At 67.4% G+C, this 57,185-nt stretch carries 55 protein-coding genes (2 of these 55 running past the window's edge); 27 read left to right on the top strand and 28 right to left on the bottom strand.

The annotated features are described in order from the left end of the window. Nucleotides 1–292: the beginning of a hypothetical protein gene (locus O3I_RS09705; protein ID WP_141691965.1), read on the bottom strand. Its footprint begins 686 nt before the window's first position; 292 of the gene's 978 nt are visible here — the first part of the coding sequence; the start codon lies at nt 290–292; the stop codon falls past the left edge of the window. A 329-nt stretch (nt 293–621) separates the two neighbouring features. After that, a complete protein-coding gene (locus O3I_RS09700; RefSeq protein ID WP_014982731.1) occupies nt 622–1,113 on the bottom strand; it encodes a DUF4254 domain-containing protein in 492 nt (163 codons plus the stop codon). Between the two features lie 312 nt (nt 1,114–1,425). Between O3I_RS09700 and O3I_RS09695 the strand changes: the two genes are divergently transcribed. The 5 genes from O3I_RS09695 to O3I_RS09680 all read left to right on the top strand — a co-directional run bounded on the left by O3I_RS09695 (nt 1,426) and on the right by O3I_RS09680 (nt 5,693). Further along, the gene (locus O3I_RS09695) at nt 1,426–2,316 is read left to right on the top strand and encodes a helix-turn-helix domain-containing protein (RefSeq protein ID WP_014982730.1); all 891 of its coding nucleotides are present in this window, start codon (nt 1,426–1,428) and stop codon (nt 2,314–2,316) included. A 269-nt stretch (nt 2,317–2,585) separates the two neighbouring features. Continuing rightward, the gene (locus O3I_RS43675) at nt 2,586–3,116 is read left to right on the top strand and encodes a DUF3558 domain-containing protein (protein ID WP_237748278.1); all 531 of its coding nucleotides are present in this window, start codon (nt 2,586–2,588) and stop codon (nt 3,114–3,116) included. A 38-nt stretch (nt 3,117–3,154) separates the two neighbouring features. Beyond that, nucleotides 3,155–3,634 (top strand): hypothetical protein, encoded by a 480-nt coding sequence (locus tag O3I_RS09690; RefSeq protein WP_141691966.1) that lies wholly within the window; start codon nt 3,155–3,157, stop codon nt 3,632–3,634. After that, on the top strand, nt 3,631–4,839 hold the full coding sequence (locus tag O3I_RS09685) for a WXG100 family type VII secretion target (protein WP_014982728.1): 1,209 nt from the start codon (nt 3,631–3,633) through the stop codon (nt 4,837–4,839). The genes O3I_RS09690 and O3I_RS09685 overlap by 4 nt, the downstream gene beginning before the upstream one ends. A gap of 80 nt (nt 4,840–4,919) precedes the next feature. Next, nucleotides 4,920–5,693 carry an ESX secretion-associated protein EspG gene (locus O3I_RS09680; RefSeq protein ID WP_014982727.1) on the top strand — a complete coding sequence of 258 codons (774 nt, stop codon included), beginning with the start codon at nt 4,920–4,922 and terminating at the stop codon, nt 5,691–5,693. A gap of 5 nt (nt 5,694–5,698) precedes the next feature. On the opposite strand, the gene O3I_RS09675 is transcribed toward O3I_RS09680, so the two are convergent. Beyond that, nucleotides 5,699–6,745 carry a DMT family transporter gene (locus O3I_RS09675; protein WP_014982726.1) on the bottom strand — a complete coding sequence of 349 codons (1,047 nt, stop codon included), beginning with the start codon at nt 6,743–6,745 and terminating at the stop codon, nt 5,699–5,701. Between the two features lie 721 nt (nt 6,746–7,466). Here O3I_RS09675 and O3I_RS09670 point away from each other — a divergent pair. Next, nucleotides 7,467–8,636, top strand: a complete 1,170-nt coding sequence (locus tag O3I_RS09670; RefSeq protein ID WP_041562515.1) for a helix-turn-helix domain-containing protein — start codon at nt 7,467–7,469, stop codon at nt 8,634–8,636. A gap of 20 nt (nt 8,637–8,656) precedes the next feature. On the opposite strand, the gene O3I_RS09665 is transcribed toward O3I_RS09670, so the two are convergent. The 4 genes from O3I_RS09665 to O3I_RS09650 all read right to left on the bottom strand — a co-directional run bounded on the left by O3I_RS09665 (nt 8,657) and on the right by O3I_RS09650 (nt 11,675). Continuing rightward, complete coding sequence (locus tag O3I_RS09665; protein WP_041562514.1) at nt 8,657–9,319, bottom strand: histidine phosphatase family protein; 663 nt, start codon at nt 9,317–9,319, stop codon at nt 8,657–8,659. A gap of 374 nt (nt 9,320–9,693) precedes the next feature. Then, nucleotides 9,694–9,903 (bottom strand): hypothetical protein, encoded by a 210-nt coding sequence (locus O3I_RS09660; protein ID WP_014982723.1) that lies wholly within the window; start codon nt 9,901–9,903, stop codon nt 9,694–9,696. Between the two features lie 109 nt (nt 9,904–10,012). Further along, complete coding sequence (hemW, locus tag O3I_RS09655) at nt 10,013–11,176, bottom strand: radical SAM family heme chaperone HemW (protein ID WP_014982722.1); 1,164 nt, start codon at nt 11,174–11,176, stop codon at nt 10,013–10,015. Between the two features lie 106 nt (nt 11,177–11,282). Continuing rightward, a complete protein-coding gene (locus O3I_RS09650; RefSeq protein WP_014982721.1) occupies nt 11,283–11,675 on the bottom strand; it encodes an SgcJ/EcaC family oxidoreductase in 393 nt (130 codons plus the stop codon). A 233-nt stretch (nt 11,676–11,908) separates the two neighbouring features. Between O3I_RS09650 and O3I_RS47020 the strand changes: the two genes are divergently transcribed. From O3I_RS47020 to O3I_RS09625, 6 genes are all read left to right on the top strand, one after another. Beyond that, on the top strand, nt 11,909–12,001 hold the full coding sequence (locus O3I_RS47020; protein WP_366929490.1) for an Ms4527A family Cys-rich leader peptide: 93 nt from the start codon (nt 11,909–11,911) through the stop codon (nt 11,999–12,001). Nucleotides 12,002–12,132: 131 nt separating this feature from the next. Then, nucleotides 12,133–13,944 carry a nitrite/sulfite reductase gene (locus O3I_RS09645; protein WP_014982720.1) on the top strand — a complete coding sequence of 604 codons (1,812 nt, stop codon included), beginning with the start codon at nt 12,133–12,135 and terminating at the stop codon, nt 13,942–13,944. Nucleotides 13,945–13,981: 37 nt separating this feature from the next. After that, entirely contained in the window at nt 13,982–14,701 is a 720-nt protein-coding gene (locus tag O3I_RS09640; RefSeq protein WP_014982719.1) for a phosphoadenylyl-sulfate reductase, read from the top strand. 82 nt (nt 14,702–14,783) lie between these two features. Next, nucleotides 14,784–15,725 (top strand): sulfate adenylyltransferase subunit CysD, encoded by a 942-nt coding sequence (cysD, locus tag O3I_RS09635; RefSeq protein ID WP_041563591.1) that lies wholly within the window; start codon nt 14,784–14,786, stop codon nt 15,723–15,725. 1 nt (nt 15,726) lies between these two features. Then, entirely contained in the window at nt 15,727–17,022 is a 1,296-nt protein-coding gene (locus tag O3I_RS09630) for a sulfate adenylyltransferase subunit 1 (protein ID WP_014982717.1), read from the top strand. Nucleotide 17,023: 1 nt separating this feature from the next. After that, the gene (locus tag O3I_RS09625; RefSeq protein ID WP_014982716.1) at nt 17,024–17,773 is read left to right on the top strand and encodes a sirohydrochlorin chelatase; all 750 of its coding nucleotides are present in this window, start codon (nt 17,024–17,026) and stop codon (nt 17,771–17,773) included. A 16-nt stretch (nt 17,774–17,789) separates the two neighbouring features. On the opposite strand, the gene O3I_RS09620 is transcribed toward O3I_RS09625, so the two are convergent. Further along, nucleotides 17,790–18,416, bottom strand: coding sequence for a TetR/AcrR family transcriptional regulator (locus O3I_RS09620; RefSeq protein ID WP_014982715.1), 627 nt, complete (start codon nt 18,414–18,416; stop codon nt 17,790–17,792). Nucleotides 18,417–18,524: 108 nt separating this feature from the next. Continuing rightward, nucleotides 18,525–19,472 (bottom strand): helix-turn-helix transcriptional regulator, encoded by a 948-nt coding sequence (locus O3I_RS09615; protein ID WP_014982714.1) that lies wholly within the window; start codon nt 19,470–19,472, stop codon nt 18,525–18,527. A gap of 97 nt (nt 19,473–19,569) precedes the next feature. Here O3I_RS09615 and O3I_RS09610 point away from each other — a divergent pair, with 97 nt between their 5' ends. From O3I_RS09610 to O3I_RS09600, 3 genes are all read left to right on the top strand, one after another. Continuing rightward, on the top strand, nt 19,570–19,980 hold the full coding sequence (locus O3I_RS09610; protein WP_014982713.1) for a VOC family protein: 411 nt from the start codon (nt 19,570–19,572) through the stop codon (nt 19,978–19,980). Between the two features lie 118 nt (nt 19,981–20,098). Next, nucleotides 20,099–20,659 (top strand): sigma factor, encoded by a 561-nt coding sequence (locus tag O3I_RS09605; RefSeq protein ID WP_014982712.1) that lies wholly within the window; start codon nt 20,099–20,101, stop codon nt 20,657–20,659. Next, nucleotides 20,656–21,453 carry an anti-sigma factor gene (locus tag O3I_RS09600; RefSeq protein ID WP_014982711.1) on the top strand — a complete coding sequence of 266 codons (798 nt, stop codon included), beginning with the start codon at nt 20,656–20,658 and terminating at the stop codon, nt 21,451–21,453. The genes O3I_RS09605 and O3I_RS09600 overlap by 4 nt, the downstream gene beginning before the upstream one ends. 341 nt (nt 21,454–21,794) lie before the next feature. Here the strand turns inward: O3I_RS09600 and O3I_RS09595 are convergent, their stop codons facing one another. Together O3I_RS09595 and O3I_RS42515 are read right to left on the bottom strand one after the other, a co-directional pair. Further along, on the bottom strand, nt 21,795–22,589 hold the full coding sequence (locus O3I_RS09595; protein ID WP_041562512.1) for an HAD family hydrolase: 795 nt from the start codon (nt 22,587–22,589) through the stop codon (nt 21,795–21,797). Between the two features lie 686 nt (nt 22,590–23,275). Further along, complete coding sequence (locus O3I_RS42515) at nt 23,276–25,255, bottom strand: Hsp70 family protein (RefSeq protein WP_167829122.1); 1,980 nt, start codon at nt 25,253–25,255, stop codon at nt 23,276–23,278. A gap of 597 nt (nt 25,256–25,852) precedes the next feature. Here O3I_RS42515 and O3I_RS09580 point away from each other — a divergent pair. Next, the gene (locus tag O3I_RS09580; protein ID WP_041563587.1) at nt 25,853–26,614 is read left to right on the top strand and encodes an SDR family NAD(P)-dependent oxidoreductase; all 762 of its coding nucleotides are present in this window, start codon (nt 25,853–25,855) and stop codon (nt 26,612–26,614) included. A 250-nt stretch (nt 26,615–26,864) separates the two neighbouring features. Here the strand turns inward: O3I_RS09580 and O3I_RS09575 are convergent, their stop codons facing one another. The 8 genes from O3I_RS09575 to O3I_RS46940 form a co-directional block, all read right to left on the bottom strand. Beyond that, nucleotides 26,865–28,448, bottom strand: coding sequence for an FAD-dependent oxidoreductase (locus tag O3I_RS09575; protein ID WP_051066540.1), 1,584 nt, complete (start codon nt 28,446–28,448; stop codon nt 26,865–26,867). A gap of 1 nt (nt 28,449) precedes the next feature. Next, the gene (locus O3I_RS09570) at nt 28,450–29,454 is read right to left on the bottom strand and encodes an AurF N-oxygenase family protein (RefSeq protein WP_051066537.1); all 1,005 of its coding nucleotides are present in this window, start codon (nt 29,452–29,454) and stop codon (nt 28,450–28,452) included. Between the two features lie 235 nt (nt 29,455–29,689). Further along, nucleotides 29,690–30,901, bottom strand: a complete 1,212-nt coding sequence (locus tag O3I_RS09565) for an Hsp70 family protein (protein WP_014982705.1) — start codon at nt 30,899–30,901, stop codon at nt 29,690–29,692. A gap of 522 nt (nt 30,902–31,423) precedes the next feature. Next, on the bottom strand, nt 31,424–32,419 hold the full coding sequence (locus tag O3I_RS09560; RefSeq protein ID WP_014982704.1) for a sulfate/molybdate ABC transporter ATP-binding protein: 996 nt from the start codon (nt 32,417–32,419) through the stop codon (nt 31,424–31,426). Continuing rightward, nucleotides 32,416–33,222 carry a sulfate ABC transporter permease subunit CysW gene (cysW, locus tag O3I_RS09555; RefSeq protein WP_041562511.1) on the bottom strand — a complete coding sequence of 269 codons (807 nt, stop codon included), beginning with the start codon at nt 33,220–33,222 and terminating at the stop codon, nt 32,416–32,418. The genes O3I_RS09560 and cysW overlap by 4 nt, the downstream gene beginning before the upstream one ends. Then, a complete protein-coding gene (gene cysT / locus O3I_RS09550) occupies nt 33,219–34,052 on the bottom strand; it encodes a sulfate ABC transporter permease subunit CysT (RefSeq protein WP_041563583.1) in 834 nt (277 codons plus the stop codon). Before cysT ends, cysW begins: the two co-directional genes overlap by 4 nt. A 91-nt stretch (nt 34,053–34,143) precedes the next feature. Then, nucleotides 34,144–35,190 (bottom strand): sulfate ABC transporter substrate-binding protein, encoded by a 1,047-nt coding sequence (locus tag O3I_RS09545; RefSeq protein ID WP_014982701.1) that lies wholly within the window; start codon nt 35,188–35,190, stop codon nt 34,144–34,146. Nucleotides 35,191–35,393: 203 nt separating this feature from the next. Next, nucleotides 35,394–35,483 (bottom strand): Ms4533A family Cys-rich leader peptide, encoded by a 90-nt coding sequence (locus tag O3I_RS46940; RefSeq protein ID WP_324191976.1) that lies wholly within the window; start codon nt 35,481–35,483, stop codon nt 35,394–35,396. 71 nt (nt 35,484–35,554) lie between these two features. Here O3I_RS46940 and O3I_RS09540 point away from each other — a divergent pair, with 71 nt between their 5' ends. After that, complete coding sequence (locus tag O3I_RS09540) at nt 35,555–36,616, top strand: M48 family metallopeptidase (RefSeq protein ID WP_014982700.1); 1,062 nt, start codon at nt 35,555–35,557, stop codon at nt 36,614–36,616. A gap of 194 nt (nt 36,617–36,810) precedes the next feature. Here the strand turns inward: O3I_RS09540 and O3I_RS09535 are convergent, their stop codons facing one another. After that, entirely contained in the window at nt 36,811–37,098 is a 288-nt protein-coding gene (locus tag O3I_RS09535) for a hypothetical protein (RefSeq protein WP_014982699.1), read from the bottom strand. A gap of 99 nt (nt 37,099–37,197) precedes the next feature. On the opposite strand from O3I_RS09535, the gene O3I_RS09530 reads away from it, so the two are divergent. Continuing rightward, the gene (locus tag O3I_RS09530; RefSeq protein ID WP_014982698.1) at nt 37,198–39,183 is read left to right on the top strand and encodes a glycoside hydrolase family 15 protein; all 1,986 of its coding nucleotides are present in this window, start codon (nt 37,198–37,200) and stop codon (nt 39,181–39,183) included. Between the two features lie 8 nt (nt 39,184–39,191). On the opposite strand, the gene O3I_RS09525 is transcribed toward O3I_RS09530, so the two are convergent. Together O3I_RS09525 and O3I_RS45435 are read right to left on the bottom strand one after the other, a co-directional pair. Next, nucleotides 39,192–40,997 (bottom strand): dynamin family protein, encoded by a 1,806-nt coding sequence (locus O3I_RS09525; RefSeq protein WP_014982697.1) that lies wholly within the window; start codon nt 40,995–40,997, stop codon nt 39,192–39,194. 58 nt (nt 40,998–41,055) lie between these two features. After that, nucleotides 41,056–43,251, bottom strand: coding sequence for a hypothetical protein (locus O3I_RS45435; RefSeq protein WP_014982696.1), 2,196 nt, complete (start codon nt 43,249–43,251; stop codon nt 41,056–41,058). Between the two features lie 381 nt (nt 43,252–43,632). Between O3I_RS45435 and O3I_RS09515 the strand changes: the two genes are divergently transcribed. From O3I_RS09515 to O3I_RS09505, 3 genes are read left to right on the top strand one after another with little or no spacing between them, the layout of a single operon-like run. Next, complete coding sequence (locus O3I_RS09515) at nt 43,633–44,013, top strand: hypothetical protein (RefSeq protein WP_014982695.1); 381 nt, start codon at nt 43,633–43,635, stop codon at nt 44,011–44,013. Nucleotides 44,014–44,035: 22 nt separating this feature from the next. Continuing rightward, nucleotides 44,036–44,728: a response regulator transcription factor gene (locus tag O3I_RS09510; protein WP_014982694.1), complete on the top strand. Its 693-nt coding sequence runs from the start codon at nt 44,036–44,038 to the stop codon at nt 44,726–44,728. Further along, entirely contained in the window at nt 44,725–46,050 is a 1,326-nt protein-coding gene (locus O3I_RS09505) for a sensor histidine kinase (RefSeq protein ID WP_014982693.1), read from the top strand. The genes O3I_RS09510 and O3I_RS09505 overlap by 4 nt, the downstream gene beginning before the upstream one ends. A gap of 4 nt (nt 46,051–46,054) precedes the next feature. Here the strand turns inward: O3I_RS09505 and lepA are convergent, their stop codons facing one another. Then, nucleotides 46,055–47,917: a translation elongation factor 4 gene (lepA, locus tag O3I_RS09500; protein ID WP_041562510.1), complete on the bottom strand. Its 1,863-nt coding sequence runs from the start codon at nt 47,915–47,917 to the stop codon at nt 46,055–46,057. Here lepA and O3I_RS09495 point away from each other — a divergent pair. The 3 genes from O3I_RS09495 (at nt 47,916) to O3I_RS09485 (ending at nt 50,416) form a co-directional block, all read left to right on the top strand. Then, a complete protein-coding gene (locus tag O3I_RS09495; protein WP_202804923.1) occupies nt 47,916–49,202 on the top strand; it encodes an AAA family ATPase in 1,287 nt (428 codons plus the stop codon). The two genes, lepA and O3I_RS09495, sit on opposite strands and share 2 nt — an antisense overlap. Then, nucleotides 49,199–49,639, top strand: coding sequence for a DUF4276 family protein (locus O3I_RS09490; RefSeq protein ID WP_081593934.1), 441 nt, complete (start codon nt 49,199–49,201; stop codon nt 49,637–49,639). The genes O3I_RS09495 and O3I_RS09490 overlap by 4 nt, the downstream gene beginning before the upstream one ends. Before the next feature lie 225 nt (nt 49,640–49,864). Next, the gene (locus O3I_RS09485; RefSeq protein ID WP_014982689.1) at nt 49,865–50,416 is read left to right on the top strand and encodes a type II toxin-antitoxin system PemK/MazF family toxin; all 552 of its coding nucleotides are present in this window, start codon (nt 49,865–49,867) and stop codon (nt 50,414–50,416) included. A 40-nt stretch (nt 50,417–50,456) separates the two neighbouring features. On the opposite strand, the gene O3I_RS09480 is transcribed toward O3I_RS09485, so the two are convergent. From O3I_RS09480 to O3I_RS09465, 4 genes are all read right to left on the bottom strand, one after another. Next, a complete protein-coding gene (locus O3I_RS09480) occupies nt 50,457–51,245 on the bottom strand; it encodes an aquaporin (RefSeq protein WP_014982688.1) in 789 nt (262 codons plus the stop codon). A 95-nt stretch (nt 51,246–51,340) separates the two neighbouring features. Continuing rightward, the gene (locus O3I_RS09475) at nt 51,341–52,183 is read right to left on the bottom strand and encodes a transglutaminase family protein (protein WP_014982687.1); all 843 of its coding nucleotides are present in this window, start codon (nt 52,181–52,183) and stop codon (nt 51,341–51,343) included. Next, a complete protein-coding gene (locus O3I_RS09470; RefSeq protein ID WP_014982686.1) occupies nt 52,180–53,151 on the bottom strand; it encodes an alpha-E domain-containing protein in 972 nt (323 codons plus the stop codon). The genes O3I_RS09475 and O3I_RS09470 overlap by 4 nt, the downstream gene beginning before the upstream one ends. Then, nucleotides 53,151–54,818: a circularly permuted type 2 ATP-grasp protein gene (locus O3I_RS09465; protein WP_014982685.1), complete on the bottom strand. Its 1,668-nt coding sequence runs from the start codon at nt 54,816–54,818 to the stop codon at nt 53,151–53,153. The genes O3I_RS09470 and O3I_RS09465 overlap by 1 nt, the downstream gene beginning before the upstream one ends. A gap of 325 nt (nt 54,819–55,143) precedes the next feature. On the opposite strand from O3I_RS09465, the gene rpsT reads away from it, so the two are divergent. After that, nucleotides 55,144–55,404: a 30S ribosomal protein S20 gene (gene rpsT, locus O3I_RS09460; RefSeq protein ID WP_014982684.1), complete on the top strand. Its 261-nt coding sequence runs from the start codon at nt 55,144–55,146 to the stop codon at nt 55,402–55,404. Between the two features lie 193 nt (nt 55,405–55,597). After that, nucleotides 55,598–55,849, top strand: coding sequence for a hypothetical protein (locus O3I_RS09455; RefSeq protein ID WP_029902415.1), 252 nt, complete (start codon nt 55,598–55,600; stop codon nt 55,847–55,849). Here the strand turns inward: O3I_RS09455 and O3I_RS09450 are convergent. Next, nucleotides 55,833–56,702 carry a helix-turn-helix transcriptional regulator gene (locus tag O3I_RS09450; protein ID WP_041562509.1) on the bottom strand — a complete coding sequence of 290 codons (870 nt, stop codon included), beginning with the start codon at nt 56,700–56,702 and terminating at the stop codon, nt 55,833–55,835. The two genes, O3I_RS09455 and O3I_RS09450, sit on opposite strands and share 17 nt — an antisense overlap. 122 nt (nt 56,703–56,824) lie before the next feature. Between O3I_RS09450 and O3I_RS09445 the strand changes: the two genes are divergently transcribed. Beyond that, nucleotides 56,825–57,185 carry the 5' end (the start) of an aldo/keto reductase gene (locus tag O3I_RS09445; protein WP_014982681.1) on the top strand. 710 nt of this gene lie beyond the right edge of the window, so the window shows 361 of its 1,071 coding nt (coding positions 1–361); its start codon is at nt 56,825–56,827; the stop codon falls past the right edge of the window.

Raw genomic sequence — 57,185 nt, 5'->3', positions numbered from 1 at the left:
ACGCGTCGGGCCTGCTGTCGTCGCTGACCGCGCTGCGGTAGACGGTGCGGCCGTTGATCAGCTCGGGTTTGTCCAGCGCCTGCTTGTCGGCGGTGTACAGCTTGTCGAGTTCTACGTTGAAGTAGTAGATCGCGTCCGGATCGTCGGCCGCGGTGATGGACATGCCACAGCCGGTCCAGCTGCCGCCGCGCTCCCAACCGGGGGCACGGTCGAAATTCTGGAATGTGCCGAGGCGTTGGGCGATATCGCGATTCAACAGCGTGCACGCATCGGTGGCCCGTATTCGTGCCATGAGATCGCCGGTACCTGGTGCGATAGCGGCTAATTCGGCCGAGCCCGGAATACCCGACGAGGCCTTCGCGGCTTTCGGAGCGCTGACTTCCACGCTGGTTTGTACGGTGTCTCCCGTGGTGATGGTGCCGCAGCCGCACAACGCGGTGACAACCATGCCTATCACCGCCACGGTCGACCATTGCCGTCTGCCGCCCACGATCACCGGCAACTCCCTCGGCTTATCGAACGATCTCCGGCAGGTTAACCGACCGGAAGACGCCGCTCTATCGGTTCACGAATACCCGACACTGCCAACCCGAATCGTTACCGTGCGAATGCAATTCATGATCAGGATCCGCTCGGCAGGCGACGCCGGCCGGTCGCGAGTTCGGCGACGAGATCTTCGTAGCCGACCGCCAACTCGGCCAGCCGCTCCCACGCGAACCAGATGTCCCAATCGGATTCGGCGGCCAGCGCGTCTTCGGCACATGCGGTGAGCCGGGCCAACCGGTCGAGTACGGCGCCGATCGTCTCGGTGTGCAGGTAGGCGCCGCCGTGCGCGACCGGCAGCCGGGGCGCGACCCACCGATCGATGGCGCGGACCTGCTGAGCACGGTATTCATCGATCTCCCCGGTGATTCGGCGTGCCAAGATCAATCTACGCCGATGCAGCGCGGTCAACTCCCCGGCGGCACGCAGCAACGGGTGGCCGTTGCTCGCGGGATCCCGACAAGCTTGCAGCACTTCACTTCTCGTGGGCAGCTGGCTGTTCCCCAGTTGGTTCCCCAGTTGCACGCCCGAGCAGTCGGTCGCCGCGGTGGCGTCCCGCACCTCGCTCATCGGACTGTCCTCGCCGCTACGCAGGCACAACGGTGCCCGGCCCGCGCCGGGTCGTACATGGTCAACGTCAAATCCCCCGATCGGTCGCTTGGTGCGCCCGGTCGGTGTGGACCTGGACCCGTTGTCGCCGATAAGGTTTCAGGACTTCGATGACACGGACCGGGGCGCGCGTTCAGTAGAGCACCGGGGATTGATCGGCGGGAACGTCTCGACAGCGAGGCGAAGAGAAAATTCACTGAGTTCCAGGATTCCCGTCCTAGAGGTTCCAGTTGCACACCTGGCCAATAGTGAGCCTTACGAAAGGGAACTGCCGTGACCCCGACCGGATCCACCCTGTCCCGCCGCATTCTGGCACGTCAATTGCGCGAACTGCGCGAAAAGTCAGGCGTCACCGCCGAATACGCCCGAAATTCGATCGGTGTCGCGAAACAAACGCTGTGGCGGATGGAGACCGGGCAGCCGGTGCGGTTGAATCCATTGTTCGTCGAGCGGCTGTGCCACGTGTACGGGGCGGACGAAGACGTCACCGGGATACTGCTCGAACTCGCCGGGGAAACACGGCGCAGCGAATGGTGGCATGCCTACGGCGACGCCGTCCCGAAGCATCTCGGCACATTCCTCGGCCTGGAAGAGGCGGCGACACGGACCATTTCCTACCACGCGACATTGATCCCCGGCCTGCTGCAAACCTCGGACTACCACCGCGCGCTGCTCGAGACGGGCTCGCCCGGCCTGCCCGAAGAAGCGGTCGAACAGCAGATCGAACTGCTCGGCCGCCGGAAGTTCCGGCTGACCAGCCCCGCCGACCCGCTGCGCGTGGAGGTGATCGTCGACGAGTGCAGCCTGCGGCGCCCGATCGGCGGGCGGACCGTGATGTCGGCTCAACTGCGGCACCTCGCCCGGGTCGGACACCTACGCAACGTCTCCATCCGCGTGATCCCGCTCGACACCGCCTACGGCGGACTGGCCGTCGGCCCCTTCGTGATCCTCGAATTCCCCAGCCACCCAACGGCGCATCTCACCGAACCACCGGTCGTCTACCTGCAAGGGCACCTCGACTCGCAGTACCTCGAAGCAGCCGACGATGTGCGGCGATACCAGCAGACCTACGACGACCTGCGGCGCGCCGCGCTCGACGAGACGCGCAGCCGGGCACTCATCAAATCAATCGTGAAATCGATCGTGGTGGAGTATGCGACCTGAAAGTTGCCCCCGGCCGTGAGCTGAGCAGGAGTACCGGAGCCGCACCACCACGGATTCCGGACTCCTGCTGCTCAACGCCTCGGGAGCGGGTGCCAAAAGGCTGCCGACCTGCGCTGGGACGCTTGCACGCAGGTAGACGCAGTGGGTAGCGTCAGGGAGAGCTGACAGGGGGCGGAGAAGCCGGTCCGACCCCGCGCGATCCGAATCGGCACCGGCAGGCGAAGGATCTGATGACGCGCAGGTCGAAGTCTTGGAGGGTGGGGGTCCTCGTGCTGGGTGCGGTGTTCGTGGTGGGGGGATGTGGGCCTTCGGAGGATGGGCCGGCGAAGACGAACGGCCCGTCCACTTCGAAAGCCACGATGGCCGCCGACGTTCCGTCTGGCTTCGATGCCTGCACCGATGTCCCTCAGTCCGTGCTCGATTCCGAAAAGCTCCTGGACAAGACGCCCAACGATTCCAATGCCAACGGCGGCATCAAATGGCGCGGATGCCTCTGGGCGAAGACCGACGGGTATGCAGCAAGTATCCAAACAACCAATATCACCATAGATATGGTCCGCGATAAGAAGTTCCCCGATAGCCGCGAGTTCGACATCGGAAGTCGGCACGCGATATCTACACGGCAGATCGATGACCATCCGGATGCCGCGTGCACGGTCAATGTGGCGATGACGGGCGGGAGCCTCGAGCTCAATCTCACCAACCCACCATCAGGCAAAGCAACAGGACACCTCAACACGTGTGACCTGGCGCGTGGATTGGCAGAGAAAATTGCACCGGCAATCCCCAGCACTGCCTAACGACACGGACGGTTGCATTATGGGAGGGACGGAACCACATGGGTGAGGACACGACAACGACACCTCGGCCAATGGCGAACTTGCTCGATGCCGTGCGGGGTGGTCATGCAACGGTAGAGATGACGCCAGAGGACTTCGTCTACATAGATCGCGACTGCGAGTACTTCAAGCGCGTGATTCGGCGAATCCAAAGCCTCGCAGAGCAGATCGCGCGGCAAGACAGCTGGGGTCTCGGCGAGACGACGAAAAACATGGTGTCCGGTCAAACGGTCGTAGACCGATTCAGGCAGAAGGCGAAGCAAGCGTCCGACGGCAACGATGTGTACACCATCATGGAGCAGCACTACAAGATCGTCGAGGATATCCAGGAAGTCCATAAGTCAGCTCGCGAGCGAATGATGCAGGCAGACAGCGAGTTTGCTGCCTCATTCACTCAGCTGAACGAGACCCTGCCGGAACGACCCCCTGCCCAACTCCCAGCCGGCCCATACCTTCTCCCGGACGGAACTGCCCGATGAGCGGATATGAACCCCCACGGATTCCAGGCGGTGGCGAACATACCGACAGTTGGGATCATCCGGAGATCAAGGACGCCTTCGATCCGCTGGACACGACCGAAGCGATCAACCAGGCCGAAAGGTACTGGCAGATGCACCAACTCTGGGAACAGGGCGTAGATACTTTTGCTCGCTCGATCCAGAACTCCATCGCCCAGGCATGGTCCGGTCCTGCGGCCGAGGCGTCGAAGAAGTCGATCCAGGACTATACGACCGATGCCCTTACGCTGACGTCCTCCCTTGCCGAGCTGCATACCCGCGTCCGCGATGCCGCGACCGCAATCGTGAACACCAAGAAGGCGATTCCTGATCCGGTGATCATCACGTGGACGTCGTGGCTGTGGCCGCCGAACCGCAAGGACTTGCAGAGCGATCAGTCGGAAGAGACGCAGAAGGCACGCGTCGCAATGAACGAGCATTACGTGAAGCCGTTCAGCCAGATCGACGGCAAGATCCCCGTGCTGCCGACCCCCACCAGCCCCACGAAGGCGGTCGACATCCCGGCCCCTCCCCCTGGCGGCTACAACGCGGAGAACACGAGCAGCGGGCAACCTTCGCAGTCCATAACTCCTGGTACTGATCCTGGTTCGACGAACTCCGCGGTTCCGGGCGATACGAACGGTGACGGGAAGCCCGACGAACCGGGGACTACCGAGCCGCAGACCGATCCGTCGAAGACCGGGGAGCAGACGAACCCGGCTTCGACCACTTCCCCGAGCAGCACGCAGACGCCGTCCAGCACCGCACCGTCGACGCAAAGCCCGAGCACCACGGACCCGGCGAAGACCGTCCCGGCAGGTACCGGCACGCCGTACACCCCGGGCACCCCAGGCACCCCAGGCAGCCCGCGCACCTCGGGTACCCCCGGCTCCCCTGGTTCACCGAGCACCACACCTCAACCAGGCCGCAGCATCCCGGGCACCGGCATCCCCACCACCTCCGGCACCTCGCCCACCCCGGCCGCCGCTGCAGCGACCGCGGCGCGCGGAGCGGCAGGCGCATCCGGTATGGGCGTGCCCGGGGCGGGTGCTCGCGGCAAGTCGGAGGACGACGAGGAGCACAAGATCCCCGACTATCTGATCACGCAGGAGAACACCGACGAACTACTCGGCGAATTCCCGAAGACGGTGCCCGGCGGCGTGATCGGCGGCGACATTCCCACCTGACGCACGTCGTACGAGGGTGGTAGCGGCCCGCGGGCTTTCCTGCGGGCGAGATCGAGTAGGTGAAGGAGACCGGAGCAGGCATGGCTGAGTGGAGTTGGGAGCCGGACGATTTCGCGTCGCTCTGGTACTCCGAGGCGCATGACCGGTTGCCCAGCCCGCTGCGCTACACCAGCCGGTTCGCCCTGCGGGACGAGTTCGCGGCGCACCGGCGCACGGTCCGCGGCCGCTACTCCGCCGACGAGCTGGAGGAGATCCAGCTGGCCTTGCACACAGTGAGCAGCTCGGAGTTGCGGATCGAAATCCTCGGTGGCACAAGCAGACACAAGAACAGCACCGGGCCGGGAGATTTCCGGGAGTATCGGATCATCGGCGCGCGCAACCCGTATCGCGCGGTCACGTTGATGCAGGCGGGGACGGAAACCGAGCACGGTCCGATCCGCGTGCGCATGTTCCGTCCGGAGGCGTTGCCCGCCCGGGTGGTTCAGTCGATCCCGTCGTGTCCGCCGGGCAGCGCCGCGCCGGCCACGTTCCATCCGGACGATATCGGCCGGCGCCGCAACGGCTATTTCGAGGATGTCGCCCGCCAAACCCCGCGGGAGCAGTACCAGCGTCTGCTCGGGCGCCCCGCCGACGGGGGCGGCACCGCCGTCCTCGTCGCCGCGCCCTGGCACACCGGTGCCGAGCCGTGGCAGGTGTTGCAGTGGCACGACATCACCGATGACGGCCGCTACACCGAAACCCGCGGCTCGCACATCGCGGTCCGACCGGCGACCCCGGCGGACCTCACCGCACAGTTCACCACCTGGATCGAGCGGTCTCTCAAACGTTTGGCGGACGCACACGACGCCTGGTAGCGACCTCAGCGCTGTTCCGGATTCGCACCGGACCCCGGCAACACGGGCCCGACGACACCGGCGTACTGCGGCAACTCGTCGTCTCGCAGCGGTTCCGGACCGGTCGGTAGAGGCGTCCACTGCACCGAATCCGGCGGTTCGAGTTCCCGCTGCTCCACTTGGACCGGAATCGACTCGCTGCGTTGCGCGTCGGCGGGTGCGCGCCCGTCGGCGATATTGAGCCCCACCGCGCACAGGACGATCAGCACCCCGCCCGCGATCCCGGCCCAGGTCGGCACCTGACCGAAGAAGATCAACCCGAACAGCAGGCCCCACACGCATTCCAGGGTCAGCAGATTGCCGCCCTGCACCGGATCCACCCGCTCGAAGGCGAAGTTCATCAGGAAGACGTTGAGCACGCTGAGCCCGCCCGCGATCCCGATCGCGGTCCACAGCATCCCCGGGGAAACATCCGACGGCAGCCGCGGCAGACCTTCCCATTGGCACAATGAGGTCAATGCGACACCCAGTGCACCGACACCGACGGTCAACGCGGTGATCTCGTAGTTGTTCAGGGTTCCGCTGTGCCAGTCACGGCCCAGATAGCTCAGCGATATCGCGACCATCGCGACCAAGGCGATCACGTCGCCCTGCTTGCCGGAGCCCCAGCTCATGCCGAAGCCGGACAGGATGGCGACCCCGATCGCGGACCCGCTGACGAAAAACACCCGGACCGCGGTCACGGGCACTCGGCGCAACACCAATCCGAGTGCCGCGACCAGCGGTAGCGCGGCGATGAACGAGATGTTGCCGACGGTCGTCATCGTCGCCGCCTTCGCGAACAACGTCGTCCCGAAGACATAGAGCAGGACGGTGCGCACCACGATCACCGACCATTCCCGGGCACCTGCGTGGAGTATCACCCGCCATCGGATCCAGCGGCCGAAAACGACCGCCGCGATCCCGAACGCGACACCGGCGCGTAGGTAAACTTGTTGGGCGACAGTGAAACCGGTGTCGAGATACCGCGAGAACACGGTGAGCATGGCGAACGACGCGGTCAGCAAGATCAACGCACCGATACCACGCAGGTCGATAAGTGTTCTGCGTTGTGCGAGCGCGGTGCCGTTGATGCGCTGAGCCTACCCAGCGCGACGCACCGCCAGTTCCGTACTGACGGGTATTTTTCAGGTGTCGCTCACGTCTGAGCAGCCACCTCAGGTTGTCAGGGGACTAGACAGATCCCTCCATGACATGGTGGCTACGGGCATGCTTTCGATCGGCGGCACAGTGGCACCGACGACCCCGCGCCAGCCAACCTGCCACCACCCACGCCGCGGCCAATACCGTGACGCTCAATGTATTGAGTGCCGCCGCACAGGCGACAAAGGCCGCCAACGCGGTCACAACGGTCCCAACAGCGGTCAGCACGTGCGCGATCTGCGTGACGAATGACGAGTGCTCATCCTCACCGGCTTCGCACGGGCTCGCCGGGACCCCACCGACGATTCTGATTCTTTTCATGCGCAACAGCGTGCCGCCGTCGCCCCGACCAGGCCAGAGACACCGCTCTGCTTGCACGTATCGCGCGCAGAACTGCCAGAAAGTGGACGTTGGACCAGCTCAGGGATACCGTCGAAAGCGCGGATGTTGCCGAGGCCAGCGCACGTCCGCTCAGTGCATAGCCAGTCATCTGGAGCAGGGGTGAGCAGTCAGCACAGCATTGCGTGCGGGCGCCGTGTCGTACGCGAATTCGAAGCCGCTGGGTCTTCGACCTGGGAGACGGTCCATGCCGTGCGCGCGCATTGCGGGGTGTCGTTGCTGCGCGCGCATCGCATCGCCTACGGATTCACGCTCGTCGATGTCGCGCAGCAATTGCAGGAACTCGTCAAAACCGAATCACCGTGTCGCGGGTTGTCCCATCAGAGCGTGTCCCGCTGGGAGACCGGGCTGGACATGCCGTCGTATCAGTTCCTCGACGCGCTGTGCCGGCTGTACCGCACTCGGCCGGACCGGCTCGGTTTCGGCCACGACTACACCGACGACGAACCCGAGCGCCGAATCGTGTTGCCCGCGGTGGTCCGAGGCGGGCCGACGGCGTGGGAGATCCTGCGCGCCTTGGAATCCAGCCTCGAACTCTGCGGGTATCTGGTCTATGTGCTGCCGCCCTCGGAGTACATTCCGGCGCGCATGCGGGATCTGGCGCAGGTCCAGCAGCTGCAGCTGACCGACCACTCGGCCGACATGCACCGGCGGTTACATCGGATCGAGGCAATTCTGGCCGGGCTCATCGCCTTTCGGATGAACGACGTCGCCGATCTGCACGACACGTTCATGTGGTTCTACAAGGCGCGCCGCGCCGCGCGCCTGGCCGGTGACCGGGAAGTGGAGGCATGGCTGCACGGACATATGGCACACACGCACGAGTGTTACCGCCACGCACTCGATCAGGGCTTGGCCATGGCGCGTGCGGCGCAGGCGTCCGGCGGTGCGGGCCCGGATTCGGCCATGGTCTTCGGGTTGCTCGCCGAGGCGGGAATCCAGGCCCGGATCGGCCGGCGCCGGGAGGCGATCGAAGGGGTGCAGGCCGCCGAGCGGATGTTCGCGAACCTGCCGTCCGACGTGAAATCCGATGACAATCTAGGCATTTCGGAATACATCCTGCGCTGGCATCAGTCGCACGCGTTGAGTTCGATCGGCGACTGGCGCGCGGCGGAGGAACTGCGGCAGCGGATGCTCAGCCTGCCGATGGCCGACAAGGATCAGGTCGGGCGCTCGCTGCTCGACCTGGACATGGCGGCGATGCGCACCCGGCAGGGCGACCCGGAGCACGCCCGCGCACTGATCCGGCAGGTCTGGCAGACGCTGCCCGCTGAACTGCGGGTCGGCCAGGTCCGCCGGCACATCTCGCAGCAGATCGTCGCTTTACCCGCGCCGATGCGAAACAATCTGCTGGAGCCATGATTTCGGCATATCCGCGAAATTCACTCCGCCGGTAGATGCCCGCGCTCATCGTAGGATTCCAGACGATAGCCATCCGATATTCGCCGCCAGGTCGTGAACGACCCATTGCCTGCGAGACCCTCGGCAGTTATTGCCAAAATTGCTGTGTCGTCGAGGTTTTCGAGTATTTGCCGCAGGTACAGCACGACCGCGTCGTGCGCCACGATCAACACGCGGCGGTGCTGCCGATCAGCCTCGAGATCGGCCACCACGCCGCGTAGTCGCGCCGCGACATCCCGGAACGATTCCCCCTCGGGTGGTCGATACCCGAGCGGATCGCGCGCTTCTTTCACCGCTTCTCCCGGAAAGCGCTCCCGCACAGCGGCAGACGTTAGCCCTGCGAGCTGACCGCGATACCGGTCATAGAGCCTCGGATGAACCTGGTAGCACGGCAAAGGTATTGCCGCGAAACGTAATTCCGCCTCGGCGAGCTGCCAGGTCCGGACCGCGCGCAGGTACGGGGAACACAACACCAGCTCGGGTCGCGCCTCAGGCGCCATGGCAACCAGCTGCCGCCCGACGGCCGCGCCCTGCCGCTGCCCGAGTTCGGTCAGGCCGATCGCCATATCGTCGGTCTCGCGGTGGGCACCGGCCACAGCAGCGACATTCGCCGTGCTCTGGCCGTGTCGCACCGCGTACAGCAAATCGACCCGGCCACTGTCCTTTTGGTGCCCACAGTCCACCGCACTCCCCCGTTCTGTAGTCACCCCACGCTACTGCGCGGCCGCCTCGAGTACACCGGTCACCGCCGTCGGTCGCGACACCGACGAGGGTGCGGGGCATCGATCTCGCTGGCCGTGAAGCATTGCGACGCAGGCAGAATGACGCTATCGGCGGCCGAGACCAGGTGGGCGTGTCCGGCCACTAGGCCGGACGACTCGAGGTCGGCCGCGATCGCGAGGGAAGCTGGTGCACAATCATGTCGGCCGCGATGACGGGGCCGATATCAAGGAAGCGGCTGGGCCCGCAGCTCGAGTCGACGGCACGCTGCGCGTACGACCCGACCGGGCCGGAACTTTTAGTCGCAGACCTTGGCTTGTTTGCCCGCTAGGGCGTCCAAGCCGAGCATCGCCAATAGGGATTGGCAATCATCGGCATTCTGTGAATAACTGGCGACCGTGCGGGCGGCCACTGCGCTCTGTCGCGCATTTTCGGCCTTTTCCGCTGCCCGCGCCTCGGCGAATTCGCCCGGTTCGTGGATGAGGGTGATGTGTCGTGCCGGGGACATGAATCTCCTTGGGGTTGGTCCGAAGCCTACAAGGGTCATCGGCTCAGCGATAGCCGAACCAACCCAGGAGTCCGCGGAAATCCCTAACGGCGCGATAGGGGCGGCGTGGTCAGGGGACGAGCAGGCGGCGGACCACGCCGTCGGCGAGCAGGCGGCCGCGGTCGGTGAGCACCAGGTTGTCCTCGTGTCGAGCCGCCAGGCCGTCGGCGACGATCTGGCCGGCGGCGGCCGCGCCGAACTCGTCGAGTTCGGCCAGCGGCAGACCGGTGCGGAGCCGGACGGCGAGCATGAGGCGTTCGGTGTAGCGCTCGTCGGCGGTGAGGGCCTCCCAGCCGGCGGCGGGCAGGCCGCCCGTGGCCACCCGGTCCGCGTAGCGCGCGGGATGCTTCACGTTCCACCAGCGGACGCCGCCGACATGGCTGTGCGCGCCGGGTCCGGCGCCGAGCCAGTCGCCGCCGTCCCAGTAGCCGAGGTTGTGCCGGCAGGCCGCGGCCGGACCGGCGGCCCAGTTGGAGACCTCGTACCAGGTGAGACCCGCGGCGGTGAGGCGGGCGTCGATGCGTTCGTAGCGGGCGGCGAGGACGTCGTCGTCCGGGGCGGGCAGTTCGCCACGGCGCACTCGACGGGCCAGCGCGGTGCCGTCCTCGACGATCAGCGAATAGGCGGAGACGTGATCGACACCCGCACTGAGCACGGCATCGAGACTGGCGTCCAGGTCGCTGTCGCGCTCGCCGGGCGTTCCGTAGATGAGATCGAGATTGACGTGCGCGAACCCGGCGGCGCGGGCTTCCCGCGCGGCCGCGACCGCCCGGCCCGGGGTGTGCGTGCGGTCGAGGACCTTCAGCACGTGCGCGGCGGCGGACTGCATGCCGAGGGATATCCGGGTGAACCCCGCGGCGCGCAGCCGTTCGAAGAACGCCGGATCGGTGGATTCCGGATTGGATTCGGTGGTCACCTCGGCGTCGGCGGCGAGGGTGAAGTTCGCGCGGACCGCGTCGAGCACGTCGGCCAGCCCTTCGCCGCCGAGCAGCGAGGGGGTGCCGCCCCCGACGAAGATTGTCGCCACCTCGGGCGTCGCGGTCGGCAATGCCGCGAAACGTGCTGCCGCCGTGGACAACTCGCCACGCAACGCGTCGAGCCAGGATTGCGGCGACGCCGACGTGCCGAGTTCGCCCGCCGTGTAGGTGTTGAAATCGCAGTATCCGCAGCGGGTGGCACAGAACGGCACATGGACGTAGATCCCGAACGCACCGCCGCCGAAGTCGCCGAGCACGGGCTCGGACGTTTCGGTTTCGACAGGGACAGCCGCAGGGGAACTCACCCCTCCAGTCTGCCGGTCCCCCGCTGCCCGGCCGCACGCGGGCAACGGGGGCGGCGCATCAGTCGGTGACAGGCGTGTTCTGGTTGGCGGTGAGCAACCAGCGACCGCCTTCCTTCGCCATCACATACATCGGTGAGCCCTGACCGGTGAGTTCGCCGGCGTGGTTCAGGTAGCGCTGGACAACTTTCACCGCGGCCACGTCGGGCCGGATGAACAGGACGTGCTCGACCTCGTAGGTGGCGGTGCCGTCGCGCATGGCGCCGGGCAGGGCGGCGGCGGTGAACTCGGCGATCGCGGCCCGGCCGAACAGCCGCTGACCGTGACCGGTGGTCCAGATGGCGTCTTCGCGGAAGAGACCGACGAACTCGTCGACGAGTTCGTTCTGCTGGGCGTGCTGGACGGTGGCGACGACTGCGCGGATGGCGTCGAGTTCGGCGGTAGTGGTGCTCATGCCGACAACGGTGACACCTCAACATTACTTGAGGTCAACGCTCGAACCGGGCCGCGTGACTCGTTGTGAGACAGCTCACTTCAGCAAGATCTCCGCATCACGAGCCGCGATCGCCAGTTGATCTATGACGGCCGTCACATCTCAGCGGAACGGTCCAGGGGATTTCCCGGCAAAGTGCGGAAAATACGGGCGAGGGGTCGGAACGTCGTCGCTGACATGGCACAATAACCCGTATGCGCGCATCGGGAGTACGACTTGTGGCACGTCGCCACGTCGACTACAAGCGCGTCTGTAGCGCCTGCTGTCTGACCAACTCTTCTCGGTAGTTCAGCGCGCCCATTCCCGGGCTCAACCGGCGACCCGCAAAGTTTCGTATCGCCTCCGCTGCACACCGCAGGCGCGAGATCAGCCCCTCGCGCCCTCTGCACGGCAATCACCAACCCGCAGGAGCGACCCCATGACGTCGAGCACCGACGCCGGTCCGATCGATCAGTCCGGCCCCGAGTCCCGGCCCGGCCCGCAAGCGCGACCCGAACGCCCCGCCGCCGAACGCCGCGTCCGCCCCGACCGACCGCGCCCGGAAACCTCGGCGGCGCCGCGCGCCCGCACGGGTAAGCCGGTGCGGCGCAGGGCGGAAGGCCAGTGGGCGCTCGGCTACCGCGAGCCGCTGAATCCGAACGAGCAGTCCAAGAAGGACGACAACCCGCTCAACGTGCGCGCCCGGATCGAGAACATCTACTCGAAGGCCGGCTTCGACAGCATCGACAAGGGCGACCTGCGCGGACGCTTCCGCTGGTGGGGTCTCTACACCCAGCGCGAGCAGGGCTACGACGGCACCTGGACCGGCGACGAGAACATCGACCTGCTCGAGGCCAAGTACTTCATGATGCGCATCCGCTGCGACGCGGGCGCGTTGAATGTCGAGCAGCTGCGCACGCTCGGCCAGATCTCCACCGAGTTCGGCCGCGATACCGCGGATCTGTCCGACCGCGAGAACGTCCAGTACCACTGGATCGAGGTGGAGAACGTCCCGGAGATCTGGAAACGGATCGAAGCGGTCGGCCTGAAGACCACCGAGGCGTGCGGCGACTGCCCGCGCGTCGTGCTCGGCTCCCCGCTGGCGGGTGAGTCGCTGCAGGAGATCATCGACCCGACGCCGGCCATCGACGAGATCGTGCGCCGCTACATCGGCAAGAAGGAGTACTCCAACCTGCCGCGCAAGTTCAAAACCGCGATCTCTGGCCAGCAGGACGTGGTGCACGAGATCAACGACGTCGCGTTCGTCGGCGTGGAACACCCCGAGCACGGCCCCGGCCTCGATCTTTGGGTCGGTGGTGGTCTGTCCACCAATCCGATGCTGGCGCAGCGGGTCGGCGCGTGGGTGCCGCTGGACGAGGTGCCCGACGTGTGGGAGGCCGTGGTGTCGCTGTACCGCGACTACGGCTACCGGCGGCTGCGCACCAAGGCGCGGCTGAAGTTCCTGGTCAAGGACTGGGGCATCGAGAAGTTCCGCCAGGTGCTCGAGGACGAATATCTGAAGCGCAAGCTGATCGACGGCCCCGCGCCGGAGCAGCCGACCAAGCCGATCGACCACGTCGGGGTGCAGAAGCTGAAGAACGGGCTCAACGCGGTGGGCTTCTCCCCCATCGCGGGCCGCGTCTCGGGCACCATCCTGACCAAGGTCGCCGACGCGGTGGAGCGGATCGGGGCCGACCGCATCCGGTTCACGCCGTACCAGAAGCTGATCGTGCTCGACGTCGCCGACGACAAGGTCGACGCGCTGATCGACGAGCTGGCGCCCCTCGGGCTGCAAGCGCGTCCGTCGCTGTGGCGGCGAAACCTGATGGCCTGCTCGGGCATCGAGTTCTGCAAGCTCTCCTTCGCCGAGACACGCAAGCGGTCCCAGGCGCTGGTGCCCGAACTCGAGGACCGGCTCGCGGATCTCAATGCGCTGCTGGACGTTCCAGTGACCATCAACATCAACGGCTGCCCGAACTCCTGCGCGCGCTCCCAGATCGCCGACATCGGATTCAAGGGTCAGCTGGTCGACGACGGCGACGGGAACCAGGTCGAGGGCTTCCAGGTACACCTGGGCGGCAGCCTCGGCTTCGACAGCGCCTTCGGGCGCAAGCTGCGGCAGCACAAGGTGACCAGCAGCGATCTCGGTGACTACATCGAGCGGGTGGTGCGCAACTTCATCAAGCACCGCGAGGACGGCGAACGGTTCGCCCAGTGGGCCGTTCGTGCCGACGAGGCGGATCTCAAATGAGCCTCGATTGCGCCGGGCACGTGATGGGAGATCAACTGTGACAACGGAACTGGTGGCAAAGCTGACCGAGGACGAGCTCCGCGCGCTCGCCGCGCAGGGCGCCGCCGACCTCGGGCCGGACGCGTCCGCCGTCGACCTGCTGCAATGGACCGAAGACACGTTCGGGCCGGGCTACATCGTCGCGTCGAACATGCAGGACGGCGTGCTGGTCCACTTGGCCGCGCAGGTGCACGCCGGCGTGGACGTGCTGTTCCTGGACACCGGCTACCACTTCGCCGAGACCATCGGCACCCGCGACGCCGTCGAGGCGGTGTACGGCGTGAACGTGGTCAACGTGCGGCCGGAACACACGGTGGACGAACAGGATCGACTGCTCGGCAAGGACCTCTTCGCGCGCGACGCCGGGGAATGCTGCCGGCTGCGCAAGGTCGTCCCGCTGCGGAAGTCGCTGTCCGGCTACAACGCGTGGGTCACCGGCATCCGCCGGGTAGAGGCGCCGACCCGGGCCAACGCCCCGCTCATCTCGTTCGACGAGGCGTTCGGGCTGGTGAAGATCAATCCGATCGCCGCGTGGTCCGACGACGAGATGCAGGCCTACATCGAACAGCACGGCATTCTCGTCAATCCCCTTGTCGAAGAGGGATATCCGTCCATCGGCTGCGCCCCGTGCACGCGCAAGCCCGAGCCGGGATCCGATCCGCGAAGCGGCCGCTGGGCCGGCCTCGCCAAGACCGAATGCGGGTTGCACACCACATGACCGAGTCAGGGCCCGGAGGCGGCAGCCTGCGTAACCACGTAGGGCCCCTCGGGCATGTGAAAGGGGATACAGCGTGACGGAGATGATTGTGAACGAAACCTCGAACGTTACCCAGCGTGCCCTAGGGATCAGCGATTTCGATACCCTCGCGGCTCTGGAATCCGAGTCGATCCATGTATTCCGGGAAGTAGCAGGCGAATTCGAGCGGCCGGTGATCCTGTTCTCCGGCGGCAAGGACTCCACCGTGCTGCTGCACCTGGCGCTCAAGGCATTCTGGCCCGCGCCGCTGCCGTTCGCGCTGCTGCACGTGGACACCGGGCACAACCTGCCCGAGGTGCTGGAGTTCCGGGACCGGATCGTCGAGCGGTACGGGCTGCGGCTGCATGTCGCCAAGGTGGAGGACTACCTGGCCGACGGCAGGCTCGCCGAACGCCCCGACGGTATCCGCAATCCGCTGCAGACCGTCCCGCTGCTGGACGCGATCAGCGAACACCGCTTCGACGCGGTGTTCGGCGGCGGCCGCCGCGACGAGGAGCGTTCGCGGGCCAAGGAGCGGATCTTCTCGCTGCGCAACGCCTTCGGGCAGTGGGATCCGAAGCGGCAGCGCCCCGAGCTGTGGAACCTGTACAACGGGCGGCACGCGCCGGGCGAGCACGTCCGGGTCTTCCCGCTCAGCAACTGGACCGAGCTCGACATCTGGCGCTACATCGCTCGCGAGGACATCGACCTGGCCAGCATCTACTACGCGCACCAGCGTCCGGTGTACCAGCGCGACGGCATGTGGATGACCCCCGGCGTCTGGGGCGGGCCGCGCGAAGGTGAAGCGCTGCAGACACTCTCGGTGCGTTACCGCACCGTCGGCGACGGATCCTCCACCGGCGCCGTGCTTTCCGATGCGGCCGACAACGAGGCGATCCTCGCCGAGGTGGCCGCGTCCCGACTGACCGAACGCGGTGCGACCCGCGGCGACGACCGGGTGTCCGAGGCCGCGATGGAAGACCGCAAGCGAGAGGGTTATTTCTGACATGTCCGACCTACTGAGGCTGGCCACCGCCGGCTCTGTCGACGACGGCAAGTCCACTCTGGTCGGGCGGTTGCTCTACGACACGAAATCCGTGCTCGCCGACCAGATCGACGCCGTCACCCGCGCGTCAGTGGACAAAGGCCTGGCGACGCCGGACCTTTCGCTGCTCGTCGACGGCCTGCGCGCGGAACGCGAGCAGGGCATCACCATCGATGTCGCGTACCGCTACTTCGCCACGCCCCGGCGCTCTTTCGTGCTCGCGGATACGCCCGGGCACGTGCAGTACACCCGGAACACGGTGTCGGGCGCGTCCACGGCGCAACTGGTGATCCTGCTGGTCGATGCGCGCAAGGGCGTCATCGAGCAGACCCGCAGGCACGCCGCGGTATTGGCGCTGCTCGGCGTGCCGAAGCTGGTGCTCGCGGTGAACAAGATCGATCTGGTAGACGACGCGGCGACCGTCTTCGCCGACATCTCCGCCGAATTCAACCGGCTCACCAGCACACTCGGCTGGTCCGACGAGGACGTGCTGGAGATCCCGGTCTCCGCGCTGCACGGCGACAACATAGCGACCCGCTCGTCGAACACCCCGTACTACACCGGCCCGTCGCTGATCGAGCACCTCGAGTCGGTGCCGGTCGACGCCGACAGCACCGGCGATCACACACTGGGACTTCGCTTTCCGGTGCAGTACGTGATCCGGCCGCGCACCGCCGACTACCCGGACTACCGCGGCTACGCGGGCCAGATCGCGGCGGGCTCGGTCGCGCCGGGCGACGAGGTGGTGGTGCTGCCCTCCGGCATCCGTAGCACCGTGGAGCGGATCGACACACCCGACGGCGAGCTCGCGGTGGCGCAGACCGGGCGCAGCGTCACCCTGATCCTGGCCGACGACGTCGATATCTCCCGCGGTGACATCATCGCCTCGGTGGCCGACGCGCCGGAGCCGATCGACACCTTCGACGCCACCGTCTGCTGGCTGGGCGACAAGCCGCTGCACCCGGGCGCCCGCCTGCTGCTCAAGCACGGCACCCGCACGACCCAGGTCATCGTCGGCGGACTGCTGGAGCGCTTCGACGAGCAGCGGCTCGCCGCCGAACCGAACCCGGAGTCGTTGGCGCTCAACGACATCGGTCGCGTATCGCTGCGGGTAGCCGAGCCGCTCGCGGTGGACGACTACCGGGTGAACCGGCACACCGGCAGCTTCCTGCTCATCGATCCCGCGGGCGGCAACACCCTGGCCGCGGGCCTCGTCGGCGACGTGCTGTCGACCGTCGAGGTCGGCGCCGGAGCCTGAGATGCGCGGGCTCGCCGCCCACCGGGGCAGGCCCGCGCTGATCGCGGTGGCGCACGGCAGCCGGGATCCGCGCTCGGCCGCGACGATATCGGCGGTGGTCGCCGATCTCGCCGCGGCGCGGCCGGAATACGATGTGCGACTGGCGTTTCTGGATCTCAACGCGCCGTCGGTCGAGCATGTGGTGGCCGCCGTCGCGGCGGCGGGGCATACCCACGCGGTGGTCACGCCGCTGCTGCTCGGCAGCGCGTTCCATGCCCGGGTGGATCTGCCCGGCCTGCTGGCCGCGGCCCGCACCCGGCATCCGCAGTTGCGACTGACGCAGGCGGATGTGCTCGGACGTGACGCCCGCTTGATCGGGGCGCTGCGCGATCGGGTACTCGAGCGCCGCACCACGTCGTCCCGCCTCGGCATCGCGGTCGCCGCCGTCGGCTCCTCGTCAGCGTCGGCGAACGCGCTGACCGCCGAGGTGGCGCGGCGACTGGCGGCACGCACCGGCCACCTCACCGAAATCTGCTTCGCCACTACGGAACCCACGGTGGGTCGAGCTATTTCACGGTTGCGTACGCGGGGTGCCGAGGAGATCCTGGTCGCGCCGTGGTTCCTGGCCCCCGGTCGGTTGACCGATCGGCTCGTGGCGGCAGCGCCGCACGTGGTGCACGCCGACGTCATCGGGGCGCATCCGGCGCTGCCCGAGATCGGGTGGGAACGCTACGACGCGGCGCTCGCGAACACGCTCACCCTGTCCGCCTGAACGAGATTCGCCGGCGTCAGTCGCTGAGCAGGTGGTCGACGATCGAGCGGGCGGTCGCGACGCCCCATTCGTCACCCATCTGCTGGGCGTTGTGCGCCGCTGCGATCACCGCGCCCAATTCGAAAGCGATCACGTCGGCATTGCGTCCGGTGAGATGCCCCTGCTCCTGTGCGAGGCGAATCTCGTTGGACAGGAAGGTGGCGAAGTCACGGCTGTCCGCCGCGATGGCGTCGCGCAGCGGCCCCGGACGGCTGTCGAACTCCGCGATGGTGGCCACCCGGAAGCAGCCGCCGGGAAACGCGGGCGCGGCGACCTGACCGAACCACCGCTCGACCACCGCCCGCAACCGCGGCAGCCCGGCCGGCTCACTCATGCTCGGCGTGACGACCGCGTCGGTGAAGACCTCGCGGGCGACCTTGATCGCCGCGAGTTGCAGGCTTTCCTTGCTGCCGAACAAGGTCGCGATGCCGCTCTTGCTGACGCCGAGATCGGTCGCGAGCCTGCCGATGCTCACGCCCGTCAGCCCCTCGACCGACGCCACATCGGCGGCATGCCGGGCGATCGAAGCCCGGGACCTGGCGCCTTTCGCCAGGCGCTGATCGGCGCCGGGCTGCTGGTCACCGGCGGTTTTCGGCTCGGACATACTGCCATTGTTCCACGAAATTCCACGAACACGAACGGTCGGTCGTACGCGGAGGTAGGAACTACAGGCCCGGACGGGGCGGCCGGACTATGTGGCTGGGGCTCCTGCCTACCCGGCGGCGTAGCGGTCGAGGAGTTCGGCGCCGATGCGGGCCAGTTCGGCGCGCACGTCCGGCGGGTCGAGGACCTCGATGGACGCGCCCCACCCGGCGAGCTGCTGGGCGAGCATCCACGACGTCGGAGCGGTGACTCGGACCCGCATCCGGCCATCGGGGATCGGTCCGTCGACCACGCAATTCCGGCCCTGCTGGTTACGCAGAATGGGCAGCAGACGTTCCGGAACGAGGACCGTGGCCGCCGTGCTCGCGCGACGCTGCTCCATCTCGTCCACGACCTCCTGCCAAGCCGCGGACAGGTCGAAATCTGCTGGGCGATAAGCCGTTTCCGCGGTGACGACGGCCTCGGCGATCCGGTCGACGCGAAAGGTGCGCTGGCCGCGGTCCGTCCCGGCGATGAGATACCAGACAGCGTCCTTGTCGACCAGGCCCCACGGATCCACCAGGCGCTCAGTGCGTTCCTGGTTCCGGCCGGTGTATTGCAGGCGAACCTTGTTGCGCTGCACCACCGCTCGTTGCAGCAGTGAAACTACCTGCGGGAGTTCGCGGTCGGTCTGTCCCCAGCGGGACGGATCGATCACCACCGCATCGGCCGCTGCTGCCGCGTCCGACCGGAAGGTCTGCGGCAGCGCCCGAACCAGTTTGCGCAGTGCCGATTTCGCCTCGGGCACCGATCCGGCCGAGGGCCCCGCCAGCAGGAACAGCGCCCGCGCCTCCCCCGACGTCAAGCCGGTGAGGTCGGTGCGCGCGCCGCCGACCAGCGACCAGCCACCGCCCCGGCCCGGCTGCGGATACACCGGGACACCCGCCATCGACAGCGCCTCGAGGTCACGGCGCGCGGTGGCGACCGAGGTCTCCAACTCCGCGGCGACCTCGGCCGCGGTCACCCGCCCGCGCGTCTGCATCATCAGCAGGATCGCCACCAGTCTGTCCGCTCGCATGAGCACGATTCTGCCGGAAAAAGTGCTCATTCCGTGCGCACTTTATCCCGGATCATGGTTTTCACCAGCAAGAACGAACCGACAAAGGAGATCAGCGATGCTGCGCGGAATGGCGACGAGCACCTTTTACGCCGACGATCTGGAAGCCGCCAAGGACTGGTACACGGAGTTCCTCGGCATCGAGCCGTACTTCCACGTCCCCAACGGGTACTACGAATTCCGGATCGGCGACTACCTGCACGAATTCGGCATCGTCAATCGTGCCTACGCCCCGGCGGGGGCCCGGAACGCTCCCGGCGGCGCGATCGTCAACTGGCACGTCGACGACCTAGCGGGCACCTTCGCCCGCCTGCTCGAACTCGGCGCGAAGGAATATGAGCCGATCACCGAGCGCGGCACCGGAAGCGGCTTCGTCACCGCGGCCGTCGTCGACCCGTTCGGCAATGTCCTCGGCCTCATGTCCAACCCGCACTACCTCGAGGTTCTCGCGCAGACGGGTCCGGCGTAAGCGGCCGCTTCGGGGTAGCCGGGGTGGCGCGGCAAAGGGAGCGACATATGATCTGGGCCACATTCGCCGTGATCACCGTGCACGGCTTCCGGCTCGGTCAGGCTTGGAAGGACACCACATGGTCATCTCCGCCCGAACGGTCCCCGGCGCCGCCACCCCGGAACTGCTGATCCGGCAGGCCGGACGCGGCGACGAGCAGGCCTTCGCCGAGTTCTGCGACCTCGTCGCGGCACCGGTCCTCGGCCTCGTCACGCGGGTGATCCGCGACCACGCCGAGTCCGAGTTGGTCGCGCGGGACGTGCTGCTGGAACTCTGGGAACAGGCCCCACTGTTCGACGACCAGAACCAGCCGGTCCTGGCGTGGGCGATGACGATCGCGCATCGTCGCGCCGTGGACCGGGTGCGGAGCGCGGGTACCGACCGGGACGGACAGACCGAACTGCGCTGGTGTTTCGACGAAGTCGTGCAGACCACGGTGGACCGGATCGAAGACGACGCGGTCCGCCGGACGCTGACGGAACTCGCCGATTCGCAGCGCCGGTCGCTGATCCTCGCCTACTACGGCGGCTACTCCGCCGGAGAGGTCTCCGAGGTGCTCGACAAGCCGGTCGGCACGATCGAAACCAAAATGCGCGACGGACTGCTCCGGTTGCGCGAAAGCATCGGCGATCAGTCGTGACAGCCGAAGTCCACCACCGCACCGGCGCTTACGTTCTGGATGCGCTGCCCGACGAGGCGCGGGCAGACTTCGAACGCCATCTGCTCGAGTGCCCGCTCTGTCACGTCGAGGTCGACGCGTTACGGCCGGTCGCGGTGTGGCTCGCGACCGCCGTGGGCTCGGTATCGGCAACGGCGGTGCAGGAGCGGGTGCTCGCCGAGATCGGCACGCGCCGACAGGTTTCCGGCTCCGCGAGCGCACTCGGCCGGACTCAGATCATCCCGGCCGTCGGCGAGCTGGAACGCACCGTGGTCTTGCCGCCGCTGGAACAGTTGTCGGACAACGCTTCTCCGGCCGAGATCGATCGGCGCGGGTGGCTGGCGCGGGTCTGGATCGGCGTCGCGGTGGCCGCGGCCGTCGTCGCGGTGGGGTTGGCCCTCGTCGATCGGACCGCGGGACCGGACACGACGGTGGCGGCGGAGCAGGTCCGCAACGCGCGCGACGCCGTCACCCACACCGGTGTGGTGTTCGCCGGAGACGGTTCGGCGACGGCGGTGCTGTCCCGCAGTGTCGGCAAAGTGGTGGTGTCGGCGACCGGGCTTCCCGCGCCAGGTTCCGGGCACGGCTACCAACTCTGGCTGATCCACGCCGACGGCACGCCACGCTCCGCGGGCATGATGCACACCTCGGACACGTCCACCGAACTCACCGCCGATCTGCTCCGCACCACCACGGCACTCGGCATCACCACCGAACCGACCCCCGGCTCGCCGGCGCCGACCAGCCCGCCCATCGTCCGCATCGAAATCCACTGAGCAGCAACGCTTATGCCGAGGACCGGGCCGCAACGCTTTAACCCGAGCACTGGACCGCAGCCCTTCACACCGAACACCGGCGGCAACCCCTCACACCGGACCACAACCCTTCACGCCGAACACCCGACCACAACCCACCACGCCGAACACCCGACCACAACCCCTCACACCGAACACCGAGCCGCGTCCTTCACGCTGAGCGCTGAGCCGCAGCTCTTACGTCGAGGGTGTTCGCGACCTTGCACGGTCTATTCCGCCGCGATGTGCCCGGCGCCGATCCCGAGCACCGCGCGCCTGCCGGAGCGGAGGTCGAGTGTGGCGACCTGGCCGGCGAGCAGGAGTTACGGCCGGAACCAGCGTTCCAGGACGGTGGCGACGCCGTCTTCGTGCACCGTGGCGGTCACCTCGGTCGCCAGGGTTTTGACCTCGTCCGGTGCGTTGTCCATGGCCACGGAATGTGCCGCCCAGCGCAACATTTCGCGGTCGTTGTAGCCGTCGCCGATGGCCAGGGTCGCGGTGTGCGGGACGCCGAGGGCACAGCGGAGACGTTCCAGCGCCCAGCCTTTCGAGACGCCTCGGCGGGAAACGGTGAGCCAGGGGCCGAATTCGCCGTGCACCCAACTCGCGCCCGGCACCTCCAGCTCGTGCAACAGGGCGCGCATCTGCGCCAGCGTGCCCTGCGGCCACCAGCCGTTCAGGCGCGGCGTCGGCTCGCTGCTCAGAGCACCGTGATCGACCAAAAGGTATTCACCGATAGAGAATTCGCCGGGACTGGCACCGGTCGCCCAGTGGCCGACGCCCACCTTCTCCACCGCGAAGATCATCTCCGGGATCAATGCGCGCAGCGCCAGCACGGCGGGCGCCGGATCGAACGCCTCGATCGCGACCGGCTGTCCGTTCGCGACGTCGACCTGCACCGCGCCGTTCGAGCACAGCGCGTGCCCCGCCACCAGGCCCAGCTCCGCGAGCACCGGCCGGGTGGTCAGCACGGTCCGCCCCGTGGTCACCACCACATGCGCGCCCGCCCCGATGGCCGCGCGCACCGCCGCCGCCACCCGCTCGCTCACCGGGCTACCGGTGTCGAGCAACGTGCCGTCCACATCCAGCGCGATAAGCTGCGGACCCCCTACTGTCATCAACTCATTGTGCCAATGGGGTACGACACCCGTCAGCCATTCACACCGCCGCCGCCGCGACTCCCGCGCACTTCCTGTCACCCCGCGCGCGTGTCCTTCGAACGACACCCGCGCGGGACGCGAAAAAGCGCGCGGCAGGAACTCCGCAAGCGACAGAGTCGGCAGCGCCGGAGCGGTCGCGCACCCTTTCTGAGCTGACGCACCAGTTCCGTGTTCCCGCACCGCCTCTGGCATGGCAAAGCGCGTGCGCGAACACAGAAGAGGTGCGGGAGTTGCCCGAAACGGGGCGACCGACTCGCAGGCGGCCGCGATCACATCCGCGGAGTCCGCGGACCGAGCGAACCCGGACCCGTCGGCCATCAGTCCGCCCCGAGACGCACCGAGTACCCAGCCGCCCCGACGAGCTCATCCGCGCTGCGCACTCACCCGAGCAATCCGGGATCGCCCCGAGCGAGTACCGATCTGTCCGCCAAGACCGTGCGCGACGGTCCCCTCGAAGGCGTTCCACCCGCCACGCCAGCACCACACCTGCCCCACGGCCTAGATCTTGCCGCCGCCCGAAACGGAACCGCCAGCGCAAAACCCACCTCACCGCCCCTGGTCCACAGGGTGCCGCACGAAAGCAACGACACCTCGGCGCCGCCCGGAGCGGGGCGACCGCCGCGACGGCTGCGCCGCGACGAGGGCTAGTTCTTGCTGCCACCGGACGAGGAACCGCCTGATGAGGAACCGCCGGAGGAGGAGCTGTCGGAGGTGGAGCCGCTGGCAGTGGAGCCGCCGGAAGTCGAGTCGCTCGACGTGGATCCGCTTGATGTGGAACCACCGGAAGTGGAACCGCCCGACGTCGAACCGCCCGAAGTGGAACCGCCCGACGTCGAACCGCCCGAAGTGGAGCCACCAGAAGTGGAGCCGCCGGAATCGGAACCACCCGAGGTGGAACCACCGGCATCGGAACCACCCGAGGTCGAACCACCCGAGGTCGAACCACCGGAAGTAGAACCGCCCGAAGTGGAACCACTGGTCGACTCTCCCGAGGTGCTTCCGCCCGTCGTGGCGCCACCGGTATCGGTGGAACCTCCGGCGGCGGGTGTGGAGGTACCGCCGGAGGTTGTTCCACCGGCGCTGGTGCCGGGGGTGGAAGGGGTTGTGCCGGTGGCGGTTCCGGAGGCGGGCAGGTCGGTGATCGGGCCGGTGGCGGGTACACCGGGGATCGTGCCGGGGTCCGGCACCGCGGGGGTGGCTCCTGGTTGCGGAGCGGGCGGGATGGCGCCGGGGGCCGGCGGTGTCGCGGGCGTGCCTGCGATCGGCACGGCCGGTTGGCCGGGGGTTCCGGGGGTCGCGACGGGTGGCTGGCCGAAGGGCAGGGGGTTGATGAAGTAGGCCGGGTTCGCATAGGGCGACCCGTGGTATCGGTCTGTGGTGTCGTAGGTTCGGGGCTCGTTGTGGTCCCCGCGACGGGATTCGGCGAGGGTCGGGCCGAGGGGCGTCGAGTGCGCGACGGGCGTGATGAACTTGCTGTACGCGGACGGGCGCGCGAGGCCGGTGGAGGCGGCGAGCGAGCGCGGCGGCGTCCAGCCCGCCGGGGAGGCGATCCACGCTTCGTGATTGCCCGCGATCCGGTCGAAGCTGGTGTCGTACAGCGCGCTGTCGCTGGCAGGCATATCGCCGCCCGGGAAGTGCTCGAGGATCGGCGACGCATCGGGCCCCGCCGGACTGCCGAACACCGTCACCGCCGACATCGCCACCGCGGAAACGACAGCGGCACTGGAGAACACCGCGACGCGCGGGGCGCTCTGCTTACCGCCGGACGCGGCGAGCGCCATCGTCCGCGCGGCCCGCAGCGCGGCCCCGGCGGCCACGGTGTGCCCGGGATCGGCCGAAACCACCAGGGGGCGACCGAGTTCGGCGAGGGTGCGGGCGACCTCGGCGGGACGGGACGCACCGCCGATCACCAGGATGCGGCTGATATCGGACAGGGTGAGGTCGGCCGAGCGCACGACGTCGCGCACGATCTCGAGCGTGTCGTACACGTGTGCGGCGCGCAGACCGTCGATGTCCACCATGGACAGCATCGAGGTCGCGGCGCCCGGCCCGGCCTCGTGCGCGTAACGCGCGATCATCGCACCGAGGGGCCGCCCGCCGAAGTCGAAGGAACGCACCGGCTTTCCGACCATGGGATGGTCGTCCCAGTCGGGTCCGACCCGCACGATGGTGACATCCAAACTGGTTCCACCGAGGTCGTAGACCAGCACGAAACCGGGCTCCAGCGGGCCGTGCTCGGCCTCCAGCCATTCCGCGGCGGCGACCGGTTCGGGCACCAGCTCGACATCGCCCGCCCCGGACAGATCCAGGGCCTGCCGCAGCAGCGCCACATCCTTGCCGGAATACGTTGCGGGATAGGTGGCTACCGCACCGGACTCGGCCGCGCTCGGTTCGGCCGTGCGCAGCCCGTTCACCACCGCGGCGACCAGGTTGGCGGGTGACCAGATGCGCCCGCCGACGATCATCGGCTCGGGGTCTCGGCTCAGGTCGGCGAAATCCGTTACGGCCATGGTGAATTGCGGGATGCCGCCGACGCGCAGTCCGCCCGCGCTGTCGAAGGTCACCGCGGTGCGCCTGCTGCGCACGACGGGCCGGGTTCGCGCACCGGTAACCGAAGCCGTCATAGAGTTCACTGCGCCGATGCTGAAACCCAGACCTGTGGTCATATGCTATCCCGTCAACGTACCGAGACCACGTCCATCACACAGAGAACCATGTGGCCGCGGTCGTCTTCCAAACAGCCAGCACAGATTAGCTGCTCGGCTCGCTGGAAGGATGCGGAATTGATATGAACGGCGACGAAATGGCGTGAAACGTTTAGCTGCACAGCGCAATGATCCGGGTCACCTGCGAAGATGCGGAGCGGCAGCGATGTTCAGCCCTCTGGACGGTCGAAGGTTGAACAACACATCACCCGATCCCGTTATCACGTAGCGATCCGGACAATGTGCACATGCACGAATATCGGACGGCCTCCCCCACCAAATCATAAGTTACTCCCACACACTTACCGGTCGGTAACTAAACCATTGCCAGCTCAGCTTAATTCGATCACCCGTACCGCTTCAGCTGAATTAGCTCCGGCTACGCACGCAAACAAATGACACATCAACTCAACGACTGTTTCCCGCCAGCACAGGCCCCTGCCGCGGACTTGACTGGGTACTGCGACCACACCACAGGGCGGTGAGATCGCATGAACCAGAAGGGAAATGGACAACATGACATCACGGTTCGCGGATCAGGTCGTGCTGATCACCGGCGCCAGCTCCGGCGTGGGCAAGGCCGTCGCGTCGCGGGTGGCGGCCGAGGGCGCGGCGGTGGTGCTCGGCGCCCGCGGCAAGGACGCGGGCGAGCGGGTGGCCGCCGAGATCCGCGCCGCGGGCGGGCGGGCCCTGTTCGTGCCGACCGACGTCACCGTGGAACAGGACGTGGCCCGGCTCACCGAGGCCGCGGTCACCGAGTTCGGCAGGCTGGACGCGGCGTTCAACAACGCGGGCGCGGTCAACGCGTTCGGGCCCGTCGCCGAGATCGACGAGGCGGGCTGGCGCGCCGACCTGGAACTCAATCTGACGAGCGTGTTCTACGGCCTGCGGCACCAGGTGCCCGCGCTGGTCGCCACCGGCGGCGGCGCGATCCTGAACAACGCGTCGAACCTGGGCGTGGTCGGAATGGGCTCGGTCGCACCGTATGTCGCGGCCAAGCACGGCGTGGTCGGCCTGACCCGGGCGGTCGCGCTGGAGGCCGCCGAGCAGGGCGTCCGGGTGAACGCGCTGGTCTCCGGCGCGGTCGATACACCGGCGTTCCGCAATTCGATGGGTGCGACGCCGGAGGGTGCGGCAGCCATCGCCGCCATGCATCCGCTCGGCCGGATCAGCACGCCGGCGGAGATCGCGGGGTTCTGCGCGTTCCTGCTCAGTGCGGAGGCCGCTTTCGTCACCGGCGCCGCCCTGGCGATCGACGGCGGCTTCACCGCGCGCTGACGCTCTCCGGCGACCGGAATTACTCGGGCGGGCCGCCGTGCGCGACCCGCCCGAGCCATCAGCGAGGACGACCCGACGCACCTCGCTGGAACAGGCAGGTGATGACACTGCGGACTTCGTAACCGCGTCACCGGTGAGTCCCCGCCCACTTCTATCGTGGACGGGTGCAGCCCTAGCGGCAAGGCCCAGAAAATGGGGCTACGCAAAAGCGAACCCCTCGCGGATCTCATGATCCACGAGGGGTTTCGGGTCAGGAGCGAGCCAGCAACCTGCGCACCGGACCGACGCGCTTGGCCGCACCCGCGACCCGCACCGCAGGCTGCCGATGCCGGATCAGCCGGTCGAATTCCGCTGCGCTGCCGCCTGGTTCGGGCAGCCGACCCGCGTTGTAGTCGTCGGCGAGCTGCTGCACCGTTTCCTGCGCGCAGGACTTGTTGGTGCCGATGAAACCGGTGGGGCCGCGCTTGATCCAGCCGGTGACGTACGTACCGGGCAGCACCGCGCCGTCGACCCGTTCCAGCACACGGCCGTTCAGGTTCGGGATGACGCTCGCCGCGTCGTCGAAGGGCAAGCCGGGCAACGCGACACCCCGGTAACCGACCGAGGTGAGCACCAAGCCCGCGTCGAGCCGTTCCGTCGCGCCGGTGGCCACCGCCCGCGTACGCCCGTCCGCGTCGGTGACGAGCTCGTTGCGGCTCACCTCGATGCCCGCGACCCGGTCGGTGCCGACGATCTCGGTGGGCGAAGCCAAGTAGCGGAACACGATTCGCTTGCGTTCGCCGGACGGCCGGTTGCGCACCGTGTGCAGCAGCCGCAGCTTCTGCTCGACCTGGTACGGCAGCCCCTCGGTCAGCTCGGGCAGGTCGCCTTCGATCACGATGTCCACATCGGAACCGAGCAGACCGACGAATTCCGGCACGGTGAAAGCGGATTCGAGGGGACCGCGGCGCCCGAGGATCACCACTTCCTCGATCTTGCTCTCGCGCAACGCCCGCAGTGCGTACGGCGCGATATCGGTGCCGGACAACGTTTCCGGATCGCTGGTCAGAATGCGGGCGACGTCCAGTGCGACGTTGCCGTTACCGACGATCACCGCGCGCTGCTGCGACAGATCGAACAGCCGATCCGCGTGATCGGGATGCCCGTTGTACCAGGCGACGAAGTCGGTGGCGGAGACATTGCCTGCCAGTCCTTCACCGGGCACGCCGAGCTTGCGATCGGCCGAAGCACCGACCGCGTAGATCACCGCGTGGAAGTGGTCGAGCAGTTCGCTGTGCGAAACGTGTGCGCCCACTTCGACATTCAGATACGACGCGAAGCCGGGCTGCGCCGAGATGACGTCGAACAGCTCGCTGACCTTCCGGGTCTTCGCGTGATCCGGCGCGACACCGTGCCGGGCCAGCCCATACGGCACCGGCAACCGGTCGAACACGGTCACCGCCACGTCGGGCTGGGTCAGCAGCTCGTCCGCCGCGTACATCGCCGACGGGCCGGACCCGACGATCGCCACACGCAGCGGCTGGCGCTCGGTCCGGATCTCGGCCGCGGGCACCGGCTTGGCCAGCAGCGGACGCGGCCGGGCCTGCCGGTAGAAGTCGGCGTTGATCTCGATGAACGGCTTCTGCTCTTCGGTCAGCTTCTTCGATGACACGATCGCGTCCACCGGGCAGGCGGTCGCGCAGGCGCCGCAGTCGACGCACGCCTTCGGGTCCACGTACAGCATGTCCGCGGTCAGGAAGTCGGGCTCGTCCGGCGTCGGATGGATGCAGTTCACCGGGCAGGCGTACACGCACGAGGCGTCACTACAGCACGACTGCGTGACGATGTAGGGCACGTCAGCCGGCCTTGACCGCGCGCAGCGGCTCGGAACGGTAGCGGGTGGTGTGGCCGTCGATCTTGAGCAGCTTCCAGACCGCCTTGGAGATCGGGTTCATCAGGCCGATGTCCTTGGCCAGCGTGCGCACGTCACCGAAGAAGTCACTGAACTCCTGCTTGGATTCCTTCGACCCGTAGAACAGTTCCTTGCGGACGTAGTCCGGGATGTCGAATTCCTTCCAGAAGGAACGCGGCGGGGTGAAGATCGAGCGGCCGAGGATCCACATCACGATCGGCATCGCGATCGAGAGCACGAACCGGTTGAACGCGTTCGACTCGGGCACGTGGATCTTCAGGAACTCGTGCGCGAAGGAGATGTGCCGCGCTTCCTCGGCCACGTGAATGGCCATCACGCCGCGCATGATCGGGTGCACGTCCTCGTCGGAGCGCAGGATCGCCTTCTGGATGTGGTCGATCGGCTCCTCGCCGGCCAGCACCGCCATGAAGAACAGGTTGGGGAACCACGCGGCCACCGGCGCACCGAGGTACTTGAACTTGCGCACCAGCGGACCCATACCGGGCACGTCGTCGCCGATCCGGTTCACCATCTCCTGGAACATCAGGGTGTGGTTGTGCTCCTCGATCATCTCGTGGGAGCAGTACCGGAATTCGGGCGAGCCGTTGGGCAGGCCGAAATTGTGCGTGACCATGCCGCTGATCAGGATCGACTCGAACTGCAGGCCGACCTTGGCGACGTTGGCCTGGCGGTACTTGCCGATCGCGATCTTGCGCTCGTCGGACTGCGCGAGGTACCAGGGGTGCCGGCCCAGCGGGTCGGCCGACATCGGCAGGATCCACCGGTGCGCGCCCGTGTTCGGGTCGAAGTCCGGGTTGTCCCAGTCGATATCGTCGAAGGGGTCGAAATGCTTGTTGACCGAGCCCTCGGAGAGCAGTAGAAGCGTCGCGGCGTACTCCTGCGCCTTCTCCAGATCGGGGTCGATCGGGGGCGTCACGGCTGCAGACATCGTCGTCACTGCCTCTCTCTTCGAAACGTTTACCTGTACCCCATGGTTACACCTACAGGCTGTCACGTCAACCCATGGAGCGGGTACCCCGAAAAGAGCTGGTCGAACGATCAGGAGGAAGTGGTGGCGGCGTATCGCGAGAGGACGCCGCCGTCAGTTCCCCCTCGCCGGGAAAGCGGCGTACCCGGTGGCGACCGCCCTCGTCACGATCACCACCGGGTACGACCGCCCGCGGTCAGCGCAGGGTCGCGAGCTGCGCCATCCCCACGATCACCCCGTCGGCGGGCAAGGCGAGCGCCATCCCAACGCCCGCGACCGACAGCCCCGCTGCCAGCGCCACCCGGCTCAGCCTGCGCTTCGTCCGCTGCGAGAACACCATCGCCCTGGTGGCCGCCCGTCGATGCGCGCCCCCGCCGCGCCGCTTGCCGTGCTGCTTGCCCGCCGACTCCTCCACGGCGACCGCCGCCCGGCGGCCGATGATCGCCGCGCCGTCCGCGATGGTCCGCTCCGGATCCGGTGCGGCGATGACCGGCCGGGCCAGCTCGCCGGCCAGCACCTGAGCCACCTCGACCGGCCGGGCCGCGCCGCCGACGACGAGCACACAGTCGACATCGGCCATGGTGACATCGGCGATGCGCAGGCATTTGTAGACCAGTTCCAACGAGGCCCGCACATGCCTGGTCCGTAACTCGTCGGCGGTGGTCCCGGTGACCGAGCCGGAGATGGAATCCGACGGCAGGCCGTGCCCGGCGCGCGAGGCGACCAGGGCGCCGAAGGCGCGGCCGCCGAACTCCGCCGAGCGCAACGGCTCGCCGACGATCGGATTGCGGGGACAGCCCGCCCCGACCCGGACCAGCGTGACATCGAGGCTGGCCCCGCCCAGGTCGTAGACCAGCGCCAGGCCGGGCATGAGCGGGCCGCGGTCGGCCTCCAGCCAGGTTGCCGCGGCGATCGGCTCGGCGACCAGTGCGACATGGTCGAGACCGATCGCGTCCAGCGCCGCACGCAGATCGCCGACGTGCGCGTCGGTGTAGCGCGCGGGATGGGTCAGCGCGATGCCGACGCCGTGACCGGCCTCGCGGGGGTGATCGAACAGCGCCTCGCCGATCAGGCATTCGGCCACCACCGCGACCAGGTCGGCGGGCGAGAGTGCCCGATGCCCGACGCGGGCCGAGACAACGGAGCGCTGGGAGAGATCGGCGAATTCGGTGATGGCGCGGCCGTGCCGCGGAATCATGCCGACCCGGGCGAGGCCGGTGCTGTCGAAGGTGAGTGTGGTGCGGCGGGTGATGGATTGGGCACGCGGCGGCCACCGGCGGCCCGGCGGAGCCTGCGTCGAGGGGAGCTGGCGCAACCAGCGGGCTGGGTGGGCGCCGCTCGAACCTTCCTCCGCGAGGGCGGAAACCGTGTTCACCGTGCCGATGCTCAAACCCAGACCAACCGCCATCGCAATCCACCTGATCGCCGAGCCGATTTGCTTCGAACTCCGTCCACGCAACCACTCCGCGACTCGCCTGCCAACCACCGGACACCCTATTGTCCGCCGCCCGCCTGTTCTGAAACAGGTTGCATAGCACAACGATCGGTCCTGGTCACCTGCCCTGGAGTGCAGGAATCGCGCCGACGCCCGGATTTCACTGCGACACGCCGACATTCGATCGTGTCCCATCCCGGGTTGCCGCCCGGCGCCGCGCCGGGCGCCCATCCGGCATCGCATCCGGATACACGTTCTCACATGCGGTGATAGCCCCTAACAATCCCTATTCACCGGACACGGGGGCCGCGGCGCGCGATACTGCGCGGACTCGCCGGAACGACACGCTGAAGCCCGTTCGACCGGCCGAGCCGGCCGGGCCACCGCCGCAACTCTGTACCGGACAATGCGGCAATACTTCGGTGGCCGCGCTCGGCGGATAACCTTGCACCAGCACAAGATCAGCAACGTCGCAGCAGCCGGTCGGCGCGAGCCTCACTGCGCGGGCAGCTCCGGGATCCGGGTGGCCCGGGCGTAGACCGTCTCGCCGTCCGCGAGCCGCAGCGCCTCCGCGTCACCGCGGGTCACCTGGGCGGCGAAGAGATCGCCGGTGGCGGCATTGCGCAGTTCCACCCGGACCTCGAAACCGAGATGCACCACGCGCTCGACCGTCGCCCGGGTGACGCCCGCGGATTCGGCGGTGCCCTCGTGCTCGGCCAGCGCCATGCTCGGCTCGCGGCCGACGCGAATGTCGTGCGGGCGCACCAGATGTCCGTTCAGCCGGGCCACCGCGCCGAGGAACGACATCACGAACTCGTTCGCGGGGCGGTCGTAAACGTCCTCCGGAGAACCGATTTGCTCGATCCGCCCCTTGTTCATCACCGCGATGCGGTCGGCCACATCGAGGGCCTCTTCCTGGTCGTGGGTGACCAGCACGGTGGTGACGTGCACCTCCTCGTGCAGCCTGCGCAGCCAAGTACGCAGGTCCGCACGGACTTTGGCGTCCAGTGCACCGAACGGCTCGTCGAGCAGCAGCACCTGCGGGTCGACCGCGAGCGCGCGCGCCAGGGCCATGCGCTGGCGCTGACCGCCGGACAGCTGCGCCGGGTAGCGATGCTGGAAGCCGTCGAGACCGACGATGCCGAGCAATTCGTCCACCCGCTTGGCGATTTCGGCTTTGGGCCGCTTGCGGATCTTCAGGCCGAACGCCACGTTGTCGCGCACGGTCATATGCTTGAACGCGGCGTAATGCTGGAATACGAAACCGATGTCGCGTTTCTGCGGCGGTACCCGGGTGACGTCGTTGCCCGCGATCACCACGATGCCGGAGTCGAGCGATTCGAGCCCCGCGATCGACCGCAGCAGCGTGGACTTGCCCGAACCCGAGGGTCCGAGCAGGGCCGTCAGCTCGCCGGACGGGATATCGATGGTGACGTCGTCGAGCGCGGCGAACGAACCGTAGTTCTTCTTCGCATTGGTCACGGTGATCATTTGGCGCCCCGCTTGCGTTCGAGGAGGGTCATCAACAGGAGTGTCACGAGCGCGAGGCCCATCAACAGGGTCGCGGCCGAGTAGGCGCCGAAGGTGTTGTGGTCGTTGATGTATCGACCGTGCACCAGCAGCGTCAGGGTCTGCGACTTACCGGGCAGCGCCGAGGAGACCATGATCACCGCGCCGAACTCGCCGAGCGCGCGGGCCACGGTGAGCACCACGCCGTAGGTGAGGCCCCACCGGATGGCGGGCAAGGTGATGCGCCAGAACGTCTGCCAGCGGGTGGCGCCCAGGGTGGCGGCCGCCTGTTCTTGTTCGTCGCCGATCTCGTGCAGCACCGGCTCCACCTCGCGCACCACGAACGGGAGCGTGACGAAGATGGTGGCGATCACCATGCCCGGCAGATTGAAGATCACCTTGAAGCCGATGTCCTCCAGGCCGCCGAACCAGCCGCCGGCGCCCCACAGCAGGATCAGCGCGACGCCGACCACCACCGGCGACACAGCGAACGGCAGGTCGACGATGCCCTGAACCAGGGTGCGCCCCGGGAACTTTCCGCGCACCAGCGCGATCGCGGTGACGATGCCGAAGATCACGTTCACCGGCACCACGATCGCCACGATGATCATCGACAGCTGGAACGCGGAGATGGCGGCGGGCGTGGAGATCGAATCGATGAACGCGCCGATCCCCTTCTCGAAGGTGCGATACAGGATGATCACCAGCGGCAGCACCAGTAAGACGGCCAAGTAGCCCAACGCCACCACCCGCAGCGGAATACGGGACCATGCAGAGAGTTTCAACGCGTCTCCTGTTCCTTGCGCACGCTGCGTTCGGCGAGCAGGCGGAGCACGAGCAGGGTCGCGAACGAAATGACCAGCAGGGCAACCGAAACCGCGGCGGCGTTGATCGGCCGGTCGATTTCGATCTGCTTCTGGATGTATTGCGAAGCCATTTCGGTCTTGCGCGGGATGGCGCCGCCGATCAGCACCACCGAGCCGTATTCGCCGATGGCGCGGGCGAAGGCGAGGCCGCCGCCGGAGATGATCGCCGGGGCCAGCGTCGGTAAAACGATGCGGCGGAACGTGGTCCAGTTGTTCGCGCCCAGCGAGAGCGCCGCCTGTTCCACCTCGCGGTCGGCCTCGATCAGCACCGGCTGCACCGAACGCACCACGAACGGCAGCGTGACGAACGCCAGCGCCACGATGAGGCCGGGTTGGGTCGCGTTGAGGTGGATGTCGATCGGGCTCTGCGGGCCGTACAGCGAGAGCAGCACGATGCTGGCGACGATCGTCGGCAACGCGAACGGCAGGTCGATCAGCGCGTTGACGATGCTCTTGCCCGGGAACTCGTCGCGCACCAGCACCCAGGCGATGAGCGTGCCCATCACCACGTTGATCACCGCGACCACCACCGAGACGAACACGGTGATCCGCAACGAGTCCAGCGCCGCGGGCGCGGTGACCGCGCTCCAGAAGCCGGACCAGCCCTCGTCGAACGAGGTGACGGTGAGTGCGGCCAGCGGCAGCAGCACGATGATGCTGAGCCACAGCACGGCGGTGGCGATGCCGAGCGGGCCCACCGAGCCGGTCACGCGCAGCCACGACCAGTTCACGCGCCCGGCCGGGCTCACCTTCTGGGAACCGCCGGAAACGGGTGCTGCCCCGTCCCCGGCGGTGCTGCTGTCAGTCACAGTCGTCCAGTATTCCGTCCGTTCAGCCCGGTTACTTGGTCGCTTTGTCGTAGATCACGGCGACGGAGCCGGTGTTCGGGGTGAACAGCTCCTTGTCCACGGTCTTCCAGCCACCCAGGTCGGCGATGGTCCACAGCCGCTGCGGGGTCGGGAAGTCCTTGCCGAACTCGGCCGCCACCTTCGGGTCGACCGGCCGGAAACCGGCTGCGGCCCAAGCCCGCTGACCTTCAGGGGTGTACAGGAAGTCACGGAAGGCCACGGCCTTCTCTTGGTTCTTGCTCGATTTGAGCACCGCGACCGGGTTCTCGATCTTGAAGGTGACCGGCGGCACGAAGTGCTCGATCTGGTCGCCGTTGCGCTCGGAGAACAGCGCCTCGTTCTCGTAGCTGAGCAGCACGTCACCGGTGCCCTGCAGGAACGTCTCGGTGGCCTCCCGGCCCGACTTCGGCTGCACCTTCACGTGCTCCTTGGACACCAACTGGCTCAGGAAGTCCAGGCCTGCCTGCGGGTTCTGGCCGCCCTCGGACTTGGCCGCGTAGGGCGCGAGCAGGTTCCACTTGGCCGAGCCCGAGCTGAACGGGTTCGGGGTGACCACCTCGATACCCGGCTTCAGCAGGTCGTCCCAGTCCCTGATGCCCTTCGGGTTGCCCTTGCGGACCACGATCGCGACGACCGAACCGAACGGAATCCCCTTGGTGGCGTCGGCATTCCAGTTCGAGTCGACCAGACCGGCATCGACCAGGCGGGTGATGTCGGGTTCCACGGAGAAGTTCACCACATCGGCCTCGGCACCGTCCTTGACCTTGCGGGACTGATCACCCGAGGCGCCGTAGGAGCCGTTGACGACGACGTTCTTGCCCTGCTCGGTCTTGTTGAACTCCGGCACGACCTTGTCGAAGCCGGGCTTGGGCACCGCGTAGGCGTAGAGGTTGAGCGTGCCACCGCTGCCGTCGGCACCGCTGCCCCCGACCGTGTCACTGGCTCCGCCGCCGCAGGCGGTGAGCACGACCGCCGCGGCTGAGGTGACGGCGATGGCAACGGCGCTGCGGCGCGAGAAGAGCCAAGATTTGCGAGACATTTCGGGGTGGACCTTTCCTACTGGCTGCCGGCTCGGGGCGTCGAGTGGCACAGACATGCTGGTGGATCGGTAGACCTGTCGCCGGAATTATGCGGCAATGGCGTGGCTGTCGGCCGGAAGGCCGCCGGGGGTTCGGGGACGTCTGCGAAAAAATTGCACGCCAGTCTACGAAGTAGGGACGCGCAGCCGTGCCCGGTCGCCGATCAGCGACAGAGAATGTCCGCGACCGCGAGGTTGCCGACCGCGATCAACGCCAATTCATGGCGGACCAGCGGGACGACACTCGAAGACACGGGCAGACTGTAGCAGAGCACGTTGTGTTAGTTCGAATTACAGAGTTCCAGGAAGAGGGGGGTTTCATCCCATGACTACCAGCCCGGATCGGGTCCGCGCGCGATTTCCCGGCATCAGCACCCGCGCGTGGGAGCATCCCGCCGATCGCACCGCCTTGGTCACACTGCGCACACTGTCCGGTTTCGACGCCATCCTGCGCACCCTGTCGGGTTTGCTGCAAGAACGGCAGCACCGGTTGATGTACCTCGCGACGGCGGTGCGGGTGGACGAGCGGCAGTTCCGGTCGCTGCATCAGTTGCGGGAGGACTGTGTCCAGGTGCTCGACGCGCGCACCACGCCGGAGATGTTCGTGCTGCAGAGCCCGCAGGTGAACGCCTTCACGATCGGCATGGACCAGCCGTTCATCGTGCTGACCACGGGTTTGATCGACCTGATGGATACCGAGGAGTTGCGGTTCACCATCGGCCACGAGCTCGGCCACGCACTGTCGGGCCACGCCGTGTACCGCACCATGCTCATGCACTTGCTGCGGATCTCGGCCGGCTTCGGCTGGATGCCGGTGGGCGGCTGGGCATTACGCGCCATCGTCGCCGCGTTGATGGAATGGAGCCGTAAATCCGAGCTCTCCGGCGACCGGGCCGGGCTGCTGTGCGTGCAGGACGTCGATACCTCGGTGCGGGTGCACATGAAGACGGCGGGCGGCACCTGGATCAAGGAGATGAATCACGGCGCGTTCCTGGCCCAGGCCGACGACTACGAACGCTCCGGCGACCTGCGCGACGGTGTGCTGAAACTGCTCAATCTGGAATTGCAGAGCCATCCGTTCTCGGTGCTGCGTGCTTCGGAGCTGCGGCGCTGGATCCAGAGCGGCGAATACGACCGCATCCTCGCCGGCGACTACCCGCGGCGCGAACACGACAAGAACGCCAGCATCGGCGCGGAGATCAAGGAGGCCGCCCGGACCTATCGCAACAACTTCGACCAGTCCGAGGATCCGCTGATCCGCACCGTGCGAAACCTCGGCAAGGATGTGGGCGCGGCCGTGAACACGGTCGGTCAAGAGGTGGGCGACACCGTGTCCAAGATCGGCAAGCGGTTCAACGACTGGCGCTCGGGCGAGCAGAACAACTAGGTGCCGTTCGATAGCTGCCGCGGGCGGTTTCGCACGAAGCGCGCGTGTCGGTCGGCTGACACGCGCGCGGGACGACAGGAGGTGCGCGGCGGGACGGCTACAAGCAGCCCACCTTTGTCAGCGGGTGAAGAACCAGGCGACGACCACCAACACCAGCAGGGCGATCAAGGCCAGCTGGACGCGCGAACGTGGCATCAGCGGGCACCGCTCTGCACGGGCCTGCGCGGGTCGCCGGGCAGCAGCACCGCGTCCGGATCGGCGGTGAGGGTGGCGGCATCGGCCGGCACCCGCACCGCGGGGTCGGCGGGGTGTTTGCGATCGAGCACCCGCAGCGCGGCGCGCAGCACCCGATCCAGCGCGAAGGCGATGGCGAAGCAGATCGGGACCATGCCGACGAGCACGACCAGGAACTGCGGGATGAACGGGAGTCCCGCAACCCACAGCTCGAAGCTGTCCCACCAACCTGCGATGTGATGTACCACGAACCCAGCCTAGTGCGTCCACCTGAGAGAGAAGCAAGCCCGATTCCGACGGGGGCAGAGACCCCTATTCGCAGGCTAGGGGCATAGATACTGTGAGGTATGCCGTCCTCCGATGATCTCACCGTCGACGAACCGTACGACCTGCCGGTACCCAGCCAGCTGACCGAGCCGCGGCACGGCGCCTTCCCGCCGATCGACGACTACGCGTTCCTGTCCGACTGCGAGACCAGCTGCCTGATCGGCAACAACGGCGCGGTCGAGTGGATGTGCGTCCCCCGCCCGGATTCGCCGAGCATCTTCGGCGCGATGCTCGACCGCAGCGCGGGCCACTTCCGGATCGGCCCGTACGGCGTGAACGTGCCCGCCGCGCGGCGCTATCTGCCGGGCGGGATGATCCTCGAAACCACCTGGCAGACCGAGACCGGCTGGCTGATCGTGCGCGACGCGCTGGTGCTCGGGCCGTGGCACAACAACGATCAGCGCTCCAAGACGCACCGCCGCACCCCGATGGACTGGGATGCCGAGCACATGCTGCTGCGCACGGTGAAATGCGTGAACGGCACCGTCGAGCTGGAGATGAGCTGCGAGCCCTCGTTCGACTACCACCGCGCGACGGCCCGCTGGGAGTACACCGGCAAGGTGTACGAGGAGGCCACGGCGGTCCGCACCGACGACCCGGCCGCCGGACCGACGCTGGTGCTCACCACAGACCTGCGGCTCGGTTTGGAGGGCCGGGAGGCCAGGGCACGCACCAGGATGCAGGAGGGCGACGAGGTGTATGTCGCGTTGACCTGGTCGGAGCTGCCCGCACCGAAGACGTATCAGGATGCGGCGCAGAAGATGTGGCAGACCACCGAGTCCTGGCGGCAGTGGATCACCCTCGGGAATTTCCCGGATCACCCGTGGCGCAGCTACTTACAGCGCAGCGCGCTGACGCTCAAGGGCCTTACCTACGCCCCCACCGGGGCCCTGCTCGCCGCGTCCACCACCTCCCTGCCGGAAACGCCTGGCGGCGAGCGCAATTGGGACTACCGCTACACCTGGGTGCGCGACTCCAGCTTCGCCCTGTGGGGCTTGTACACGCTCGGGCTCGATCGCGAGGCCGACGACTTCTTCGCGTTCCTGCGCGACGCGACCACCGGCGACAACGGCGATGCTGTTCCGCTGCAAGTGCTTTACGGCATCGGCGGTGAACGACTGATCACCGAGGAGACCCTCGATCACCTCAGCGGCTACGACCGGGCGCGTCCGGTGCGCATCGGCAACGCCGCCTACAACCAGGATCAGCACGACATCTGGGGCACCATGCTCGACGCCGTGTACCTGCACGTGAAGTCGCGGCAGCAGGTACCGGAAACGTTGTGGCCGTTGCTGGAACGTCAGGTGCGCGCGGCCATCGCGCGCTGGCGCGAGCCCGACCGCGGCATCTGGGAGGTGCGCGGCGAGCCACAGCATTTCACCTCGTCCAAGGTGATGTGCTGGGTCGCGCTCGACCGCGGCGCGAAACTGGCCGAACTGCACGGCCAGATCGAGCACGCGACCGAGTGGTACACCATCGCCGACGAGATCAAGGACGACATCCTCACCCACGGGGTGAACAGCAACGGCGTCTTCACGCAAACCTATGGCGGCGACACCCTGGACGCCTCACTGCTGCTGGCGGTGCTGACCCGTTTCCTGCCGCCGCACGATCACCGGATCCGCGCCACCGTGCTGTCCATCGCCGACCGGCTCACCGAGAACGGACTGGTGCTGCGCTACCGCACCGAGACCACCGACGACGGATTGTCCGGCGCCGAAGGCACTTTCACCATCTGCTCGTTCTGGCTGGTGTCCGCGCTGGTCGAAATCGGCGAGGTGCAGCGGGCCAGGCACCTGTGCGAGCGCCTGCTCGGCTTCGCCAGCCCCCTGCAGCTCTACGCGGAGGAGATCGACCCGCGCAGCGGACGCCACCTCGGCAACTTCCCCCAGGCCTTCACCCACCTCGCCCTGATCAACGCGGTCACCCACGTCATCAGAGCCGAAGAAAACCGCCCCGCCAGCGGCTTCCAACCCGCCCACGTACCAGCGAACCGCCCCGCCTGAGGGCGGGGTCAGGGGGCGACGAGGCCGTCGGCCTGTTCACGCAGTTCGCGCAGTTTGACGATCTGCTTGTCCAGGTCGGCGATGCGGTCGCCGCTGCGGTCGCCGTATTTCTGGTAGGCGGCCTCGGCGAGGCGCAGGGCCTCGTCGGCCTGCTTGGCGACATTGCCGGCGATTTCGGTGAAGTGGTCGCGCAGGACACGTTGCATGGCGCGCAGGCGATTTCGTGATTCCTTGCTGACCTGGAAGATCACGTCGTCCATGAGCCTGGCGACCGCCACCTTGGCCTCGGCACGCCGACGGGCCTTGCGATTCTTACGGTCGTCCCACAGCGCGTTGACACCGAGCAGCACACCCGCACCGGCCGAGTACCAGTTCACCAGCGACATGCCGAGCAGGCTGGTGGCGAGACCGACCATCAGGACACCGCCGTAGGAACCGCGCAGACCCGACAGAAACGGCTCGGTCACACCGACTTTCGCGCTTTCGAGCGGCTCCAGCGGTTGCACCGCCTCCAGCACCTCACCGGGGTTTTCCAATCGCATATCCGGTATCGGGGCGGTTCGGTTGTCTGCCAAGAACTTCGAGGCCACCTGCTCGGACAGCTCGACCGAACGATAGTGCGCCATCACGAAATTCTCTTCGACGGCCTCGCAGATACGGGCGTCCAAGTCGGTGCCGAATTCCTTCCAGCGGCGCGCGGGATCGTGCTGCATGATCTCGGCTTCCGCGTCGCGCACCAGATTGCGCAACCGGTGCCGCAGATCATGTTCGATATCGGCCATCAGCTCGGTGCTGCCATCCACCAGCGTGACCTGCCAGTTCGACGTGCGCTGCCGCAGCTGGTCCGCATCGTCGCGAGCGCGGACGAGTTTGTCGGTGATCTCGGCGCGCCGGCGCGGGTCGCGCAGCGATTCGACCTCGTTGCGCAGGGTCAGCGCGAGATGGTCACTCACCAGGCGGATGTCCTGCACGGCCGCGTCCAGCGCCACGCTGTCCGCGCGCGACACCACGTAGTCGCGCAGATGGTCGATCAGTTGCGGCACACCGGATTCGATATCGCGCTGGTAGTTGCCGGACAGTCCCGCCTGCCGGTGCAGTTCCGCCGAGACCGGCGCCACCGCGAAGCCGAGCCCGGCGGCGTCGAGCAGTTCCCGATTGCGCTGCTGGGTGTGCGACCAGTGGGAGAACTGGTCGATCTTGTTGAGCACACAGATGACCGTGGGGCAGATCTGCTGGATGCGCTGCAGGTAGGCGATCTGGTCGACGGTGAGTTCGGTGGCCGCGTTGCCGACGTAGAGCACGGCGTCGGCGGCGGCGATCATCGACCAGGTGGTGTTGTCGGCGGCGCCGCGCGTGCCGGGCGCGTCCATCACCACGACCCCGTCGGCCAGCAGCGGGCTGGGCTGGGTGAATTCGGCGCGGATCACGCCGAACGCGGAGATCGCGGGGCCGGGGTCGAGCGGATCCACCGACTGCCGTTCGGTCCGTCCGTCGACCGAACGCACCAGTGTCGCAGTCGGTTCCGGCCCGTACTCGACGATGACGGGCACGCTCAGGTCACTGTCGGTGGCACTGACCGACGCGCCGACCAGGCTGTTGACCAGCGTGCTCATCCCGTTCTTGGGCTCGCCGACCACGACGAGCCGCACCCGTGGGTCGCTGACCCGGGCGCGCACCATGCTCAAACGACTGCCGAGGTCGTCCCGCCCCGCGAATCCGGCGATCTCCCGCAGTTCGTCGAGTATCCGGATCAGCGGCGCCATCGCGTCCGGGTGTTTCACCGTCGCGGCCTTCAGCCCGGCTGCGGCAGACAACCGTCCTCCTTACAGTGGTTTGCTTTCGATCTGCACGGGACGCCCCCTGCGTTCCGGTTTACAGCAACGTTATGTCCACGCCGCCCGGGACGATGTGGTGGGTCTCCGCCAGGGTCGCCTCCGGCATCAACCCACCGGACAGACCACCGCTCGCGGCGACCGTGAGCGGCGCGTGATCGGTGTAGGTCACGTGATCCACGACCTGCACCGAGTCCCCTGCCGGATAGTACGGCCCGACATTGATCGGGTCGGAGATACCGTGCGGCTTCGGGTCGACGACCGGCGGCTTGTAGGTGGGCACGGGCGCCTGGCTAGGCGTCGGTGCGTGGTAGGTCGGCGGCAGATCGGCCGTCGGGGCCGGCGCGTTGTGCGTCGGCACGTCCCGGGTCGGGATGTCGTGCGTCGGCACCGTCGCGGTCGGTTCCGGCTGGGTGGCCGTCGGCACGTCGCGGGTGGGTGCGGTCGGCTGCGTCGGCGCGGTCGGCTGGGTGGTGATGTCGTCGCCCGCACCGCTCGTGGGGCCGGTGGGTGCCGTGCCCGGAGTGGTCACATCGTCATCGGGGGACGTGGTCGGGACGTGGGTCGACGGCTGGGATCCGGTCGTCCCCGGGACCTTCGTGGTGGGGTCGGTCTGGCCGGTGCTCGGCTGGGTGTGCGGCGTCGTCGGAGTCGACACGCCGGGCACCTTGGTCACGTCGGGGTTCGACGTCTTCGGCACCGACGGCGTGGTGACGTCGGACGGCACCACCGGGGTCGTCGGCACCGTCTTGGTGATGGTGGTCGGCGAGTTCGTCGTCGACGGGGTCGAGACGTCGGTGGGACGCGAATGATCAACCACCGGAGTCGGTTTCACCACCGGCGTCGGGCGCGCCTGATCGAACAACGCGGGCGTCGCGGCGGCCGGCGCGGTGAGCACCGAGGGACCGGCAGGCGGGGCGCCGATCACGTTCGCGATCGGCGTGCTGGCCGCGTCGGGCTGGATCGTGGTCTGCAACGGGGTGGCCACCACCGGCTGCGCGGCGCTCGCCACCGGCGCGACGACCGCCGGAGCCACGACCGCGGGCGCGACGGCGACCGGCGCCACGGCAGCGGGCGCGACCGCGGCCACGACCGGCGCGGGCGGCTGCGCGACTGGCTGGGTAGCAGCCGGAGGCGCCGCAGTCTGGGTAGCAGCCGGTGCCGGCGACTGAGCGGACATGGCCGACTGTGTCGTGGAGGGACCGCCGAGCGGCGTGGTGAGTCCCCCGACGACGCCCGGGTTCCCGTGATGGTTCGAGTCGGTCGGGTCGGTCGCCGACCGCGCGCCACCGGACTGCGCGGGCAGCGCGCTGCCGAGCCAGTCGGTGAAGTTGTCGAGCTGGTCGCCTACCTGGCCGACGCCGACGTCCACCTTCATCTCGGAGTTGAAGTAGATGCCGTTCGGGCCGACGCCGAAATCGACCTGCCACGAGGTGCCGACGAAGACGCCGAGGTTGTCCCCGCCGACGCCGTCGAACGGGCCGTCACCCGTCGGCGTTCCGGCCGAGGGCGTGCCCGCGATCGGGTGCGTGCCGGGCAGATCGAACGAGCCCGGCGCGACGAAGCCGTTGGTGCCGGGCAGGCCGAAGCCGTGACCCGCCTGACCGAGTCCGTGCCCGGGCAGGCCGAAGCCTTGGCCGCCGGGCAGATCGAGATCGTGGTTCGGGGCGTTGCCGGGCGTGCCCGGCAGTTGCAGTCCGCCGGACTGCGCCGTGTCCGTGCCGGGGAGGCCGCCGATACCGGGCACACCGTCGGAGGCCGCGTTGCCGGGCAGGCTCGGCAGGCCGAAGCCGTGGCCGGAATCGGTCCCGGGCAGGCCGGGCAGTCCTGCGTCGGTGCCGTTGTAGTCACCGTGCAGCGTCGGCAGCGGGAAGTTCGCGCCGCCGGCGGTGCCGGGCAGGTCGAAACCGGAATTGCCGTGCGAGACCGGGAGATTCGGCGAATGCTGCGGGTTCAGCGGCGCGGGTTCGATGACCGGGTCCGGAAACGTGATGACCGGTGAGGGGGCACCGGAGTCCGGGTCGCTGTTGTGCGCCCAGCCGGTGTTCATGCTGTCCAACCGGGAACCGGGCGCGGCAGGCACGCCGCCGCCGTTCGCCGCGATCAGTGCGCCACCGGTGACGTAGGCGCCCGCGCGGGCGACGCGCGCGACGCCGGTGGCTACTCGATAGGCGGTATCACCCGTGCGCTCGGCTCCCTCGGTGGCGTCGTCATCGAAGGGCAGGTCACGCGTCATGAAAGCTCCATCTCGGGTTCCAGCAGCCATCCTCACGCGTCCGGCCGGACCGAGTGAAGATCACCTAACACTATTTCGGGAAAACCCGACTGTCACTTTACCCAGGACTGTAGAGAGTCCAGCGGTGGCGAGCAACACAACCTTGCCATCCCCAAAAGCAGAACGAAAGCCCTATTTCTAGTGGGTCGAGCAAACCATCGGACGCTTTCAAAACCGGCGATGACCAGGACCGATTCTGCCCGTTCGAACGCGGCGCACCAGCGATTCCGGCAGACCTAAGAGTTCTCTAACAGTTACTCAACGACTCGTGAAGATCCCGTACCTAACGTCGAACTCGTCGAGCCACCCGGTCGACAGGATCGAGCTGAAGGAGACCCCCTCATGACCTCACTCATCGGACGTCGCGTCGCCGCCGTGCTGGGCGGAACAGCGCTCACCGCCGCCGTGGTCGCGGGCATGGCGGGTGCTGCCTCGGCGCAGCCCGTCCGTCCCGCCGTTCCCGCGCCCGCGCCCGGCGTCCCGGCCGAGCCGGTCGGTCCCGGTCAGGTCGTGGTGTGCCCGTCGATCGATGACCCGGACGGGCAGGTCGTGATCACCACGAACGAGGGCGAGGACGGTCCCTGGGTGACCATCGAACGTCAGGGCCCGGTTGAAGCGGTGCCCGCCACCCCGATCGACCCGGCGACGCCGCTCGTGCCCGGGACGCCGCCGCTGGCCACCGCTCCGCTCGACGAAGGCTGCGTCGCCGCCAGCGTGCGCTGACCTGCGGGACTACTGTTGATCCATGACCGGACACCGGATCTTGGTCGTGGACGACGAGGTTCGTGTCCTCGCGTCGCTGCGACGCGGGCTGGAGCTTTCCGACTTCGAGGTGATCACCGCGAGCGACGGCGCCGAGGCGCTGACCATGTGCCGCACCGAGACGCCCGACGCCATGGTGTTGGACGTGAACATGCCGACGCTCGACGGTGAAGGCGTGGTCACGGCGTTGCGCGCGATGGGCAACGACATCCCGATCTGCGTGCTCAGCGCGCGCAGCGCCGTGACCGACCGGATCGCCTGCCTGGAACGCGGCGCCGACGACTACCTCACCAAACCCTTCGACCTCGGCGAACTCGTCGCCCGGCTGCGCGCGCTGTTGCGCCGCCGGGTCGGCGCCGCCGAGCCCGCCGGCGCGCCGGTGCGGGTCGGCCAGGTGCAGATCGACCTGGCCGGGCATCGCGTGCTGGCCGCGGGCAAGCCCGTCGACCTGACCAAACGAGAATTCGAGGTACTCGCGTTGCTCGCCGACCATCCGGGGATCGTGCTCGGCCGCGAGCAGATCCTTTCCGCGGTATGGGGTTACGACTTCCCGACCGACACCAACGTGGTCGACGTCTTCGTCTCGTATCTGCGCCGCAAACTCGAGGCGCCCGGCGCGGCACGGGTGGTGCACACGGTGCGCGGCGTCGGATTCGTCCTGCGGGAGCAGCCGTGAAACGTTCGCCGTCACTGCGTACCCGGGTGGCGGTGGTGTCCGGCGTGGTCGCGGCACTCGTCGCGCTCACCCTCACCGTCACCTTCGCCGCGCTGCTCAACGCGTCCGGCGAGCGACAGCTCGACGAGACCGTCTCCTCGATGGCGGTCCGGGTCGCGCCGCCGCTGAAAGGTGTTCCGGCGGAAACACTCCCGGCTCCGGGGCCGCCCGGGCCGGCCGTACCGCCGCCGCCTGCCGCGCCGGAACGCGCGGGCCCTTCGACCTATGCGACCGAAGCGCCGACCGCGGCCGACATCCCGGATGCGGCCACCACCGTCCGGCGCGACGACCTGCCCTCCGACGTGGCGATCGCCCGCGTCGACGGACTGCCCGGTGTGCTCGTCTCGCTGGACCCGAACCGCGACGTCGTCGCCTCCGCCATTCACCGCAGCCAGTTGATCGGCCTCGGCATCGGCGTGGCCGGAGCACTGATCGCGGCCGTACTCGGTTGGCTCCTGGCCGGTTACGCCGCGCGCCCGCTGCGCAGCCTCGCCGCCGCCACCCACGGCATCGACACGCTCGAAGAGCTGCCGCCGCTGTCCGGCCGCGGCGCGCGGGAATCCGAGGAACTCTCCGACGCCATCACCCGCATGCTGACCAGGCTGGAAGCCGCACACCACGCCACCAATCGCGCGCTGACCAGTGCGCGCGACTTCGCCGCCGTCTGCGCGCACGAGCTGCGCACTCCGCTGACCGCGCTGCGCACCGACCTACAGGTGTTGGCCACCAAGGAGATTCCCGCCGAACAGCGCGGCGCGATCCTGTCCGAGGTGCTCTTCGCCGAGCAGCAGATCGAGAACACGCTCACCGACCTGGAGCGGCTCGCGGTCGGCGAACTCACCGAACCCGACGTGTTCGAATCCTTCGACCTGTGCGAAACCCTGGACCGCGCAGCGCAGGACGCGCAACGCCGCTACCCCGACGTCGCCGTCACACTCACCGAATGCGAGCCCGTCACCGTGACCGGACTGCCCGGCGGCGTGCTGCTCATCGTCACCAACGCCGTCGCGAACGCCGTGCAGCACGGTCACGCCGACACCATCGCCATCTCCGTGACCCCCCGCGCCGACGAGGTCGACATCCTGATCGACGACAACGGTTCCGGCATCCCGGAAACCGTCTGCCCCAACACCTTCGACCGCTTCGTCAAAGGCCCCGGCTCCCCCGGCTCCGGCCTCGGCCTGGCCCTCGTCCTACAACAAGCCGAACTCCACTCCGGCACAGCCGAACTCACCAAGAGCCCCCTAGGCGGCACCCGCCTGCGGGTGACGCTGAAAACTTAGCGGCCTACTTCTGGCCCTTCGGCTTGTCGGAGGCGGCGTCGGAGGAGAGGGCGGCCACGAAGGCTTCCTGCGGGACGTCGACTCGGCCGATCGTCTTCATCCGCTTCTTGCCTTCCTTCTGCTTCTCCAGCAGCTTGCGCTTGCGGCTGATGTCGCCGCCGTAGCACTTGGCGAGCACGTCTTTGCGGATGGCGCGGATGTTCTCGCGGGCAATGATCTTCGAGCCGATGGCCGCCTGGATGGGCACCTCGAACTGCTGACGCGGGATGAGTTCGCGCAGCTTGGTGGTCATCTTGTTGCCGTAGGCCTGCGCCGCGTCCTTGTGCACGATCGCGCTGAACGCGTCGACGGCCTCGCCCTGCAGCAGGATGTCCACCTTCACCAGCGACGACTCCTGCACGCCCGACTCTTCGTAGTCGAGGCTGGCGTAGCCGCGGGTGCGCGACTTCAGCGAGTCGAAGAAGTCGAAGATGATCTCCGCCATCGGCATGGTGTAGCGCAGCTCGACCCGGGTCTCGGACAGGTAGTCCATGCCGCCGAGTTCGCCGCGGCGCCCCTGGCACAGCTCCATGATCGAGCCGATGAACTCGCTGGGCGAGATGACCGTGCACTTCACCACCGGCTCGAACACGTGCCGGACCTTGCCCTCCGGCCAGTACGACGGGTTGGTGACGACGTGCTCGCTGCCGTCCTCCATCTCCACCGTGTAGACCACGTTGGGCGCGGTGGAGATCAGGTCCAGGTCGAATTCGCGTTGCAGGCGTTCGCGGGTGATCTCCATGTGCAGCAGGCCGAGGAAGCCGCAGCGGAAACCGAACCCGAGTGCCACCGAGGTTTCCGGCTCGTAGGTCAGCGCGGCATCGTTGAGCTGGAGCTTGTCCAGCGCGTCGCGCAGGTCGGGGTAGTCCGAGCCGTCGACCGGGTACAGGCCGGAGTACACCATCGGGCGCGGCTCGCGGTAGCCGGTGAGCGGTTCGGTGGCACCGTTGCGCGCGGCCGTCACCGTGTCGCCGACCTTCGACTGGCGCACGTCCTTCACGCCGGTGATCAGGTAGCCGACCTCGCCGACGCCGAGCCCCTGGGTCGCCTTGGGTTCCGGCGAGACGATGCCGACCTCGAGCAGTTCGTGCTGCGCGCCGGTGGACATCATCTTGATCTTCTCGCGCGGGATGATCTTGCCGTCCACCACGCGGACATAGGTGACCACGCCGCGGTAGGTGTCGTAGACCGAGTCGAAGATCATCGCGCGGGCCGGCGCGTCCGGGTCGCCGACCGGCGCGGGCACCTGCTTGATGACCTCGTTCAACAGTTCGGGCACGCCGACACCGGTCTTGCCGGAGACGCGCAGCACGTCGTCGGGCTCGCACCCGATGATGTGCGCGATCTCGCCGGCGTAGCGGTCCGGGTCCGCGGCGGGCAGGTCGATCTTGTTGAGCACCGGGATGATCGTCAGATCCTTGTCCAGTGCCAGGTAGAGGTTGGCCAGGGTCTGCGCCTCGATGCCCTGGGCCGCGTCGACGAGCAGCACCGCGCCCTCGCACGCCTCCAGCGCACGCGACACCTCGTAGGTGAAGTCGACGTGACCGGGCGTGTCGATCAGGTGCAGCACGTAGTCGGTGCCGTCCGCCTGCCACGGCAACCGCACGTTCTGTGCCTTGATGGTGATGCCGCGCTCGCGCTCGATATCCATCCGGTCCAGATATTGGGCGCGCATCTGCCGGTCCTCGACCACTCCGGTCAGTTGCAGCATCCGATCGGCCAGCGTCGACTTGCCGTGATCGATGTGCGCGATGATGCAGAAGTTCCGGATCCGAGCCGGATCGGTGAACGTCGTATCGGCGAAGCTGGCGGGCACTCCACTCCTCATGGGTATCGGCAAACTGTCCTCTATCGTCCCATGCGCAGTACTGGGCCACCGCCATCGGTCTGCTGAACCACGTGGGGCCAATTGCGGTCAGCGCCGATTTCGAGTCGGCGCACGAGCAATCCGGGGAACGTCAGTGGCTCATCGTAGAGTTAGCCCCATGCCGGGCCAACCGCTGAAGACAATCCAGATCGAGGGATTCACCTCGATCAGATCGGCGACGGTCGAGCTTCGCCAACTGAACATTCTGGTGGGTGCGAATGGAGCGGGGAAGAGCAACTTCGTCCAGGCGCTCGCGCTGCTCGGACGAATCGTCGACTGTGAGCTCGGACTGTTCGTCGGTCTCAACGGCGGCGCCTCGGCACTGCTGACCGACGGTGACGGCAGCTCTCGGATTCGCTTGGAACTCGATGCGGAACCCAACTCGTACGAGGCGGTCCTCGTCCCGGCGGCGAACGACGAACTGATCTTCGAGACCGAAGTCGTGTACTACCACGAGCCGGAGTACGACCGTCCATACCAGAAGTCGCTCGGGCGCGGGCATCGCGAAACACGTCTGGCCACTGACGTCGGCGACCCACGCGGTGGCATCGCCAAGTACGTCTTCGCACTGCTCGAAGGCTGCAAGGTCTTCCACTTCCACGATACGAGCGCGAACGCCCCGGTGAAACGGATGGTCTCCACCGCAGACAACCTGAATCTGCGCTCGGACGCCGGCAACCTGGCCCCTTATCTGTATCGCTTGCGGACCAGCGACGAGGCTGCCGACCAAGCCGCCTACCGCCGGATCGTCGGCGCAATTCAGTTGGTGGCACCGTTCTTTCGGGATTTCGTGCTGCAGCCCGAAAACAACGACCGAATCCGCCTTCGATGGCAGCAGCAAGGCTCCGACGCGGTCTTCTCAGCCAATCAGATGTCGGACGGCACGCTTCGATTCGTCTGTTTGGCGACGCTTTTGCTGCAACCAGAGTTGCCCGCCCTGGTCGTCTTGGACGAACCCGAACTAGGCCTGCATCCTTTCGCCATCGTGCAGCTCGCGAACTTGCTCCGACAAGCCTCGGCCCCCGCACGGAGTCAAGTTCTGATCGCCACCCAATCGGTCACCCTGATGAACCAGTTCGAGGTCGATGATCTGATCGTCGTCGAACGCAGAGCCGGTGGTTCGGCCTTCTCCCGCCCAGACGCCGCCGAACTCGAAGCCTGGCTGGCGGAATACTCACTCGGTGAGCTGTGGGAAAAGAACCTGCTCGGCGGTCGTCCCGCCAGGGAGGACCTCGACGAGACATGACGACCAGCTATCACCGCCTTCACTTCTTGGTAGAAGGGCCTGGGATGGCAGACATTCCCACCGGCTTGGCTCCCCGTGACCGGGTGGCTCATGTCGAAGGTTCGCTCGCGGCCGCCGCAGCTGATCACCGGTTTGTGCCGCATCTGATCCTGCACGAGCTGGAGACCTGGGTTTTCGCTGCCGCAGAGCAGGTCGGCTGCCTCTTGCCGGGACTGACCGAGAAACTAGTCAGAGACGTACATATCGCAGGTGGACCCGAACTGATCAATGACGGCCCGGATACCGCACCATCGAAGCGAATCCTCGACTACTGCCCGCAATACTCGAAAACCAACGATGGTCCGCTGGCCATCGCCGATCTGGGCGTTGCCGAACTCCGTACGCAATGCCCCCACTTCGACGCCTGGCTCGAAGTACTGGACAACCACCTGTCCTGACCGTGCACCCACGGCGTTGAAACATAAGTGAGCGCTCGCACATCCGTGCCTCATCGCTATAACTGCCGGAGCCTATCCCGAACTGCCTCGCCCCTGCTTACGAGGACCTTTGCTCAGCTCGCTCGTCTGATTCGGTATCACAAGCCCAGATCAGCAAATTCAGAGTTCGCCCGCCGGCGGTCCGGCACGGATGAGAAGCGCGGCGTACGCCGTTATATTGCGAAGATGGCCCGAAGTTGGAACTCCCTCGGCAAGCAGCTCGGCATCATCGCGAAGGAGCAGGGTCCCAGGATCGTTCGGCAGCAGGGACCGAAGTTGGTGGAGCGGCTGGTCGGTTCGCTGACCCAGCGTGGGACACGTCCGGTGCGGGTGCGGCCGACCGCGTCCACGCCGGTGCCGACGGCCGAACGGGCGCGGCAGATCGTGTACTCGCCGCAGCTGGACGGGCGCGCGGATCCCGGTGAGATCGTGTGGACCTGGGTGCCGTACGAGGAGGATCCGGCCAACGGCAAGGATCGCCCGGTGCTGGTGGTCGGCCGCGACCGCAGGACGCTGCTCGGCCTGATGCTGTCGTCGAAGGCGGACCGCGCCTTCGACCGGAACTGGGTCGGCATCGGCAGCGGCAGCTGGGATGCCGAAGGCCGGCCGAGCTGGGTCCGGCTGGACCGCGTGCTCGACGTCCCCGAGGACGGCATCCGCCGCGAAGGAGCCATCCTGCCGCGCAAGACCTTCGACCTGGTGGCGCACCGTCTGTGCGCCGAATACGCCTGGCACTGAACCGAAGTCGCCGGGCTCGGCCGAGCCCGGCGACCGGTGATCAGGAGAGCAGGTTGCGCGAGCGGCCGAACAGCAGCCCGTAGAGCAGCGCGCCGAGGGCGCCGCCGACGAGCGGGAACACCACGAACGCCCAGACCTGGCCCATGGCGCCGTCCTGGTAGGGCGCGACGGCGAGGCTGCGGGCCGGGTTCACCGAGGTGTTGTCCACCGGAATCGAGATCAGGTGGATGACGGCCAGGGTGACGCCGATGGACAGGCCGGCCAGTGGCACGTCGGAGAGCTGGTCGGTCGAGGCGAGCACCACGAAGACCAGCAGTGCGGTGAGCATCACCTCGATGATGATCATCGCGGCCATGCCGTAGCCGTTCTGCAGAACCACCTCGCCGAGCGGCCCGGTTTGCGCGGACGGGCTGTGCCGTCCCCAGCCGTTGGCGCCGAGCCCGGCCACGGTCCGATCGTAGGAGGGCAGGTTCTTCGCCAGCGCGAACAGCACGAGCCCGGCGAGGAAACCGCCGATCAACTGCGCGATCCAGTAACCGGCCGCGGTGACCGCGCCGATCCGGCCGAGCAGCAGGTGACCGAGGGTCACCGCGGGATTGACGTGGCAGCCGGAGATCGGCCCGATGGCGTAGACCAGGAACAGCAGCGTGAGGCCGAAGGCGAGTGCCACGCCGAGCGCGCCGACCCGGTCCCCCGCCAGCACCGCCGTTCCGACACCGCCGATCACCAGGACGAAGGTGCCCAGCGCCTCCGCCCCGAATTTCTTGGATTCGGGAATCGGCCCTAGTTCGGCGACTTCCTCGACAACTTCTTGAGCCGTTGGAGACATCTGTTCCACCTTCCGCGTTCAACGAGTAGCCAGTGCCAACCGTGGTGCCGCTTCGAAAAACAGAGCCGTTCAAGATCAACGGTGTTACCCGGACGCTACGCGAGACGAGTGATCTCTACAACGACCTCGAGATCCGTGGAGCCACCGCCGGAGAAGATGCCTTTCAGCGGGGGCACATCCGCGTAATCGCGGCCGACGCCGACCGAGATGTGCTGCTCACTGATCGCGATGTTGTTGGTCGGGTCGTAGCCCCACCACATCCCGGTCCAGGCTTCGATCCAGGCGTGCGACTGTCCCTCCACCGTCACGCCGATCTCGGCGGCCGGGTCCGGGTGCAGATAACCGGAGACGTAGCGGCTGGGAATGCCCATGCTGCGCAACAGCACCAGGGTCAGGTGCGCGTAATCCTGGCAGACCCCTTGCCGATCCGTGAACGCCTGTACCGCGGACGTGTGCACGGACGTGGTGCCCGCGAGATAGGTCATCTCTCGATGCACCCATTCCGCCGCGCGCACAACGGCTTTCGCGGGCGGCAGTCCCTTGGCCAACTGGCGGGCGATGCCTGCCAGCTTGCGGTCGGCCGGCACGAACACGGTGGGCGCCAGCATTTCGTCGAAGCGGTCGGCGATGTGCCCGGCGCGCAACTCGTCCCAGTCCAGTTCCTCAGCCGGTCCGGCGAACGGCTCGGTCTCCACCACCGAGGAGCCGGTGACCTCCAATTCGGTATGCGGAGCGTGCAGGTCGAACGCGGTGACCGCGGTGCCCCAGTAGTCGGTGTAGCGATAGGAGCGGGTGGAGGGCACGGTTTCCACCCGGTTGAGGATGACGTTCTGCCTGCTGTCGGCGCGCGGCGTCAGCCTGGCTTCGTTGAACGAGCGCGTGACGGGCGCGTCGTAGACGTAACCGGTGGTGTGCACCACCCGAATTCGCCAGCTCATAGCTCCCCCTCGACCTGCATATTGTCGTCTCGACTGCTACGCAGATCGGTCCACGCCACCCACGGGGCCGCATGGAAGTACTGCAATGCGATCGCTTCACTCACTTCCCGGCAGGTCTTCTGCAGCGACAGCAGCCGGTTCTGCAAATCCTCCAAAAGCACACCGGGCGGCAGGAATTCGAGCTCGCTACGCGCCCGGCCGAGTAGTCGCTGCGCCTCGTGCCTGGCACCGACGCGACTACTCGGCCGCTGGTCCAGTTCCGCGAGGCAGGCTTCGGCCACCCGCACCGAATGGAACACCGAACGCGGGAAAAGCCGGTCCAGCAGGATGAATTCGGCCACGAGGTTGGCATCCAGCGCGCCGCGGTGCGTGCGCAGATAGGTGTCGTGCGCACCCGCCGAACGCAGGACGGTCACCCAGGCCGGTGAGGAGGTGCGGTCGCCCGCGCGGGAAAGCAGCAGGCGCACAGTCATGTCCACCCGTTCGATGGAGCGGCCCAGCAGCAGGAATCGGTAGCCGTCGTCGCGGCTGAGCGTGGAGTCGGACAGCCCGGCGAACATGGCGGCGCGGTCCTGCACGTAGTGGAAGAACTCGTGCGGCCCGAGACTGCGCGCCGCCTTCTCCGCGACGGCCAGTCCGATGTAGGTGGCGTTCAGGCACTCCCACATCTCACTGGAGGTGACTTCTCTTGCGCCCCTGGCGTTCTCGCGGGCGTTGGCGATCGAGTCGATGATCGAGCCACCGTCGTGGCTGAAGGCGACCAGGTCGGTGACCGACCAGACGTCCAGCGTGCCGTCCGGCGGCTCGATGCCGAGCACCCGCAGCAGCACTCGCGACGTGCGGTCCGGGTCGACGGTCGCGTCTTCGAGCAACTGGTGTACCGCGACGTCGAGGATGCGCGCGGTGTCGTCGGCGCGCTCGACGTACCGTCCGATCCAGTACAGGGATTCCGCGTTGCGTGCCAGCATCAGCGGCTCACCGTCCCTTGCCACTGACGTTGCGACTGCCCACGTCGCGATTGCCGCTGCTCCTGTTGTTGTTGCTGCTGTTGCTGATTCGCCTGCGCGGCCGTCAGGTCGCGGCCCACTTCGCGCGAATCCGATTGCGGCGGATCGCTGACCAGTTCCGCGCCCGCGAGTTCCCGATCCGCCAGCGAGTCCCGTCCGGACAGCACCCAGGTGTCCTTGCTGCCGCCGCCCTGACTCGAATTGACCACCAGCGAGCCATCGGGCAGCGCCACCCGGGTGAGCCCACCCGGCAACACCCACACCTCGTCGCCGTCGTTGACCGCGAAGGGACGCAGGTCCACGTGTCGCGGCACCAATTCGTTGCCGATCTTGGTCGGCACGGTGGACAACTGCACCACCGGCTGCGCCACCCAGCCGCGCGGGTCCGCCTTGATCCGTCTGCGCGAGGCCTCCAGTTCCCGCGGGGTGGCGTCGGGCCCGATCACGATGCCGTAGCCGCCCGAGCCCTCGACCGGCTTGACCACCAGCTCCGCGATCCGGTCGAGCACCTCGTCGCACTCGTCGTCGAGCCAGCAGCGGTAGGTGTCGACGTTGGGCAGCACCGGCTTCTCGTTGAGGTAGTACTCGATGATCGTCGGCACGTAGGCGTAGATCAGCTTGTCGTCGCCGACCCCGTTGCCCACCGCGCTGGAGATGACGACATTGCCCGCCCGCGCGGCGTTGAGCAGCCCCGCGACGCCGAGCACCGAATCCGGCCGGAAATGCATGGGATCGAGGAAGGTGTCGTCGATTCGCCGGTAGATCACGTCGACCTGGCGCTCCCCGGCCGTGGTGCGCATGTAGACGACGTTGTCGCGGCAGAACAGGTCGCGTCCCTCGACCAGTTCCACGCCCATCTGCCGGGCCAGCAGGGAGTGCTCGAAGTACGCCGAGTTGTACACCCCGGGCGTCAGCACCACCACGGTCGGATCGGCCTCGTTCGGTGCGGCGGAGGCCCGCAGCGCCGCGAGCAGATGCCCCGGATAATCGCCGACCGCACGCACCCGATGCGACGAGAACAGATCCGGGAAGACCCGCGCCATGGTGCGCCGGTTCTCCATGACGTACGAAACCCCGGACGGCGAACGCAGATTGTCTTCCAGCACCCGGAAATCGCCGCGCTCGTCGCGGATGAGGTCGATGCCCGCCACATGGATGCGCACCCCGTTCGGCGGGATCAGGCCGGCCGCTTCGCGATGGAAGTGCTGGCAGGAAGTGACGAGTCGTTTCGGGATCACCTCGTCGCGCAGGATGTTCTGTTCGCCGTAGACGTCGGCGAGAAACAGTTCGAGTGCGACGACCCGCTGTTTGATGCCGCGCTCGAGCTTCGCCCACTCGGCCGCCGCGATCACGCGCGGCACCAGATCCAGCGGGAACGGCCGTTCCTGGCCGGACAGCGAGAAGGTGATGCCCTGGTCGATGAAGGCCCGGTCCAGGGCGGCCGAGCGGGCCGCCAGATCGGACACATCGATCGGATCGAGAGCGGCGAACAGCCCTCGGTAGGGCTGGCGGACGCGTCCCGAGCCGTCGAACATCTCGTCGAACGCGGCGGCGTAGCGACCGGGGCGATAACCCTCGAATAACCCGGCGGAGGCGACCTTGCCGTTGCCGGCAGCCCGCCCGTTCATACCGACCGGTTCGGACGCGGCGGGTCGCGCCGAACGTGGCGGAGAGGCGGGAGTCATGCAAAAATCGTGCTACACGCAGCGGCAATGCTGTGTGAGACACAGGTAAATTTCTTGCATCACTCGTGACCTTCCGGTCAATCGACACATTTCCGCATGCGACCGGTCGGCATGTTTCACTGCCGCGACCGGTGCCGATTTCGTGCGCCGGACGGCGGCTGGTACCCTCGACCTTCGGCGTTGCGTTACCCATTTACCCAGGGTGCGACGCACGCGTAGGAACTTTCCCAGGCACATCACTCAGCGACAGGAACACGAGGAAACAGGCGTGGCCAACATCAAGTCCCAGTTGAAGCGGATCCGTACCAACGAGGAAGCGCGCAAGCGCAACCAGTCGGTCAAGTCGGCGCTGCGCACCGCGATCCGCAGCTTCCGGGAGGCCGCTGCGGCCGGCGACAAAGAGAAGGCCGCCGCGCAGCTCCAGTTCGCGAGCCGCAAGCTCGACAAGGCCGCCTCGAAGGGCGTCATCCACGCCAACCAGGCCGCCAACAAGAAGTCGGCGCTCGCGCTCGCACTGAACAAGCTCTGATCCACCGGTACCGATTCCGGTACCACATATACTGACGCAGCCGCCGTGGCCTGGATGACCACGGCGGTTTTTGTCGTGCCCGCGGCGGCGGTTTTGTCGTGCGCACAGCCGGGCCGGTCGGCGCGAACTGTTCATCTGCGGGGATTTCGGATCGGCCCACAGCTTGTCAGTGGTTCCAGCTACCATTCGGCGCATGGTTACCGTGTACGCCAATCAGACCGTGGTCCGTGCCGAGGATCTGCCGGATGTGATCCGGGCAGCCGAGGTGCTCGGCTTCGGGGTGAAGATCGAGAACGTGATGGTGCCCATCGACGACGAGGGCAACTACTCGCTGGAGTGGGTAGTCACCAGGGACGAGGAAGTGCCGGCCTACGAGGAGTGGGACGGCCGCTACGACGACGAGGTGGACGAGGGCGAGGAGCTAGTGCTCAGCTCGGTCGAATGACCCCGGTGCCCGGTGCGGGATCGGCGGCCAGCCGATCCAGCGCTGCCTGAGAATCCTCGTCCGCCGCGCGATAGATGACGATGCGCTGGTCCGGATCCTGCACCGGCATCAACACCTCGAAATTGACCACCAACCGACCGACGATCGGGTGCCGCAGCGGTTTGGCGCCGCGGCCCTGCACCCGGACGTCGTGCCTGGCCCACGCGGCCTCGAACTCACTACTGTGCGCGATGAACTCCCCGATCAGATCGCCGAGCGCCTGGTCGTCAGGATGGGCCGCCCAGGCGGCCCGCAGATCCGCGATCCCCTCCCGGATGATCCGCTCCCGCTCCACGTAGAAGTCCCGCATGCTCGGTTCCATCAGGCACAGCCACATGGTGTTGCGATGCCGGGCAGGCAGCGTGTCGAAGTCGATGATCAGCCGTGCCATCTCCGGATTCCAGGCCAGGATGTCGTAGCGATGGTTGATCAGCATCGCGGGCAGCGGCGAGAGATCGGCCACCAGCATGGCCAGCGCAGGTGCGGGCACCGTGCTCGGCTTGCCCGCGTTCGGCTGCCGCTGCTGCGCCAGATCGAACAGGTAGGCACGCTCGTCGGCGTTCAGCCGCAGCGCCTGCGCGAGGGCGTCCAGCACCTCCGGCGAGGGACGCAGGCCACGGGCCTGCTCCAGCCGGACGATGTAGTCGGTGCTCACCCCGGCCAGCTCAGCGACCTCCTCACGGCGCAGCCCCGGCGTGCGCCGGGCCTGCTTGCGCTGCGGTAGGCCGAGGTCGCCCGGGGCGAGTCGCTCGCGCCGATCCCGCAGGAAGGCGGCCAGCTCATGGGTTCGATCCGCGTTCACCGTTCCAGTCATCGTCCTTGATAGTACGGCTGAGTAGGACTGGCCTTCCCAGGAAAAACCTTCCCTTACCGTTGCTGTTGCTCCGTTCCAGACTGGCTTTCATCAGTACGAAGCACCGACAAAAGGAGCTGGACATGTCCGGAGCACGCACCCTCGATACCTATCGGCTGCTCGGCCGTTCGGGCCTTCGGGTGTCTCCGCTGTCGCTGGGCACGATGACCTTCGGCGCCGATTGGGGTTGGGGCGCCGACCAGGACGAGGCACGCAAGATCTTCGACACCTATGTCGACCGCGGGGGAAACTTCATCGATACCGCGAGCATGTACACCAACGGCACCTCCGAGCAACTGCTCGGCGAATTCACCGCGAACAACCGTGAAAGCCTGGTGCTGGCAACGAAATACACCATGCTGCGACGAGCGGGCGACCCCAATTCCGGTGGGAACCACCGCAAGAGCATGTTCGCCTCGGTCGAAGCGAGCCTGCGCAAGCTGA

This window comes from Nocardia brasiliensis ATCC 700358 (genome assembly GCF_000250675.2).
GTDB lineage: Bacteria > Actinomycetota > Actinomycetes > Mycobacteriales > Mycobacteriaceae > Nocardia > Nocardia brasiliensis_B.
This window is presented reverse-complemented; position numbering and strand designations above follow the sequence as displayed.

Bases quoted from the DNA above. Each gene is read 5' to 3' on its own strand.
- O3I_RS09595 (WP_041562512.1), bottom strand. From the start codon at position 22,589: ATGACAGTAGGGGGTCCGCAGCTTATCGCGCTGGATGTGGACGGCACG.
- O3I_RS09605 (WP_014982712.1), top strand. From the start codon at position 20,099: ATGGTCATCTCCGCCCGAACGGTCCCCGGCGCCGCCACCCCGGAACTG.
- O3I_RS09470 (WP_014982686.1), bottom strand. From the start codon at position 53,151: ATGCTGGCACGCAACGCGGAATCCCTGTACTGGATCGGACGGTACGTC.
- O3I_RS09620 (WP_014982715.1), bottom strand. From the start codon at position 18,416: ATGTCCGAGCCGAAAACCGCCGGTGACCAGCAGCCCGGCGCCGATCAG.
- O3I_RS09690 (WP_141691966.1), top strand. From the start codon at position 3,155: ATGGGTGAGGACACGACAACGACACCTCGGCCAATGGCGAACTTGCTC.
- O3I_RS09495 (WP_202804923.1), top strand. From the start codon at position 47,916: ATGGGTATCGGCAAACTGTCCTCTATCGTCCCATGCGCAGTACTGGGC.
- O3I_RS09480 (WP_014982688.1), bottom strand. From the start codon at position 51,245: ATGTCTCCAACGGCTCAAGAAGTTGTCGAGGAAGTCGCCGAACTAGGG.
- O3I_RS47020 (WP_366929490.1), top strand. From the start codon at position 11,909: ATGCGCGCATCGGGAGTACGACTTGTGGCACGTCGCCACGTCGACTAC.
- O3I_RS09700 (WP_014982731.1), bottom strand. From the start codon at position 1,113: ATGAGCGAGGTGCGGGACGCCACCGCGGCGACCGACTGCTCGGGCGTG.
- O3I_RS09545 (WP_014982701.1), bottom strand. From the start codon at position 35,190: ATGTCTCGCAAATCTTGGCTCTTCTCGCGCCGCAGCGCCGTTGCCATC.
- O3I_RS42515 (WP_167829122.1), bottom strand. From the start codon at position 25,255: ATGACGGCTTCGGTTACCGGTGCGCGAACCCGGCCCGTCGTGCGCAGC.
- O3I_RS09485 (WP_014982689.1), top strand. From the start codon at position 49,865: ATGGCCCGAAGTTGGAACTCCCTCGGCAAGCAGCTCGGCATCATCGCG.
- O3I_RS09450 (WP_041562509.1), bottom strand. From the start codon at position 56,702: ATGACTGGAACGGTGAACGCGGATCGAACCCATGAGCTGGCCGCCTTC.
- O3I_RS09570 (WP_051066537.1), bottom strand. From the start codon at position 29,454: ATGTCTGCAGCCGTGACGCCCCCGATCGACCCCGATCTGGAGAAGGCG.
- O3I_RS09515 (WP_014982695.1), top strand. From the start codon at position 43,633: ATGACCTCACTCATCGGACGTCGCGTCGCCGCCGTGCTGGGCGGAACA.
- O3I_RS45435 (WP_014982696.1), bottom strand. From the start codon at position 43,251: ATGACGCGTGACCTGCCCTTCGATGACGACGCCACCGAGGGAGCCGAG.
- lepA (WP_041562510.1), bottom strand. From the start codon at position 47,917: ATGAGGAGTGGAGTGCCCGCCAGCTTCGCCGATACGACGTTCACCGAT.
- O3I_RS09660 (WP_014982723.1), bottom strand. From the start codon at position 9,903: ATGTCCCCGGCACGACACATCACCCTCATCCACGAACCGGGCGAATTC.
- O3I_RS09685 (WP_014982728.1), top strand. From the start codon at position 3,631: ATGAGCGGATATGAACCCCCACGGATTCCAGGCGGTGGCGAACATACC.
- O3I_RS09610 (WP_014982713.1), top strand. From the start codon at position 19,570: ATGCTGCGCGGAATGGCGACGAGCACCTTTTACGCCGACGATCTGGAA.
- O3I_RS09680 (WP_014982727.1), top strand. From the start codon at position 4,920: ATGGCTGAGTGGAGTTGGGAGCCGGACGATTTCGCGTCGCTCTGGTAC.
- O3I_RS09455 (WP_029902415.1), top strand. From the start codon at position 55,598: ATGGTTACCGTGTACGCCAATCAGACCGTGGTCCGTGCCGAGGATCTG.
- O3I_RS09540 (WP_014982700.1), top strand. From the start codon at position 35,555: ATGACTACCAGCCCGGATCGGGTCCGCGCGCGATTTCCCGGCATCAGC.
- O3I_RS09465 (WP_014982685.1), bottom strand. From the start codon at position 54,818: ATGAACGGGCGGGCTGCCGGCAACGGCAAGGTCGCCTCCGCCGGGTTA.
- O3I_RS09650 (WP_014982721.1), bottom strand. From the start codon at position 11,675: ATGAGCACCACTACCGCCGAACTCGACGCCATCCGCGCAGTCGTCGCC.
- O3I_RS09565 (WP_014982705.1), bottom strand. From the start codon at position 30,901: ATGGCGGTTGGTCTGGGTTTGAGCATCGGCACGGTGAACACGGTTTCC.
- O3I_RS09645 (WP_014982720.1), top strand. From the start codon at position 12,133: ATGACGTCGAGCACCGACGCCGGTCCGATCGATCAGTCCGGCCCCGAG.
- O3I_RS09475 (WP_014982687.1), bottom strand. From the start codon at position 52,183: ATGAGCTGGCGAATTCGGGTGGTGCACACCACCGGTTACGTCTACGAC.
- O3I_RS09580 (WP_041563587.1), top strand. From the start codon at position 25,853: ATGACATCACGGTTCGCGGATCAGGTCGTGCTGATCACCGGCGCCAGC.
- O3I_RS09490 (WP_081593934.1), top strand. From the start codon at position 49,199: ATGACGACCAGCTATCACCGCCTTCACTTCTTGGTAGAAGGGCCTGGG.
- O3I_RS09510 (WP_014982694.1), top strand. From the start codon at position 44,036: ATGACCGGACACCGGATCTTGGTCGTGGACGACGAGGTTCGTGTCCTC.
- cysD (WP_041563591.1), top strand. From the start codon at position 14,784: ATGATTGTGAACGAAACCTCGAACGTTACCCAGCGTGCCCTAGGGATC.
- O3I_RS09625 (WP_014982716.1), top strand. From the start codon at position 17,024: ATGCGCGGGCTCGCCGCCCACCGGGGCAGGCCCGCGCTGATCGCGGTG.
- O3I_RS09615 (WP_014982714.1), bottom strand. From the start codon at position 19,472: ATGCGAGCGGACAGACTGGTGGCGATCCTGCTGATGATGCAGACGCGC.
- O3I_RS09530 (WP_014982698.1), top strand. From the start codon at position 37,198: ATGCCGTCCTCCGATGATCTCACCGTCGACGAACCGTACGACCTGCCG.
- O3I_RS09560 (WP_014982704.1), bottom strand. From the start codon at position 32,419: ATGATCACCGTGACCAATGCGAAGAAGAACTACGGTTCGTTCGCCGCG.
- O3I_RS09630 (WP_014982717.1), top strand. From the start codon at position 15,727: ATGTCCGACCTACTGAGGCTGGCCACCGCCGGCTCTGTCGACGACGGC.